The organism is Telluria sp. ZB4P34 (assembly GCF_059686055.1).
In genome coordinates, this window is the sequence record NZ_JCASIF010000009.1 from 112,699 (window position 1) to 168,101 (window position 55,403).

A 55,403-nucleotide genomic window follows, 5' to 3' on the forward strand; every position below is an offset into this window, starting at 1 on the left:
GCAAACGGGTCATCGGCCGGGCGCGCCCGGATGAGGAGCTGGGCGCGAGCAGTCGCAGCGGCAGGCGTTCGGATGCTTCGTTCCCATCCAACCATGCGTCGGTCGCCTTCGCCGCAGTCACGCCCTTCGCGCAGGAGTATGACGCGCCATGGCTGTACGGCCTGGCTGCGGTCGGTTCACTCGGGCGGGTAGCGGACCGCAAGCACTGGGTGTCGGACGTCGTTGCTGGCGGGGTAGTAGGGTACGCGATCGGCAGCTGGTTGTGGCAGACCCAGCGGGATGATTCAAAGTCGAGCTTTGCCGTCGTCCCGGGCACCAAGGAAATCGGCTTTTCCTGGAGTAGCACCTACTAAGATGGCTAGCGCTGTGCAGGCTGCCCGCATTTCAGAAAAAAAAATTGGCCGCTTCAAGCGGCCAATTTTTTTGCTGCCTGACGGCGAGCGTTCACTGGATCAGTGGTGAGTTGTGGCCGAGTGGGTAGTGCTCGAATCGTTGTTCGAGGCAGCAACGCCGACTGCAGCAACGGCAGCGCCGATGCCAACCAGGGCGGTGGTCGACAGGCCAGCCAGCGCGGTGCCGCCAAGCAGGCCAGCGGAACCGGCTGCGCCTGCGGCGCCGGCTGCGCCTGCGGTACCTGCAGCACCCGCAGCACCGGCGGTGCCGGTGCCTGCGGCGCCGGCAGTGCCAGCGGTGCCGGCAGTGCCAGCCGAGGTGCCGGTAGCGGCGCCAGTGGTTTGGGTTGCAGCAGCAGGTGCGCCGGTCTGGGCCAGCACTTGGGCCGACAGCAGGCTCAGGATCGCGCTAGCGACGAGAAGCTTTTTCATGTGGGGTCCTTGATTGTTCAGATTACAGAGGTGCAAAGTGCATCAATTGCAAGCACATTATAGTACTAAAAGATTTCTTTACACCAAAAAAAGGTACTGATCGTTACATTCTGGCACAGCCTGCCTTGGAACAAGGATCTAGTGCCGCTATTCATGCCAAGGGAATAGCTTGTTCGAAGAACAGGAGCTCCTCGGCCAAGCACCATGCAAGCCAGTGCTGCAAATACGGGGCACTTTCCCACTCTATTTTTGATATAGCCATGCGGCAATATCAGCGACAATGCTGACTTGGACTAGTCACGAAGAAAACAACGGGAACGAAAGATGGCGGACGACAGCGACGCAGAAAAGACGGAACCAGCGTCACCCCGAAGGCTCGAGAAAGCCCGGGAAGAAGGCGACGTTCCCCGATCGCGCGAGCTCGCCACCTTCACGGTCCTGATGACGGCCGGCGCCGGCCTGTGGATGACCGGCGGCCCGCTGATCGGCAAGCTGGAACAGGCCCTGCAGTCCGGCTTGAGCCTCAGCCGCGACCAGGTCTACAACCCGAACATCCTGATCGAACGCATCACGGCCGACCTGGTCGCGGTGTTGATTGCCTGCCTGCCGCTGGCCGGCCTCATCATGCTGGTCGCACTGGCCTCGCCGCTCCTGATCGGCGGCTGGAACTTCTCCTCGAAGGCTTTCCTGCCGAACTTCATGAAGCTGGACCCGATCAAGGGCATCGGCAACATGTTCTCCACCAATGCCATGATCGAACTGCTGAAGGCCATCGCCAAGACCCTGGTGGTGGGCGCCGTGGCCTGGGTCGTCATCATGGGGCAGAAGGAAGCGATGCTCGGCCTGGCGCTCGAGCCGCTCAATGCCGGCAGCGCCCACGTGGGCGAGATGGTGGCCAAGGCTTTCCTGTTCATCGTCGGCGCCCTGGGCGTGATCGCCGCCATCGACGGCCCCTGGCAGCTCTGGCACTACCACGACAAGATGAAGATGACGCGCCAGGAAATGATCCAGGAGTCGAAGGAGTCGGACGGCAATCCGCAGATTAAGGGGAAGATTCGCCAGATGCAGCGCGAAATGGCACGGGGTCGCATGATGCAGAATGTTCCTGATGCGGATGTGATCGTCACCAACCCGACGCACTATGCGGTGGCGCTGAAGTACAGCGACGGACAGAAGGGCGCGCCGCGGGTGGTGGCCAAGGGTGTCGACGACGTCGCTGCCAAGATCCGCGAACTGGGCGTCGAGCACAAAGTCACCATGCTGGAAGCCCCGGCCCTGGCCCGTGCGCTCTACAAGCACACCGACATCGACGAAGAGATTCCCGAGAAGCTGTTCTCGGCCGTGGCGGAAGTGCTGGCCTATGTCTACCAGCTGCGCGCCTACCGCAAGGGCGAAGGCCAGTATCCGGATCGTCCGACCAGGCTAACGGTGCCGGCCGAGATGGACCCGAACGATCCGGCCTACAAGGGACCGGGTAGCACAGCAACGAATAGCAGCGGAAACGACGGAGCATTGCACTAATGAACAGCATCAAACTGCCGGCATGGATGAACGGCCTGGGCGCACGCGGGGCCAGCGCGCTCGCCGCACCGCTCTTCATCATCATCCTGCTGGCGATGATGATCCTGCCGCTGCCGGCCTTCGTGCTGGACGTCTTTTTCAGCTTTAACATCGCCCTGTCGGTCATCGTGCTCTTGACCGCGCTGTACACGGTCAAGCCGCTCGATTTCATGGCTTTCCCGGCTATCCTGCTGGTGTCGACCATGCTGCGCCTGGCGCTCAACGTCGCCTCCACCCGTATCGTCCTGACCGAAGGCCACACCGGCGCCGGAGCGGCCGGCAAGGTGGTCGAAGCTTTCGGCCACTTCCTCATCGGCGGCAATTTCACCGTCGGTATCGTGGTCTTCATCATCCTCACCATCATCAACTTCTCGGTGGTGACCAAGGGCGCCGGCCGTATCGCCGAAGTCGGCGCACGCTTCGCTCTGGACGCGATGCCGGGCAAGCAGATGGCGATCGACGCCGACCTGAACGCCGGCCTGATCGGCGAAGCGGATGCGCGCAAGCGCCGCAACGAAGTGGCTCAGGAAGCCGAGTTCTACGGTGCGATGGACGGTGCGTCCAAGTACGTCAAGGGCGACGCTGTCGCCGGCATCATGATCACCCTGATCAACGTCATCGGCGGCCTGATCATCGGTGTGGTCCAGCACGACCTGAGTTTCGGCCAGGCTGCCGAGGTGTACACGCTGCTGGCCATCGGTGACGGCCTGGTGGCGCAGATCCCTTCGCTGATCATCTCGATCGCTGCCGGTATGGTGGTGTCGCGCGTGGCCAACGAGGACGACATCAGCAGCCAGGTGACGAACCAGCTGTTCGCCCGTCCGGAAGCCCTGTACATCACCGGCGGCATCATCTTCGCGCTGGGCCTGATTCCGGGCATGCCGAACCTGGTGTTCCTGCTGCTGGGCGGCGCGCTGTGCGGCGGCGGCTACATGATTGCCAAGCGCAAGCGCGAGCAGCCGGCCAAGGAAGCGGCAGCCGCCGCGGAAGCCGCCGCGACGGGCGCCGGCGCCGGCGGCCAGGCCGCCCCGGCCGAATCGGAAGAGGCGACCTGGCAGGACGTGATGGCGGTCGATACCCTCGGCCTGGAAGTAGGCTACCGCCTGATTCCGCTGGTGGACAAGACCCAGGGCGGCGAACTGCTCAAGCGCATCAAGGGCATCCGCAAGAAGTTCGCCCAGGAGGTCGGCTTCCTGGCGCCGCCAGTGCACATCCGCGACAACCTGGAGCTGAAACCCTCGGCCTACCGCATCACCCTCAAGGGCGTGGAAGTGGGCACCGGCGAAGCGATGAACGGCCAGTTCCTGGCGATCAACCCGGGCATGGCGAGCGGCACGCTGCCCGGCCAGCCGACCACCGATCCGGCCTTCGGCCTGCCGGCCACCTGGATCGACGCCGGCCTGCGCGACGAAGCGCAGAGCATGGGCTACACCGTGGTCGACGCCGGCACCGTGGTGGCGACCCACCTGAACCACCTGATCACGACCCACGCCTCGGAACTGCTGGGCCGCCTGGAAGTGCAGGACCTGCTCGATCACCTAGGCAAGGCGGCGCCGAAACTGGTCGAAGACCTGGTGCCGAAGGTCGTGTCGCTGTCGACGCTGCAGAAAGTGCTGCAGAACCTGCTGATGGAAGGCGTGCACATCCGCGACATGCGCACCATTATCGAAGCGCTGTCGGAATTCGCCGGCCAAACCCAGGATCCGGGCGAGTTGACCGCCATGGTGCGGGTGGCGCTGGGCCGGGCGATCGTCCAGCAGCTGTTCCCGGGCACCAACGAGCTGTCGGTGATGACCCTCGACAACCGCCTCGAGCGTTTGCTGATGCAGGCGATGGGGGCAGGCGGCGACGGCACCGGCATCGAGCCGGGCCTGGCCGACACCATCGCCCAGCAAGCAGCTAACGCGGCCGCCCAGCAGGAGCAGATGGGCCACAACGCAGTGCTGCTGGTGCCGGCCCCGCTGCGCGTGCTGCTGTCGCGCTTCCTGCGGCGCGCGGTGCCGCAGCTGAAGGTGCTGTCGCATAACGAGATACCCGAGACCAAGACTATTCGGGTGACCAGCCTGGTGGGCGTGCCGATGTAAGAGGGGACGAAGCAAAGGGCACTTCAGCTTGACGAGTCCGGTAGCGCTCGCCCATCGGCAAATCATTCAGATGCTAACCCTGGGTCAGCCTGTTTCCAAGCCGCCGCCAGATCAGCAAACCTGAAAAGGTAACAAGGAGCACGACAGTGAATGCGCCGGCAAGGGCAATCACCGTTTCCAAATCCCGTAACTCTTCGCCATTGGTTGAGCCGTATAGCTCGATCAGCCAGAGCGAAAGTGCGGACGGTATCTGTGGCCCAAGGTCCGGACGCGCGAGCCACAAGTGCGCTAGTGCCGCAGTAGCGACAAGAACCCAGATAAACAGGGAAAAGCGTGCGCTGGCTGTCTTCACTTGACTGTCACCCGCCCATACGCTTTCAACGATGTGCCGGGAATTGGGATCTGGCTGCTCGTCTTGAGAGTAGTGCGCAACACATCGAAGTCGCTCCGTTTTTCGATAGTGATGCATCCTTGGCTAATCCCCAAGCTGCCTTTCGGATGAAGCCGAAAGTTTCCTCTTTTTACCTTGTTGCAGAAGGTTTGATCATCAATTTTTCCATCAGCTGCGTAGAGAGCAAACCAATCCGATTTGTCACTAAAAAGGTCGCGCAAGGGACCGAGCAAGCCTCCTGACTGACGGTCAAGAACATAGTAAACGCCGGGAGGAATTGGTCCCACGCTTGCATGGCAGGCGAACTCCCGTCGGTTTGCGTGGCTGCCTAATCCTGAGAAGGCAGGGAACTGCTTCTTGTTCACCATTAGCAGGCTCATCGGTTTACCGTTGAGTTCAAACGAGCACTCTAGCATTGACGTCCTCCAGGCACAGTGTCACAAGGTTCTGATCTTAGACGGGTGCTCGCAGACGTTCCTGCGTTGCCACAAGAGCCAATGACGGAAAAACTCCGTGCCGCGCGTTCCTGAAATAAGCCTCTTTCCCCGTCCTATTCCAACGATGGTTTCCTGATGGCATCGCCAATAATGCTGGCTATGGAAGGGCAGTTGCGCCCGTCAATCAGACACAGAACAGACAGTTGAAGTGCGGAGAAAAAAGATGAACGTGAAGAAATTTACTGCGGCTACATCCCGTGACGCCTTGCGCAAGGTGCGCGAGGCGCTCGGCCCGGACGCGGTCATCCTCTCCAACCGCCCGGTGGACGGCGTGGTCGAGATCCTGGCGCTGGACAACGACGATGTCGCCGCGCTGGCCGCACCGGCCATCGAGGAGCCGCCAGTGCCGCCTTTCCAGGCCTTCGACAGGGACTTCGACCCCGAGCCGGTGTTCAGCCGCGCCGCCACCTTCGCTGCAGCCGCTGAAGCGCGCCAGCCTGCTGCACGCGCCGCTGGGCCGCAAGCGGCGATCGAGCCCTTCGCCGGCCAGCCCTATGTGGAGCGCCGCGCAGCCGCGCCCGCAGCCCTCGAAGCAGAAATCCCGCCGACCTATGCCAACCGCCGCGCCCCGGGCCAGGAGGCGGGCATCGACATGGCCGCCATGACCCAGATGATGAGCGCCGCCATCGCCCAGGCCAAGGAATCGGCCGCGCTCGAAATGAGCGGCATGATGAGCGAGATCCGCGCCATGCGCGGCCTGATGGAAACCCAGTTGGCCGAGCTGTCCTGGAACACGACCGCCCAGCGCGAGCCGCAGAAGCCCGCCGTGCTGCGCGAGATGCTGGCCGCCGGCTTCTCCGCGACCCTGGCGCGCTACCTGATCGACAAGATGCCGGCGACGAAGGATGCGGGCGAAGCGCTGCGCTGGATCAAGACCGTCCTGGCGCGCAACCTGACGACGATTGCCAACGAAGACGATCTCCTGAACCGCGGCGGCGTGTTCGCCCTGGTCGGCCCGACCGGCGTCGGCAAGACCACCACCACCGCCAAGCTGGCCGCGCGCTGCGTGATGCGCCACGGCCCGGACAAGCTGGCCCTGATCACCACCGACGCCTACCGTATCGGCGGCCACGAGCAGCTGCGCATCTACGGCAAGATCCTCGGCGTGATGGTGCACTCGGTGAAGGACGAAGCCGACCTGCGCATCGCACTGAAGGAACTCAAGAACAAGCACACCGTGCTGATCGACACCATCGGCATGTCGCAGCGCGACCAGATGGTGACGGAGCAGGTGGCCATGCTGGGCGAATCGGGCGCCGACGTGAAACGCCTGCTGTGCCTGAACGCCACCGCGACGGGCGAAACCCTGAACGAAGTGGTGCGCGCTTATCAAGGCACCGGCCTGGCCGGCTGCATCATGACCAAGCTCGACGAAGCCGCCTCGATCGGCAACGTGCTCGACGTGGTGATCCGGCAGAAGCTGAACCTGCACTACATCTCGAACGGCCAGCGCGTGCCGGAAGACCTGCACCTGGCCGACCGCGCCATGCTGATCGACCGCGCCTTCCGCAACAACCGCAACGCATCGAGCCAGTTCAGCGACGCCGACCTGCCCATGATGATGGCTGCTGCAGGTGGACAGCATGGTGACCGCAGCCTGCGCGAGGTGCAACTTGGCTAGTTTCGACTTCGACCAGGCAGAAGGCCTGCGCCGGATGCTGCAGGGCCCGCGCCCGCGCATCGTCACGTTTCTGTCCGCCACGCCTGAAGACGACAAGGGCGCGATGCTGGTCAACCTCGGCGCCTCGCTGGCCCAGCTCGGCAACGAAGTCCTGATCGTCGATGCATGCGAGCGCGAGTACGGCGTCGCGCGCCGCCTCGGCCTGAACCGCGCCGCCACCCTGGCGAGCGTGGCGCGCCAGGAGTGCGGCCTGAACCAGGTGCTGCACGCGGTGCCGCAGGGCTTTTCGGTGGTGTCGCTCGGCACGCCGCAGGGCGCCGAAGATGCAAGGCGCCTCGCCAAGACCTTCGACGTGCTGGTCAAGCAGGCCGGCATCGTGATCGTCGACGGCGAACTCGGCCCCGACGGCGAGTTCCCGCTGCCCCTGATGGCCAGTTCCGAAATCGTGGTGCAGGTCGGCACGAGCGCGGCCTCGATCACCAACGCCTATGCGCTGGTCAAGCGCCTCGCGCAGCAGCTGGGCCGCCGTCCTTTCGGCATCCTGGTGACCGGCGCGACGGAGGCCGAGGCACGCCTCGTATACGATAATATGTCTACTGCGGCAACACGTTACCTGGCGGTGAGCCTGGGTTCGATGGGGTCGGTGCCGGCCGACGAGTACCTGCACCGGGCCGCGCGCCTGGGCCGCGCGGTGGTCGATGCGTTTCCGCTGGCGGGGGCCTCGGTCGCGTTCCGGCGCCTGGCGGGCAAGTTCGCGCTGCACGCGATGCCCGGGCTGGGCAGGGGATGATCGGAGGGTGGTCGTCATTCAGTCCACTGGACTGAATGACCGCCGACCGCGCGTCCGACCAGTGCCAGCGTTGTGGTAACGCGTCTGTCAGTTGAACGCGCGGTCGACGGAGCCGACCACCCTACGATAAAAGAGATAGCGGAAAAGAAAAGCACAACGCATGTACACGGTCAAAGGGAAAGCGGACAAGAACCATTTGCTGACGGAGCACATGCCGTTGGTGAAGCGTCTTGCCCACCACATGAAGGCCAAGTTGCCGCCTTCGGTGGAAGTCGATGACCTGGTGCAGGCCGGCATGATCGGCCTGCTGGACGCGATCAACCGCTACGAGGACAACCACGGCGCCCAGTTCGAGACCTATGCGGTGCTGCGCATCCGCGGCGCCATGCTGGACGAGCTGCGCAGCAGCGACTGGATGCCGCGCAGCACGCGCCAGAACATGCGCAAGGTCGAGGCCGCGATGGAGGCGCTGCAGCAGCGTCTGGGCCGCCCGGCCAGCGAATCCGAAATCGCCAAGTCGCTCAAGATGTCGCTTGCCGAATACCAGGACATGTTGGGCGACGGCGGCGGCCACCAGCTGCTGTACTACGAAGACTTCCACGACAATGAAGAAGGGAGCGACGGCTTCCTCGACCGCTATGCGGTGGACGACAGCGATCCGCTGCGCAGTCTGCTCGATACGGGCTTTCGCCAGGCCGTCATCGACGCCATCGACGAGCTGCCGCCGCGCGAAAAGATGCTGATGGGCCTCTACTACGAGGAAGAACTCAACCTGAAGGAAATCGGTGCCGTCATGGGCGTGAGCGAATCGCGGGTGTCGCAGCTGCACACCCAGGCAGTGTCGCGCCTGCGCGCGGCGCTGCGGGAGCAATTGTGGACTGGGCCAGCGTAGCCGGCCTGGTGCTCGCGATCGCGGGCATCTTCATCGGCCATACCCTGGACGGCGGCAAGTTCGCGTCGCTGATCCATCCGTCCGCCTTTGCCATCGTGGTGATCGGCACCTTCGGGGCTACCCTGCTGCAGAGCGAGCGGCGCAGCTTCGTGCTGGGCCTGCGCATGCTGCGCTGGGTGTTCTTCCCGCCGAAGTCCGGGCGCGAGCTGCTGTCGCGCGAGATTGCATTGTGGAGCCTCACGGCGCGCCGCGATGGCCTGCTCTCGCTCGAGCAGTACCTGGGCACGCCCGACAGGTTCATCCAGAAAGGCCTGCGCCTGGTAGTGGACGGTATCCAGCCCGACAAGCTGCGCAGCCTGCTCGAAAGCGAGATCACGGCCTATGAATTCTCGCAGCGCCAGGCGGCCCGCATCTGGGAGTCGGCGGCCGGCTATGCGCCGACCATCGGCATCCTGGGCGCCGTGCTGGGCCTGATCCACGTGATGGAAAACCTGTCCGACCCATCGCGCCTCGGTTCCGGCATCGCGGTCGCCTTTGTCTCCACCGTGTACGGCGTGGGGCTGGCCAACCTGTTCTTTTACCCGGTCGGGAATAAACTCAAGGCCATCGTCAGCGACAAGGTGGCCCAGTACGAGATCCTCGCCGAAGTCTTCCACGACCTCGCCACCGGCGACCACACCCGCGTGGTCGACGAACGGGTGGCGAGCCTGCTCGCACGCCACTAGGAAGGCCTGGAATGGCGCGCAAACGCTACGACGACGGCGCTCAGGAAAACCATGAACGCTGGCTGATCTCCTACGCGGACTTCATCACGCTGCTGTTCGCCTTCTTCGTGGTGATGTACGCGATCTCGATCGTCAACGAAGGCAAGTACGCGGTGCTGTCCGAAGCGCTGGGCGACGCCTTCGGCGGGCGCAGCATCGCACCGCAGGCGCACACCAGCGTCGAGCCGGTGCTGCCGCTGTCGCACATCGTCAACCGCAAGCGCCAGGAGGCGGCGCGGCGCGAGCGCCAGCGCATGGACGTGCTGGCGAAGGACCTCACCGCCACCCTGATGCCGCTGGTGAAATCGGGGCAGGTGCGGGTGACGCAGAACGCGCGCGGCATCGCCATCGAGCTCAATGCCAGCGTGCTGTTCGAGCAGGGCGAGGCCGTGCTGCAGCGCGATGCGCGCGATGTGCTGGGCGCGGTGGCCGGGCTGCTCAGGAACGCGCCGCAACGCATCGAGGTCGAAGGCCATACGGACAAGCTGCCGATCACCAACGAGAAGTTCGCGTCGAACTGGGAACTGTCGGGGGTGCGCGCGGCCAGCGTGGTGCGCCTGTTCATCGAGAACGGCATACAGGATGCGCGCCTGTCGGCGATCGGATACGGCGCAACGCGCCCGGTGGCGCCGAACGACACGCCGCAGAACCAGGCCCGCAACCGGCGCGTGGCCGTGATGATCCTTGCTTCGGCGCCGGAGCCGCTTCCCGCTGCCATGCAATAAAATGTCATTTTTCTGCTTTTGGTGAAATAAAATTTCAGGAGCTTCCATGCATGCCAAACGAATCCTGCCACTGCTGTCCTTTGTTCTCGGAGGCCTGGTGAGCACCGTGGGCGCGGTCGAGAAGGACCCGCAGGTGCGCCACCTGCTGGAAGTCGAGACCAGGGAAGGCAGGCTGCGGGTGCAGTTGATCGTCCAGAACAATGGCGACACGACCATCTACGTGCCGCGCGAAGTCGCTGTCGGCGACGAACTCACCGGCCGGCGCTTCGACCTGCGTGAGGTAGAAAGCGGAAAAGCGGGAAAACCGCTCGACTACACCGGCATGATGGTCAAGCGTGGTGCGCTCACGGCCGCCGACTACCATGCGGTGGCGCCGAAAACCATGCACCTGAACACCATCGACATCACACAGGCCTATGCCTTCAGGAAGGGCAGGCATCGCTACGAAATCCGTTACGACGGTCCCTACCTGACCGACGCAGGCCAGCTCGACGCCGTCAGGCAGAGCCCGGCGGAGCCGGTGAGGTTCAGCTTCAGCCAATGAAAAAGCGGGCCGGAATGCCGGCCCGCTCACCCAGGGATCGATTCAGTTCAGCGCCGGGGTATTCTCGGCGAAGTACTCGTGCGAGTCGGCGTTCTGCACTGCCAGCGCCGGGTTGCTGATGGCCAGGTTGGCCGCGCCCGACTGGCCGTACACGTGGTCGTCGGTGCCCGCCACCACGTTGAAGTGGCTCATCTCGTGCACCAGGGTGCCGCCTTTCGAGTCGGTGCCGGTCATCGGCGCGCTCCAGAAGGCCTTGCAGACGTAGATCTTGTACGGCTGGGTCGGGTAGACGTAGGCGTAATAGGTCTTCTTGCAGCCGCAGTCGACCGTGACCGGCTTGTTGGCGAAGGCATCCTTGATGGCGGCGAAGTTCGCCTTCACGGCCGCCACGCGGCCGGCGTCGTTGGCGCCGAACCACCTGGTGTAGCGGGCGCCGATCGTCCCGTTCTGCATGTAGGCGTCGCTGTTGCTGGCCATGCTGGAACCGGCCGACATGGCCTGGACGATCGTGCCCTGCTGCGTGGTGGTGCACTTGCTGAAGCTCAGGCTGGCGGCAGACGGGCCCGCCGCGGCCTGCTTCATCGCCTCGATGTCGAGCATGGTCTGCGACTTCTGGCCGCGCGCCACGCGGCCGTCGATCCACACCGAGGCCGGCGCCGACACCAGGCTGGCGAGCTCGCTGTCGGCGTCGAAGGCCGCGGCTGCGCCGCTGCGGCCGGCCGCCGCCGGCGTGGCCAGGAACAGCTGCGGCGACACCTGCCTGTAGCTGATCTGGTAGTCGCCGCTCACGCTCATGTCGTACAGGGCCGAGAGCTCGACCTTCACGCTGTGCGAAGCGCCCGGCTTGAGCAGGAAGTAGTCGGCCGCGGTCGGGGCGGCGCGCTTGATGTGGGCGCCGAGGTAGGGCACCGGCTCGCCGTCGCGCTTGACGTCGAACAGCGCTTCTTCCATGCCGTTGAAGGGCGTGCGCGACTTCAGGATGTATTGGGGCGCGTTCGAATTGTTGGTGATGGTGACGCGTACCACCACGTCGTCGTCCTGGCCCAGCGCGTGCTTCTCAGGGACAACGGTGACCGCCACGCCTTTCGGCGCCGCCGCCGCATTGCATGCTGCCGCGAGCACAGCGATTCCCAAAGCCGACTTCCAGATGCCTTTCGAGCTCATGTTCATTCTCCGTATGAAAAATAGTTATATGGCTTGATAGCCTTATTGAATTACCCAGATGACATTGAGTTAACTCAATTTCATATTTACGGAAAGATGTGTATGTGTAAAGTGCAATCAGCGTGGACGTGACAATTTTTGCGAAGTGTCAACAAAATGCAAAAATCAACAATCGTGCGCTGGAAATTTCCGTGCGCAAGTGCTAGGCAACCCTGCGATCCCGCAGGGCGCAGCAGTATCACTGCAGGGGCGGCGAATTCTCCCCGAAATACTCGTGCGAGTCGGCGTTGCGTACCGCCCGCGCCGGGTCGGTGCGGGCCAGCTCGGCCGCGCCCTGCTGGCCGTACACATGGTCGTCGGTGGCGGCGACAATGTCGAAGTGGCTCAGCTCGTGCACCAGCGTGCCGCCGCGCGAGTCGGTGCCCGTGAGCGGGGCGGCCCAGAAGGCCTTGCAGACATAGATCGCATACGGCTGGGCCGGGTACACATAGGCGAAATAGTCCTCGTTGCAGCCGCAGTCGATTTTCAGGGGCTTGGTGTCGAATGCATCGCGGATGGCAGCGAAGCTGGCGCTCACGGTCGCGGCGCGACCGGCATCCTGGACGCCGAACCAGGTGCCATAGCGGGCGCCGTACCCGGGGCCGCCGGCGCCGGCCGCCAGGTAGTTCTGGGCGTCGACCGTCATCGACCGGCCCGCGTCCACTGCCGCCGCCAGCTGTTCCTGCTGGGCGTTCGAGCACTTGCTGAATTCCAGTCCGCCGCCGGCCGCCTGTCTCGCAGGCGGCCGGGCCCCGCGCGGCAGGCGGCCGTCGATCCAGATGCCGACCAGGTTCGAGGCCAGTGCGCCGGGCAGCTGGCGCACCCCCGTACCGCTCCCGGCCGCCGCGAACAGGCCGCCCGAGGCGGTGCGGTAGCGCAGCTGGTAGGGGCCGGTCACGCTCATGTCATACAGGGCCGACAGCTCGACCGTGCTGCTGACCGATGCGCCCGCTTCCAGCCGCAGGTAATCGTCCGGGCCCGGGGCCGGGCGCTTCACCTTCATGCCGAGGTAGCGTACCGGCTGGCCTTCGCGCAGCACCTCGAACAGCGGGGCCTGCACCCCGTCCACCGGGGTGTGCCACTTGAGCAGACGCTGCGGCGTCCTCCCCGTGTTCTGCAGGGTCACCCGCACCAGCACGTCGTCGCTGCGCGCGAACTTCTCGCGCACGGGTGCGATCGCCACGCTGACTTCCTGCGCCACGGCGGGCAGGGCTGGTAGCGCAGACAGGGCCAGCAGGATCGAACAGGGCAGGGAGGCGGATGGGCGACGGTGCATGGCAGGCTCCTCGGAATGGTGATCGGCCTACTGTGCACCGATACCGACCCCTCACATTGCGCGGGGGCAGAAATTTATTTACTTAGGGCAACTGAACCACACAAATGATATGGCTAATTAACAACAATCATTCATTCGGCATCAACATTTGCTCGATTCATCCGCTGAGCATTGCTATCATGCAATTCGTTTATCCTCGTGTAAATATTCTCCTTCTTCCGCAGGTTTCTCCATGATTACCCAGCACCGATCCCGCCCAGGGCGCGCGGGAGACCTGCCATGAACGGTTTCCACGATTTCGTCGACGATCTGGCCCGCGAGATCGGGCTCGACCGCGACGAGGTGGATGCGCGCAAGGGCTTCCTGGAGCTGGGCGAGGCCGACGTCGCCGCGCTGCGCGACGTGCACGAACTGCTCGACTGCCACCGCGACGCCTTCTCGGACCGCTTCTATGCGCACCTGCTGTCCTTTCCCCACCTGCGCGCGCTGCTGGGCGACGGCGTCGAGGCGCGCCTGCGCCAGGTGCAGGCCACGTATTTCAGCAGCCTGACGGCCGGCGACTACGACGAGGAGTACATCCGCGAGCGCCTGCGCGTGGGCGCCACCCACCAGCGCATCGGGCTCGACCCGAAGTGGTACATCGGCGCCTACCGCAAGTACCTGTCCGAGATGATCGGCATGTTGTGGCGCCGCCTGGAGGGGCAGCCGGACCGCTTCCATGCGGCCGTCGACGCCGTGCTCAAGATCGTCTGCTTCGACATGGGCCTGGCCCTCGACACCTATGCGCACGCCGGCCAGCGCAGCAGCCTGCAGAACCAGAACTACCTGGAACAGGTCATCGACGGCATGCCGGCCGGCCTGGTCGTGGTCGACGCGGAGCTGCGCGCCCATTCGATGAACCGCATGATGGCCGACCTGCTGGGCGTGCCGGACGGCCTGCTGCTCGAGCAGCGCATTGCGCTGGAAGAGCTGATCCCCTGCGAGGAACTGGCGAACCGCGCCGCCGAGGCGCTGGCCTCCGGCGCCCCGCACGACAACGTGCTGGTCACGCTCGACGACCGCGCCGACGGCGTGCGCTACGTCGACTTCAACATCCGCCGCGCCCGCAAGGACGGCAGCTACATGCTGCTCCTGATCGGGCAGGACATCACTTTCCGCCGCCGGGCGCGCATGCGCCTGCAGGAAAGCGAGGAGTTCTTCCGCCTGACCTTCAACCAGGCCGCGGTCGGCATCGCGCTGCTGGGCGCCGACGGCCGCGTGCTGCGCACCAACAGCAAGATGTCGCACATCCTCGGCTATTCCGAGATCGAGCTGCTGCAGCGCTTCTTCCAGCAGTTCATCTGCGAGTCCGACCTGGCCGAGGAAGAAACCCTGCTGGCGCGGCTGAAGAGCGGCGAGATCGGCGACTACCAGCGCGAAATGCGCCTGCTGCGGCGCGACGGCGCCCAGGTCTGGGTCAGCGTCAACGTGTCGGCGATGCGCGACGCCAACGGCAACCAGCGCTTCATCTGCGTGGTCCGCGACATCCAGCGCCAGAAGCAGGCTGAGGAAGCGCTGCTGCGCATGGCCAACCACGACGCCCTGACCGGCCTGCCGAACCGGGTCCTGATGCAGGACCGCCTCGGCCAGGCCATCATGCAGGCCCACCGCACCAGGCGCCAGGTGGCGGTGATGTTCATCGACCTGGACCGCTTCAAGCACGTCAACGACAGCCTCGGCCACGACGCCGGCGACACCCTGATCGTCGAGATCGCGCGCCGCCTGTCGAACAGCCTGCGCGAGAGCGACACCGTGGCGCGCCAGGGGGGCGACGAATTCGTCGTGGTGCTGCCCGACCTGGCCGGGCAGGAAGATGCGGCCAAGGTCGCGCGCAAGCTGCTCGACAACCTGTTCCAGCCGCTGGCCCTGTGCGGCCAGGAGGTGTTCCCGTCCGGTAGCATTGGCATCGCCATGTATCCGCGCGACGGCGAGGACAGCGCCACCCTGCTCAAGTGCGCCGACAGCGCCATGTACGGCTCCAAGGGGCAGGGCGGCAACCATTATTCCTTCTACACGGCCGAGATGGGCGAGCAGGCCTCGCTGCACCTGCGCATGGAAGGCGCGCTGCAGCGCGCCCTGCAGCGCGAAGAGTTCCTGCTGCACTACCAGCCGGTGGTGGACATCGGCAGCGGCCAGGTCACCGGGGTCGAAGCCCTGCTGCGCTGGCAGCCGGCCGGGCGCCCGATGGTGTCGCCCGCGGAATTCATTCCGCTGGCCGAGGAAACCGGCCTGATCGTGCCGATCGGCGACTGGGTGCTGGCCACCGCCATGCGCCAGCAGGTCGCGTGGCGCGACGCCGGCCTGGCCCCGGTGCGCGTCAGCGTGAACCTGTCGGCGCGCCAGTTCCTGGGCCAGGACGTGGCCCAGCGCGTGGCCGCGCTGCTGGAGGAAACCGGCTGCGATCCGGGCTGCCTGACCCTGGAAATCACGGAAAGCGTGCTGATGGAGAACCCGGCGGCGGCCACCGAGACCATGGGCCGGCTGGCCACTATGGGCGTGCAGCTGGCGATCGACGACTTCGGCACTGGCTACTCCAGCCTGGCCAGCCTGAAGCGCTTCCCGATCCACAGCCTGAAGATCGACCGCTCCTTCGTCATGGACCTGACCCAGGACGCCGACGACGCCGCCATCGTCAACGCGGTCATCGCGCTGGCCCACTCGATGAAGCTGAACGTGATCGCCGAGGGCGTCGAGACCACCGAGCAGCTGGCCTTCCTGCAGGAGCGCGGCTGCGACCAGATGCAGGGTTACTGCTTCAGCCGGCCGATCGAGGCGCAGGCGATCGAGGCGCTGCTGCGCAACTGATCCCGTCCCCCTCGGGAAGCGGGCAGCACGGCGGAATACACCACCGGTGGGGGAGCGTTCGGGAAACGGACAAGCCCTACAATTATTGCTTAATCGCAATATTAAAGGGTATACCAATGAGATTGACCACGCTGTTTGCCGCCGCCTTCGTCGTACTGCTGCTGTGCGCCAGCCACGCCAGGGCGGCCGATCCGGAAGAGCGTTTCCTGCTCACGCCCGCACTGCTGGCGAAAACGAAATCCGCCGCCCCGTGAACTGACCCCATAAAATTGGACGGTTAGTTTGCTAAGCGGCCAAGGCCTGAGTCCTATACTGAACGGGACTCAGGCCTTTTAGTTTGAGCTTGATGCGGTCGTGATTGTAATAGCGAATGTAGTCAGTCAAGCCATCGCGCAACTCATCGACGGTGGAAAACTGGTTCACGTAGAAGAACTCCGACTTGAGGACTGCGAAGAAACTCTCCATGGCTGCGTTGTCGAAACAGTTACCCTTTCGCGACATGCTCTGCACAAGCTGGCGTTCACGCAACTGACGTTGGTAGGCGGGCATCCTGTATTGCCAGCCCTGGTCGGAGTGCACTAATGGCCTGTCACTTGGTCCGAGCTTGGCCAGTGCTTTCTTGAGCATCGAGTCTACAAGTGCGAATGCGGGACGTTTGCTGGTTTCGAAAGCGACGATCTCGCCGTTGTACAGGTCCAGCATTGGCGAGAGATACAGCTTTTCTCCGGCCACGTGAAATTCGGTCACATCGGTTACCCACTTCTGATGAGGGGCTGCTGCCTTGAATCGGCGCCGCAGCTCATTGGGCGCGGCTTGGCCTACCTCGCCCTTGAATGAACGATACTTCTTCGGTCGCACCAGCGATTTCAAGCCCAGCATGCCCATCAACCGTTGGACCGTCTTGTGATTGACCTGCTGCCCCGACTGGCGTAGCCCGGCCGCGATGCGCCGGTAGCCATAGCGTCCCTTGTGGCGATTGAAGAGCGTACGAATCTGCTCCTTGAGCTGCTCGTACTTGTCGGCGCCCTGAAGAATTTTTTGCTGATAATAGAAAGTGCTGCGCGCCAGGTTGGCCAGTTTGAGTAGGCAAGCCAATGGAAACAGCTGCCTTGGTTCATGCACTACTTGCGCCTTTTCTGCGGCACTTGCTTCTGCCGGGCTTGAACTAAGGCTTGCAATTTTTTTGTGTAAGCGAGCTCATGCGCAACTGCTTCACCTCGGCCAGCAATTGCTCGCGACTGAGTTTGTCATCGTCCTGCGCACTATCTGGTGCTGATGCGGGTTCAGGCGTTGTCACTGTTTTGGGTCGTCCACGTGGGCGTGGGATCAATGCCTCAAGGCCTCCATCCCGGTATGCGCGCTCCCAGATGCCAACCATTGCGTGGTGACGAATGTCGAACCTGGCGGCAGTCTGAATCCTTGAAGCTTGATTTTCCCACATGTGCCGCAGTACCGACAGTTTGAACTCGGCGCTGTAGGTACTGGACTTCTTGCTAAGCCCTGCGCTCCCATGCAGGCGATAGGCCATGACCCATCTCTCCAGCATGGCATGGCTCGAAAGCCCGTGCCGCTTCGCCATTGCATGATAGCCAGCTGATTCGTCCGACAGATACTCTTGAACAACCGCGAGCTTGAACTGCTCGTCGTACTTCGCCATAGAAAAACCCCCAAAAGTTGTGTCCAACTTTTGGGGGTCAGTTCACCCGGACATCAAGAAACTCGGGGACGACGAGGAAGAGGAACAGGAACAGGACGAGGGCAAGAGCAGGAACCTGTCGGCCGAGGCATTTACGCGCGTGCTCGACAAGAAGCCGCGCGCCAAGGCGATCCTTGACTAGCACGGTCTGAGCACCCGCGAGTTTGCATTCGGCACCTACGCCATGCTGCACGCCATGCTGCACGCCCGGATGTTCGTCGGGCTGGAGCCGACCATGTACAAGAAGCAGGCCGCCGACATGCTGGCCTCGTTCACGAAGGAGCAGCGCGCCAACGTGGCGCTGCTGCGCAGGACCGACATAAGCGCGTTTCTTCGATGAGTTGAAAATGGCAGTACCTTGAGCCGGTGCCAGCCTGGTCCCGACTTCCTACAACGCCACGGTTCACTTGCCGTGAGCATCACCTGCTGCCATATACCCGTCCACGTCGAACTGCAGGGCATAGGCGTCACCCTGTTGGAAGCGCAGCCTGTTTAGAAATTGTCTGGTACGGAATTTCAGTGTCATGGCAGAACACTTGCCCAGCGCGAAACGGCTGCGCGCCGAAGCCAGGCGGGAGATCTCAGAGAAAACGGCATTGTTCCAATGTTGCGTGATTTGATCGGCCGTAAATTCTTCACTGCGCTTCAAACCGTTCTCTACCATGGCACGGTACAGGAGTGGTTTTTCGCGCAAGGAAAGAATCGCCTTCTGCGTCTCGGCAACGTTGGATGCCTCAATATAGTCGAGTTCGGATTTACGCAGCTCGCGGTATGCATGTTCTGCACCAAGAATGGCTGGAGTGCCTGCAGCCCAAGCATTGATCAGTTTGCTTGCCGGCTTTTTTGGATAGAGCGAATTAGCATTTTTCCGGATCGCCACGATGACATCCGAATCGGAATAGTCATTCCATCTCACATCCCTGTAAGCTCCGCTTTCATTTCCCTTCCAGGTAGTCGCGTCGCAGTGCCAGGCCAGATCGTGCTGGGCAATGAAATCGCACCATTGCAGGGTACGGAATTCGTCTGCCATTTCACCCGCCATGCCTTTGTACACGATATTGGCGACAGTCGTGTTGCGGGACGGATTACGCCCAACCAGCCCTGGTTGCGGCCAATGGTGGACGTGAAATCTTCTGACGCCGTCGCTGGAATGACCATTCTGGACGACTTCGAAATCAGCATACGGCTGGTATGGACGGTCCGCCACGGCGGCTACAATACACACGGAAGAAAAGATTGGCTTTTTCGCCATTACATACGGGACGTAATCCGCATGCGTGAAGACGATGCCACTGGCAGGAACGCGCGAGGTCAGCTCGACAGGAAAGCCCGCCTTTCGCAGGCGTAAATACGTCTGTCCTACCCAGACCCGCACACCATTATTGAAGAGCTCCCAATCCTTGTCAGGATCCGCCTCGAGAATCTGGCTTATCTGAAGGTCGTGAGGCAAATAGAAAAACACTGGCGCTTGCAGTGTTGGAATACTCATAGTTTTTTTTCAACAAGTTCTAGACAACCAACAGTCTATTCGACAAGATGACTTTTGGCTAGTTGTTGCATCTCAACGTACAAAAATCCGTTCCCGCGAGGGGCGCTAGTTACGCTTACGGACTGTCGGATGACTCGCGCTCCCAAGGAAATGCGAGTGAGTTACTTCAGCCGACCACGAAGCGCTTCGACGGCCCGGCGCCCACGGCCTGGCCGCTGGCCCCATAGATGCCGCCGGCACTGGCGCCGGCCGGCATGCGCAGGGCGTTGAGCACGCCCTGGTTGTGCGCCAGCTGCTTGTTGATCAGCATGCCGTTGACGCGGTTGAGCTCCTTGGCTTCCCGGGCCAGCCCGAGCAGGGCTTCCCACTGGGCGCGCGCATCGACGCTGCCGGCCGCGGCCAGCCAGGGTTCCATGCCCGCTTCCGAGGCTTCGCAGCCGGCGGCGGCAAGCGCCGCGTGGCGCTGGGCCGACAGCCCGGCAAGCGCCTGCAGCAGGGTGTTCTTGCGGGGAGTGAGTTGCGCCAGCCCATCGGCGTCAGCTGCGACGAGCAGCTGTTGTTCCTGTTTCATCAGCCCGATCAGGGAGCTGAACTGATGCTGTTCTTGAAGGACGGTATCGTTTGGAGTCAGGACGGGGCTGGTGGACATGAAGGTTTATCGCTTGCGGGAATGGAGCAGGTCGCGCACGGTATCGAGCAGGCCGTCGGCGACTTTCTCGGAGTTGACCTGGAATTGGCCATCGGCGATGGCCATCTTGATGCGTTCGACTTTCTTGGTGTCGAACACCTGGTTGTTGCCGCCTACCGCACTGGCCATGGCCTGGCCGGCCGAGGACAGGCGCACGCTGTCGGTCTGGGCCGGGGTAGGGGCGGTCGTTGCGGCCGTGGCCGCCTTGTCGGCGCCGCGCGCGTTCGCAGCGCCGTTGGTGTTGGTCGGCTGAAGGCCTGGGTTGCTTTTGAGCGTATCGTTGATTTTCACAGCATCATCCTTCTCTGTTCGGAGCGGAAACTCCGGGATCTGCTTCGTGTATCGGCAAGGATTTCACAAACTTTAGCGCAGAAAAGGGGGTGAATGAAAATAACCAGGCTTGCTCGAAGCCGGTTCAGATCGCCACTTCGATGATGCCGCCGGCGCGCGCGGTACCGCTCACCACGGTGCCCGACCCGGTGCGCGCCTGCGCCACCTGGCCTTCGGCGGCGTTGCTGATCGCCCGCGCCTCGCTGGAGACGGAGAAATTCGATCCTTTCGACACCAGGCGCACCGCCTGGCCCTGCTGGACCACCGGGCGCGCCTTCAGGGTATCGAGCCGCAAGGGTGTGCCGGCGGGCAGCGACGCGGTGGGCGTGCGCCCGATGGCCTGGGCCATGTCGGTCATGATACCGTTCGGCATGGCGGCAATGTCGCCTTTCATCAGCACGAGCTGGCCGGCATCGACCGGCTGCCCCTGGGCCAGCGGTACGGCCGCCGCCACGTAGTCGGCGACCACGCTCACGGTGGCCTGAATATACACCGTCCATGGGCTGGGGGCAGTGCAGCGCACCCCGACCGTTGTTTTCCCCCACGCGCGCGCGCCCGGCTGCTGGAAGGCTTCCGGCGCCGGGCAGGCCGCCAGACTGGTGCGCGGGTCGATTCCGCCCACCTTGATCGTCACCTGGCCCGGCAGGCCCGCGGTCTGTGCCTGCAGGTACTGGTCGACGACCGTGCGCAGGGCCGGCAGGTTCTGGCGCTGCAACGGCTGTTGTGCGGCCGCGCAGGGAATGTTCAAGACGCCGGCGGCGAGCAGCAGGGCAATGGTGCGTTTCATGGAGCGATCCGGAATGGAAAGAGGGAATGCTGCCATTCTAGGTAGCGTGATTCTGTAGTGAAACTTTGAATAGCCGTGGTTTGCCGTCCTTTCTCCACCGATTGCCCGTCTTCAACTATCCGTATGATCGATGCTGTCCCAACAAGCATCCAGCAGGAGGCGGCATGATCGGCAAGATCGACCAGTACCTGAGTTTCAATGAAACGGCGCTGTCCCTGCGCGCCCAGCGCCAGGAACTGCTGGCGTCGAACATCGCCAATGCCGACACGCCGAACTACAAGGCGCGCGACATCGACTTCACCAGCGCGCTGCAGAACGCCCTGGCCGGCAAGGGCGCGTCCAGCCCGCTGGCCACCACCGCCCAGCACCACATCGGGCGCGGCAAGCCGACCGGCGACCTGCTGTCCAATGGCACTCCGGTACTGTACCGCGGCGAAGTGCAGGGCAGCGTGGATGGCAACACGGTCGACATGGACGTGGAACGCAACCAGTTTGCCGACAACGCGCTGCGTTACGAAGCGGGGATCACGATGATCAACGCCCAGGTCAAGGGCCTGATGGCGGCCATCCAGGGACAATAACGAGGCTAACAGACTATGTCGCTCTTTAATATCTTCAACGTCTCCGGTTCGGCCATGAGCGCCCAGGCGCAGCGCCTGAACACCGTCGCGTCCAACCTGGCCAATGCCGACAGCGCCACCAGCCCCACCGGCGAAGCCTACCGCGCCAAGGCGGTCGTGTTCGAAGCCGTGCCCCAGCAGTCCGGCGCCACCGGCGTGCGGGTGCGCGAAGTGGTCGAGGATCCATCGCCGCTCAAGCAGGTCTACGACCCCAAGCACCCGATGGCCGACGAGAAAGGCTATGTGTCGATGCCGAACGTGAACGTGGTGGACGAGATGGTCAACATGCTGTCGGCCTCGCGCTCCTACCAGACCAACGTCGAGACCATGAACGCGGCCAAGACCATGCTGCTCAAGACCCTCACCCTCGGCCAATAATCAGGGATTGCCAAAGCCATGACCACCGTAAACAACACCACCGGCGCCGCAAACAATATTCCCGACCTGATGTCGGCCATGAACGCCAAGAAGGCCGAGGTCGACAGCGTCCAGGCCGATACCGACAAGTTCATGACCCTGCTGGTCACCCAGCTGAAGAACCAGGATCCGCTCAATCCGCTCGACAACGCCCAGGTCACCAGCCAGTTGGCCCAGCTCTCGACCGTCACCGGCGTCAACAAGCTCAACGCCACCCTGGAGTCGCTCAAGTCGAGCTACCAGTCGACCGAAGCGATGCAGGCCACCAACCTGATCGGCCATGGCGTACTGGTCGAAGGCAACAAGCTGGGCCTGAACGAGGGCAAGGCCATCCTCGGCGTCGAGCTCGCCAGCGCAGCCGACAAGGTACAGGTGGTGATCACCAGCACCACCACCGGCAAGGAAGTCGCCACCATCGAGCTCGGCGCACAGGAAGCCGGCGTGGTGCCGATCGCCTGGGACGGCGTGCCCGACCCGACCAAGTTCGATGCCGACGGCAAGCCGGTAACCCTGCCCAACGGCTCCTACACCTACAAGGTGGTGGCGATGCGCGGCGGCGAGGAGCTGAAGGATGTCAAGCCCCTGTCCTTCGACAGCGTCGCCAGCGTGACCACGGGCGGCAAGGACGGCATCAAGCTGAACCTGCCGGTCCGGGGCGCCGTCACGATGGCCGATATCAAACAAGTCCTGTAAGCCGAGCCGCTTACTTCGCAACCTCATCTCTCTGATCAGGAGTACACCATGTCTTTCCAACAAGGCCTGAGCGGCTTGAACGGCGCAGCCAAATCCCTCGACGTCATCGGTAACAACATCGCCAACGCGAGCACGGTCGGCTTCAAGGGTTCGACCACCCAGTTCGCCGATGTCTACGCGAACTCGCTCAATGGCGCGGGCGGCATCTCGGCCGGTATCGGCGCGAAAGTGGCGAACATTGCCCAGCAGTTCACCCAGGGCAATATCGAATCCTCGAACAATCCGCTCGACATCGCCATCAACGGCGCCGGCTTCTTCCGCACCGAAGCCTCCGGCATCGTGCAGTACAGCCGCAACGGCCAGTTCTCGATGGACAAGAATGGCTTCCTGATCAATGCGCAAGGCGCCAAGCTGACCGGCTTCGGCCTGAACGACATGGGCCAGCTGGTGGCGGGCGCCCCGACCCCGCTGCGGATCGACACCGCCGACCTGGCGCCGGTGACCACCACCAAGGTGCAGATGGAGCTGAACCTGGACTCGCGCAGCGCGTCCCCGATCAACTCCCCGTTCGATGCGAACGACCCGACCACCTACAACAAGCAGACCCCGATGAGCGTGTATGACACGCTCGGTAACGCGCACGTCATGTCGACCTTCTACGTCAAGGGTGCGCTGCCCGGCACCTGGGATGTCTATGCCGCCGCCGACGGCGTCGAAATCACCGCCCAGAAGGTGGCTGCCGCGGCCACCGGCACCGGCGCCGCCTTTACCGCCGTGAACGATGCCCGCGCCGCGTGGGAAGCCGCGACCAAGGCCGTGCCGCCGGTCCCCGCGACCATCGCCGCCGCCCTGAACACGTATGCCGCCGCCGCCTCGGCGATGGTGGTGGCGTCGGCGAACGGCAACGGCGCCACGGCCGCCAACCAGACCGAGATCGGCAACGCCGCTACCAATGCCGCGGCCGTGCCGGGCACCACGCCGGAAGAGATCGATGCTGCCATGGCCAAGGCCGTCAAGGTCCCGCCCGTCAAGGTCGGCACGCTGGCCTTCGACACGAATGGCGGCCTGAACAAGGTGAGCTCGAGCGAGAACGGCAAGTTCACGATGTCCCTGCCGGTGTTCCCGTCGACCGGCGCCGAACTGACCCTGCCGCTCAGCATCGACTACGACGGCAGCACCCAGTACGGCACCGCCACCAGCGAGAAACGCCTGGTACAGGACGGCTATGCGGCCGGCAACCTGCAGCGCTTCACCACCGGCCAGGATGGCGTCATCCTTGGTCAGTACAGCAACGGCCAGACCAAGCCGCTGGGCCAGGTGATCCTGGCGAACTTCACCAACCCGAACGGGCTGGAGCCGCTGGGCAACAATGCCTGGGCCGAATCGGCCAGCTCGGGCGTACCGCTGCTCGGCACCCCGAACTCGGGCAGCATGGGCGTGCTGCAGCAGTCGGCGGTGGAAAGCTCGAACGTCGACCTGACCGCCGAGCTGGTCAACATGATCACCGCGCAGCGCGTGTACCAGGCGAATGCGCAGACCATCAAGACCCAGGACTCGGTGCTGCAGACGCTGGTGAACCTGCGTTAATCGACATAGCAAACGATGGTTGAGTGCGTGGGCGGCAAAGCCGCCCACCCTACGTAGATCGCGATCCGTAGGGTGGGCGGGTCTCCCGCCCACGCGTTCAGCCGGCTCAAAAGCCGTCGTAACATGGAGAGAACAAGATGGACCGCCTGATCTACACCGCCGCCAGCGGCGCCAAGCACATCCTGGAACAGCAGGCCACGACCTCGAACAACCTGGCCAATGTGAACACGACGGGTTTCCGCGCCCAGCTGGACGTGTTCCGCGCCGTGCCGGTGCAGGGCGAGGGCTTGCCGACGCGCGCCTTCGTGGTCAATTCGACCCCGGCCGCCGACTTCCGGCCGGGCGCGCTGCAGGTGACCGGGCGCGACCTCGACGTCGCCGTCAAGGGCGAGGGCTGGCTCACGGTGCAGATGCCCGACGGGACCGAAGCCTTTACCCGCAACGGCTCCCTGCAGACCAGCCAGAACGGCCTGCTTACCACCGCAGGCGGCGCCACCATCGCAGGGGAGAACGGTCCGATCACGATTCCTCCGGACGTCACCGTCACCGTGGGCGGCGACGGCACCATCTCGACCATGTCCACGATGGAGCAGCCGGCCGTCCCGATCATCCTCGGCCGCCTGAAGCTGGTGAATCCGCCGGCGGACAACATGGTGCGCGGCGACGATGGCCTGTTCCGCCAGCGCGATGGGGCTCCCGCCCAGCCGGACCCGGCCGTGCGTGTGACCGGCGGGGCGCTGGAGGGCAGCAACGTGAGCGCCATCGACTCGATGGTCAGCATGATCAGCCTGGCGCGTTCCTTCGACACCCAAATGAGCCTGCTGAAGAACGCCGAGAATAACGCCGCGAAAGCCACCCAGATCCTCGCTTTGAATTGATAGTTGCTGCAGCATAATTCTCCTGTACGTGGCGGACTTCGTCCGTTGCCAATAGGAGAATCCCATGATCCGTTCGCTGTTTATCGCCAAGACCGGCCTCGAAGCGCAGCAGACCAACCTCGACGTCATCACCAACAACCTCGCCAACGTCAGCACGAGCGGTTTCAAGCGCTCGCGCGCCGTGTTCGAGGACCTGCTGTACCAGAACGTGCGCCAGCCCGGCGCCCAGTCCTCGCAGCAGAGCAACCTGCCGTCGGGCCTGCAGATCGGCACCGGCGTGCGCGCCGTCGCCACCGAGCGCATCTTCACCCAGGGTAATCCCCAGCTGACCGGCAATTCGAAGGACGCCATGGTCAACGGCTCGGGTTTCTTCCCGGTGCTGCTGCCGGACGGCACCCAGGCCTATACCCGCGACGGCTCCTTCCAGACCGACGCCAACGGCCAGCTGGTCACCTCGAGCGGCTTTGTCGTCCAGCCCACCATCACCATCCCGGCGAATGCCGAATCGATCACCGTCGGCCGCGACGGCACGGTGTCGGTCAAGCTGCCGGGCACGACCGCCCCGACCCAGGTGGGTGCGCTGCAGCTGGCCACCTTCATCAACCCGGCCGGCCTCGAGTCGCGCGGCGAGAACCTGTACATCGAGACTGGCGCGTCGGGCAACCCGAACCTGAACGTGCCCGGCACCAACGGCGCCGGCGTGCTGATGCAGGGCTATGTCGAATCCTCGAACGTCAACGTGGTCGAGGAAATGGTCAACATGATCCAGACCCAGCGCGCCTACGAGATCAACAGCAAGGCGATCACCACGTCCGACCAGATGCTGCAGAAGCTGTCGCAGCTGTAAACGGGAACATGAGGAGAACATGAGCATGAAATCCCTCTTCGCCGCGGCCGCCGCAGTTGCCTTGACCGCCATTGCCGGGTGCTCGACCACCCCCAGCAGCATCGTGCAGGGCCCGATGTCGTCCCGCCCGATGCTGGTGCAGGCGCCGGCGCCGCTCGACGGCGCCATCTACAGTGCGAACAGCTACCGCCCGATGTTCGAAGACCGCCGCGCGCGCCACATCGGCGACCTGCTGACGGTGAACATCACCGAGCGCACCTCGGCCGGCAAGTCCGGCGCCAGTACCGGCAGCAAGTCGGGCAGCGCCAGCTTCACGGTGCCCGGTCCGCTGCAGGCGCGCCTCGGCGCCGGCGTCGGGCTGGAAGCCGCGAACAAGTTTGCCGATGCCGACACCCAGAGCGCCTCGAACAACTTCAGCGGCACCATCGGCGTGACCGTCACCGAAGTGCTCGCCAACGGCAACCTGATCGTGGCCGGCGAAAAGCAGGTGGCGATGAACAAGGGGGTCGAGTTCATCCGCTTCTCGGGCATGGTTGCGCCGGACACTATCCAGGCGGGCAACATCGTGTCCTCGACCGTGATCGCCGATGCGCGCGTCGAATACCGCACCAACAGCCGCGTCGACAAGGCCGAGATGAGCAATATGCTGTCGCGCTTCTTCCAGTCGATGCTGCCGTTCTGATTCACGAGACCTGACCATGAAATTCGCTTCCATCGCCTTGTCCGTCGCTGCCCTGCTGGGCGCGGTCTCCCCGGCCCACGCCGAACGCATCAAGGACCTCGCCAGCATCGCCGGCGTGCGCCAGAACCAGCTGTCCGGCTACGGCATCGTGGTGGGCCTGGACGGCACCGGCGACCAGACCAGCCAGACCCCGTTTACGGTGCAGTCGATCCAGGCGATGCTGCAGCAGAAGGGCATCAACCTGCCGCCGGGCACCCAGCTGCAGCTGAAGAACGTCGCGGCCGTGATGGTCACGGGTTCGCTGCCGGCCTTTGCGCAGCCGGGCCAGACCCTCGACGTCACCGTGTCCTCGATCGGCAATGCGAAAAGCCTGCGCGGCGGCACCCTGCTCATGACCCCGCTGCACGGCGCGGACGGCCAGGTGTACGCCATGGCCCAGGGCAACGTGCTGGTCGGCGGCGTCGGCGCCCAGGCGGGCGGGGCGCAAGTCCAGGTCAACCACCTGTCGGTCGGCAAGGTATCGGGCGGCGCCACCGTCGAGCGCGCCGTCGCCTCCAACCTGGGTGCGGACAACCAGATCCGGCTCGAGCTGAACCAGACCGATTTCTCGACCGCCGCGCGCGTGGTGGAAGCCATCAACGACCAGTTCGGCGCCGGCATCGCCACCGCCCTGGATGGCCGCGTGATCCGCGTGCGCACCCCGTCCTCGAGCGACCAGCGGGTGGCTTTCATCGGCCAGCTGGAAAGCATCGACGTCGCCCGCGCCAAGGACGCCGCCAAGGTGATCATGAATGCCCGCACCGGCTCGGTCGTGATGAACCAGGCCGTGATGCTGGACAATTGCGCGATCTCGCATGGCAACCTGACCGTGACGGTGGGCGCCGAGACCAGCGTCAGCCAGCCGCTTCCCGGTACGCGCGGCGCCACCGCCATCACCCAGACCAACACGGTGGACGTCAAGAAGGAACCGGGCCGCGTGCTCCTGATTCCCGGCGGCGCCTCGCTGTCCGAAGTGGTGAAGGCGATGAACGCGATCGGCACTACCCCGCAAGACCTGCTGGCCATCCTGCAGGCACTCAAGGCCGCGGGCTCGCTGCGCGCCGAACTCGAGATCATCTAAGAGGCATGACATCATGATCGGCTCTCCCTCCACTGACCTGACCAGCAAGTTCGCCCTCGACACCAAGGGCCTGGGCGAACTCAAGCAATCGGCCAAGGCCGGCTCGCCCGCCGCGCTGAAGGAGGCTGCTACCCAGTTCGAAGCCATGTTCATCAACATGATGATGAAGAGCATGCGCGACGCCACCCCGCAGGACGGGTTGATGGACAACCAGCAGACCAAGATGTTTACCGGCATGCTCGACCAGCAGACCAGCCAGAACCTGGCCAAGCGCGGCATGGGCCTGGCCGACGTGCTGACCCGCCAGCTGAGCGCGAACGGCATGGGCGCCCAGGCGCTGGCCGTTGGTGCGGACGGCGCCGACGGCGCCGGCTACGTGAGTGCGGCAGGCAAGGCGGCCGCCGCGGCGGCGGCAATCGCACCGCCGGACGGCAGCATGCGTCCGGGCATGGATGCCGCGACCATGATCAAGACCGGCGCCGTCCAGCCGGGCGCGCCGGTGCTGCCCCTGACCACCGCCAGCGGCCGCGTCCAGGCGCCGCACGTGCGCGCCTTCCAGGAAAAGCTGCATGCCCACGCGGCCGAGGCGGAGCGCGCCACCGGGGTGCCGGCCAAGTTCATGCTGGGCCAGGCGGCGCTGGAAAGCGGCTGGGGCAAGCGCATGATCCGCAACGCCGACGGCAGCAACAGCAATAACCTGTTCGGCATCAAGGCCGGCCCCGGCTGGAAAGGGAAGGTCGCTACCGCCGTGACCACCGAGTACGTCAATGGCCGCCCGCAGACCCGCGTCGAGAAGTTCCGCGCCTACGATACCCCGGCCGACTCGTTCAAGGACTACGCCAACATGCTGGCCAAGAATCCGCGCTACGAGAAAGTCCTGGCCAGCGGCGGCGACCCGAGCGCCTTTGCCCAGGGCCTGCAGCGCGCCGGCTACGCCACCGATCCGCTGTATGCGGCCAAGCTGACCCGCATCATCAAGCACTCGCTGGCATAAACGCAAACGGGGATGTTGTCTAAACGACTAGTCAAGTTTTAGAAAAATGTGCCGTTGATGGATCAGTCAGAGAAAGAACAAGCATATGTCCGGTAACCTCCTCAGCATTGGCAAGAGTGGCTTGTTTGCGGCGCAGGCAGGCCTGTCCACGACCGGCCACAACATCACCAACGCCAGCGTACCCGGCTACAACCGCCAGGTGGTGCAGCAGGCCACCGCTCCGATGCTCGACACCGGCGTCGGTTTCGTGGGCACGGGCACCCAGATCAGCCAGATCAAACGCTACAGCGACGAATTCCTCAACCTGCAGGTGCGCAATGCCAATGCCAGCAAGAGCGGGCTGGACGCCTATCACGCGCAGATCAGCCAGATCGACAACATGCTGGCCGACAAGACATCCGGACTGTCGCCGTCGCTGCAGGGCTTCTTCAAGGGCGTGCAGGACATGGCCGCCAACCGCGCCTCGGTGCCCTCGCGCGAAGCGATGCTGTCGGCCGCCGACACCCTGGCCACGCGTTTCCAGGCGCTCGACAGCCGCCTGGGCGAGATCCGCGAGGGCGTGAACGGCACCATCGCGGCGAGCGTCACCCTGATCAATTCCTACGCCGGCCAGATCGCCGACCTGAACGACAAGATCGGCAGCTTCTCCGCAGCCCAGCAGCGCGCACCGAACGACCTGCTCGACAAGCGCGACCAGCTGGTGATGGAACTGAACGGCCAGGTCAAGGCCACCGTGACGCCGGGCGACAACAGCAGCCTGACGATCTCGATCGGCAGCGGCCAGCCGCTGGTCGTGGGCGCGCGCACTTTCCAGCTGGCGGCCACCAAGTCGGCGACCGACCTGACGCGGGTGGAAGTGGGCTACGTCACCGGCAACCGGGTGAGCGTGCTGGCGGATAACGCGCTGTCCGGCGGCCAGCTGGGCGGCGTGCTGGACTTCCGCAGCCGCACCCTCGACCCGGCCCAGAGCGCGCTGGGCAAGGTGGCGATCGGCCTGGCGGTCGAGTTCAATGCCCAGCACCAGCTGGGGCTAGACCAGAACGGCGATCCCGGCAAGGAATTCTTCAACGTGGCGCGCGCCTTCGTCGGCAAGAACATCAACAACGCGACCACCAGCACCACCACGGTCGACGCGGTGGTGCGCGATCCGGCCAAGCTGGTCGACAGCGACTACAAGGTCCAGTACAACGGCGCCGGCTACGACGTGATCCGCCTGACCGACAACCAGCCGGTCGTCTCGAACTACGTCCCGGACGGCAACCCGGTGAGCGTGGACGGCATCGACTTCATGATCGCCGGTGCGGCGGCCGCGGGCGACAATTTCCTGGTGCGTCCGACCATCGGCGGCGCCGCCAACTTCAAGCTGCTCGTCAATCACGTGTCTGACATCGCCGCCGCCGCGCCGATCCTGACCAGCGAACCCTTGAGCAATACCGGCACCGCCAAGATCCGCGAAAGCCGGGTCGACGGGGATTTCCTCACCGGCGCGCCGGCGCTGCCCCTGACGCTGACGTTCGAGACCGGCATGCTGAGCGGTTTCCCCGCAGGCGTCGAAGTGCAGGTCACCCATAGCGACGGGACCAAGCCGCCGCCGTATCCGCCGCCGGCGACCAATGTCGCGTTCACTGCCGGCGCCACCTACAGCTTCGGCGGCATCAGCGTGAGCTTCAGCGGCGTGCCGGGCGAGGGCGACGAGTTCAAGATCGAGAGCAACAACGGGGGGATCGGCGACACCCGCAACATCGGCCGGCTGGCCGACCTGCAAAGCAAGAACATCTTCAACAACGGCAGCGCCACGATCCAGTCTTCCTATGCCCAGCTGGTCAGCAATGTCGGCAACAAGACCCGCGAAGTGCAGGTCAACGGCAACGCGGCCGAGGCGCTGCTCACCCAGGCCAAGGCCAGCGCCGCCGACGTGTCGGGTGTGAACCTGGACGAGGAAGCGACCAACCTGATCAAGTACCAGCAGGCCTACCAGGCCGCAGGCAAGGTCATGCAGATTGCGGGCACGATCTTCGACACCCTGCTGTCGATCGGCCGTTAAGCACATCACCACACGCACCACCGGACGAGGTTTCCATGCGCATCAGTACGCTTTCCATCTACGGCAACGCCACCAGCCAGCTCAATTCGCTGCAGGGCGCGATCGCGCGCACCCAGGCGCAGCTGGCGGCCAATACCCGCCTGCTCACGCCCTCCGACGATCCGGTGGCCTCGGCCCGAGCCCTCGAGGTCAGCCAGTCGAAAGAGATGAACACCCAGATGGCCACCAACCGCACCAGCGCGCATTCGGCGCTGGCGACCGTGGAAGGCGCCCTGCAGAATGCCGGCACGCTGCTGATGGACATGCAGGAGCTGGTGGTCAAGGCCGGCAACGGCTCCATGCTGCCGAGCGACCGCGAGGCGCTCGCCGTCGAACTCGAGGGGCGCTTCGAAGACCTGCTGGGCGTGGCCAACAGCACCGACGGCGCCGGCGGCTATCTGTTTTCCGGCTACAAGGCCACCACCGAACCCTTTGCCCGATCCGACGAAGGCGCCGTCTACCAGGGCGACCAGGGCCAGCGGCAGCTGCAGGTCGCGGCTTCGCGCCGCATGCCGCTGTCGGCCTCGGGCAGCGCCGTGTTCGAAGGCGGCAAGACCGGCAACGGCACCTTCCAGACTTTGGCGGGGACGGACAACCGCGGCACCGGCGTCGTCTCGAGCGGTTCCGTTACCGACCGTACGCTGGCCCAGGACGGCCGCGACTTCAAGCTGAGCTTCACGGTCACCGAGGACACGCCGCCCATCACCACCTTCAGCGTCTTCGATACCACGACCGGGGTGGACGTGCCGTTTGCCCCCGACCAGCCCTACCGCTCGGGCGAGAAGATCAGCTTCAACGGGATGAGCTTCGACATCAAGGGCGAGCCGGCCAATGGCGACGCCTTCACCGTGAAACCGAGCGAAAGGCAGTCGGTGTTCACGACCGTGACCGACCTGATTTCCGCACTGCGCGCGCCGGTCGACAACCCGAAGGACAAGGCGGCGCTGGCGAACCGGCTCGCCACGGCCACGGACAACCTGCAGTCGGCCCACGACAACGTGCTGACCGTGCAGGCCTCGGTCGGCGCGCACATGAAGGAGCTCGACTACCTCGACAGCGCGGGCGACGACCTCGACGTCCAGTACGCTGCCACGCTCAGCGGCCTGCAGGACCTGGACATCGTCAAGGCGATCTCCGATTTCTCGATGCAGCAGACCACGCTGCAGGCGGCCCAGATGTCGTTCAAGACAATGTCGGGACTGTCGCTCTTCAATTACCTGTAAGCGCCAGCGCTCCAGGTATTCCCCACGAGCCGGCCCGATGCCGGCTTTTTCGCATCAGCGCGCCCGATTGCGGTGCGATTGCCGCATGCGCCTCATCCTTCCTGCTTTGTCTTCTCCCATTTTGGGGCTTGGCACGATTGAAATGATCCTTGCAGATGCACTTTTGCAAATGCTGACCTCATATTTCTCTCATTGAAAGATGCATATCTTTATGACAAAGGCATGAAGCGCACGTAACAAGCTTGTTACCACAGTAACGGAATGTATCAATTGCGCTACAGCATTGTTCGAATTTGATGATTCCTATCGTCAAAACGTCGGTATGCCTTTGCCGTGGCTCAATGTTGTGTGAAAGTATTTATTCGTGTTCCCTGAAAGAGCTCAAAAAGTTCCCGGTTTTTAGCACGAAACATCTAGAAAAAATTCATCGTCCAGGAGTCGTTGTGAAGCACAAGATTACGTTTAACAAGAGCGCACTTGCTGTCGCTCTGAGCATGGCCTTCCCGGCCTTCGTCGGCGCGCAGGAAGTCCCGGTTGCACCGCAAAAGATCCAGCGCGTCGAAGTCACGGGTTCGAGCATCAAGCGCACCGAGACCGAAGCGGCCGCTGCAGTCCAGATCCTGACCCGCGACGACATCGAGAAGACCGGTGAAACGACGGCCCTGGGCATCCTCACCTCCACCGCCTCGATCAGCACCGACATCAACGTCGCGACCGCGAGCTCGGGCAGCTTCGCGACCGGTTCCTCCGGCGTGTCGATGCGCGGCCTGGGCAAGGTCAATACCCTGATCCTGGTCAACGGCCAGCGGATCGCCCCGTACGGCCTGTCCGACGGCGCACAGCAGAACTTCACCAACCTCGACGCCATCGCCAGCGATGCCATCGAGCGCATCGAAGTGCTGAAAGACGGCGCATCGGCGATCTACGGCTCCGACGCGGTCGCAGGCGTGGTCAACATCATCCTGCGCAAGCAGTTCACCGGCGCGCGCGTACGCGCCAGCCACCGTCAATCGGAGCGCCTGGCGCAGAACCGCAACAGCCACGTGTCGGCGATCGTGGGCTGGGGCGACATCGATACCAACGGCTTCAACACCTACATCACCGCGGAAGCCTACAAGCGCAACGGCTACACCACCGCCGACCTGCAGCCCTACTATCCGGCATGGCACCGCCTGACCCCGGGCCGCTCGACCTGGGACGCGAAGAGCACGTTCTCTCCGACCGGTAACTATTTCGTCAGCAGCACCAACATCGTTGCGGCGCCAGGCTGCCCGGCCGCCAACATCGATCCGGCCGACAAGCTGTGCAAGATGGACATCCTGCCGTTCAGCGGCCTGACCACCGACAACAAGCGCGACGCAGTCGTCAGCAACACCAATTTCCGCATCGGCCAGAACATCGATGCGAACTTCGAGATCACCTACGCCTCTGCGGAAAGTGATTACATCGTCACGCCGTTCAACATGAGCAACGGCAGCACCACCACCTCGAGCTCGATCTGGTACAACGTGCTGGGTGGCAAGATGGTCGGTCCGTTCTCGTACCCGAAGCTGCCGGTCGGCCACCCGAACAATCCCTACAACTTCCCGGTCGAATACCGTGCCCGCCTGATGGACACCGGTGACGGCTTCAACTTCAACACCACCGATTCCGAACAGTCGCGCGCCATGCTGACCCTCACCGGCGACTTCATGGGCTACGACTGGAAAGCGTCCGGCGGCTGGGCCAAGTCGAGCGCGTCCAAGGCCACCCGTGCGGTCAGCCAGAAGGGCTACACCGACGCGATCGTCAACAAGACCTACAAGTTCGGCCAGAAGAACGACCCGGCCCTGCTGAATACGATGTTCCCGATCCGTACCACCGACGGCGAAGCGGTCGTGAAGTTCGCCGACGCGCGCATCTCGGGCAGCCTGATGCAGTTGCCGGCAGGTCCGCTCGGCTTCGCGGTCGGCGCTGACATCCGCAGCAACAAGTACATGATGAAGAGCTCGGACAACGTGCTGGGCGGCGAACTGGTCGGCATCTTCGGCCTGCAGGTCGACGACGAAGTGAGCCAGTACGCCCTGTTCACCGAAGTGAACGCGCCGCTGACCAGGAAGCTCGAGCTGAATGCCGCCGTGCGCGCCGACAAGACCGACGGCTTCGACACCCACCTGTCGCCGAAGCTGACCCTGCGCTACCGTGCGGCCGACAACCTCCTGATGCGCGCGACCGCATCGGGCGGCTTCCGCGCCCCGAACATCGTCGAATCGGGTAACGGCCTGGGCCGTTCCTCGGTCGCGACCGCCGTCAACGACCCGCGCCGCTGCCCGACCGCCAACCAGCTGAACGCGCTGGTGCAGAATGCTCCGGGCGCAACCACCGCCGACAAGGCGCAGGCCAACAGCTTCCGCAACGCGGAATGCTCGGGCGGCCTGCCGAGCTTCGTGTCGTCGAACCCGGACCTGGAACCGGAAACCTCGCGTTCCCTGACCGCCGGCGTCGTGTTCGAGCCGGTCAAGAACTGGAGCGTGGGCCTGGATTACTTCTTCATCGAGCGCCGTAACGAAATCGGTTCGCGTTCGGTCGTCGACATCCTGCGTGGCGAAGCCAGCCTGCCGGCCGGCCAGCTGATCCGTATCGACAGCAGCGCCAGCGACAACCAGTTCCTGGCCCTGGTGAAGAAGTACGCGCCGAGCACCACGCTGAACTACGGTAACGTGGGCCAGCTGGGCATGATCTACAACCCGTACGTGAACAGCGGCCAGACCCGCGTCCAGGGCTTCGACTTCGACGCCAAGGGCCGTGTCAACGTGATGGGCCTCCCGGTGCGCCTGTCGCTCGACGGTTCCTACATCTGGAAATACCAGGAGTTCAGCGTCACCGACGACGCCTACGGTCCGAACCAGACCGGCACCTATGACTACGGCTCGCGCATGACCGTCGTCGGGCGCGCCTACGTCAAGACCGGCGCCTTCGACCACAGCATCTCGGCGAACTACTCGAGCGGCTACGGCACCAACAGCATCGCCTCGCCGACCTACTGCGTGACGAACAACGTCAAGGCCGAGTACCTGGATACCTGCGCCCGCGTCGGCAGCAACACCACCTGGAACTACAGCGTGGCCTTCATCGGTATCCCGAAGGTGCGGATCAACGCCTACGTCGACAATGTGTTCAACCGCGACACCCCGATCGACTGGCGTGGCGGCTGGTCCCAGCAGTTCCGCCGCTTCGGCCTCGCGGCAAGCTACACCTTCTGATCGCCTGATCGGTAGGACCTAGCAAGAGACCAGGCTTCGGCCTGGTCTTTTTTTTTTGGGGTGCGAAGCTGGACCATCCGCCGATGGTGGCCTGGCGCTATGTCTGTTTCCGCACCGAACAGCTTTCTCCCTGGCCGTATGCTCGACCTGACACAGGCACAGACGAGCACAACATGACAACGCCGACCGCCGCCAGCACCAGCGCCGCGACCGACCAGGCCCCGGAGGCACCGGAAACGACACCCCGGGCCGCGCCCCTGTCGCTGGCCGCCTGGAAGCAATTCCTCAGTGTGGCCAAGCCTTATTGGATGGGGGAGGAAAAGAAGGGCGCCTGGGGCCTGCTGCTGCTCCTGATCGCCCTGATGCTGGTCGAAACCAAGCTGGCGGTGATGCTGAACAACCAGGCCGGCGAGATGACCTCGGCGCTGGCCGGCAAGGACGGCGCGCGCTTCTGGAGCGCGGTGCGGGCCTGCCTGCTGACCTTGGCGTTCGCAGTGCCGGTCTACGCTTTCTATTACTACATGCGCGACCTGTTCGCCAACCACTGGCGGCGCTGGCTCACCGGCCGCTTCCTCGACGGCTACCTGAACGGGCGCAAGTATTACGAACTGGGCTCGGCGGGCGAGATCGACAACCCCGACCAGCGCATCAGCGAGGACATCAACACCTTCACCGGCAGGTCGATCCACTTCCTGCTGATCTTCCTGGGCTCGATCATGCAGCTGGTCGCCTTCAGCGCCGTGCTGTGGTCGATCTCGCAGGTGCTGGTCGGCGTGCTGGTGGCGTACGCGCTGCTGGGCACCGTGATCGCCCTGCTTGTCTTCGGCAATCCGCTGATCCGGCTGAATTTCTGGCAGTTGCGGCGCGAGGCGGACTTCCGTTTCAGCCTGATGCGCCTGCGCGAAAACGCCGAATCGATCGCCTTCTACCGCGGCGAAGCGCAGGAGCGCGCGCACATCGACGGCAGCTTCGGCATGGTGATCGACAATTTCGCCAGGCTGATCCGAAAGCAGCGCTCGCTCAACCTGTTCCAGCGCAGCTTCAGCCAGCTGACCCTGGTCCTGCCGGGAGTGATCCTGGCCGACGGCGTGCTGTCGGGCGAGCTGGAAGTGGGGCGGGCGATCCAGGCGGCCGGGGCATTCACCGCCGTGCTCGGGGCGGTAGGCGTGATCGTCGACAATTTCGAGAGCCTGAGCCGCTTCGTGGCCGGCATCGGCCGCCTGGAGGCCTTGTCGCGGCTGGTGCTGCCCGCCGCCGACGGAGTGAACGCCGGCGCCGACAGGCACCCGCGCATCCAGCGGCGTCCGGGCCCGCAGCTGGCGCTGGAATCCCTGACGCTCAGTCCGCCGCAATCGGACCGGGTGCTGATCAAGGAACTGAGCCTGGCCCTGAAGCCGGGTGATGCCTTACTGATCACGGGCGACAGTGGCTGCGGCAAGAGTTCGCTGCTGCGCGCGATCGCCGGCCTGTGGCAGCGAGGCAGCGGCGCTATCCAGCATCCGCCGATGGAGGATTTCTTCTTCCTGCCCCAGCAGCCCTACCTGCAGCCGGGCAGCCTGCGCAGCCAGCTCATCTATCCTGGCGTCCATACCCAGCTGGGCGACGCGCAGCTGCTGGAGATCCTGGAACAGGTGCACCTGCCGCGCCTGGCCGAGCGCGTCGGCGGCCTGGATGCCGTGCAGGACTGGGAAAAGCTGCTGTCGGTGGGCGAGCAGCAGCGCCTGGCCTTCGGCCGCGTGCTGGTGCATCGTCCGAAGATCGTCATCCTCGACGAAGCGACCAGCGCGCTCGACAGCGGCAACGAGGCCTCGCTGTATGCGCGCCTGCGCGACAGCGGCGCCACCCTGGTCAGCATCGCCCACCGCGCCGCCGTGCTGCGCCACCATACCCATGTGCTGCACCTGGCGGGGGAGGGCGAATGGGAGCTGCACGAAGCGGGCGGCTACGAATTCGACGGCGCGGCCGGCCGCTTGCGCAGCCACGGCGCACGGCCGGAACCGCAGGTGACGGCGGCGGGATGAACGGCAACGGGCGCCGTTGCCCCCCCCCCGCTAGGTCTTGCCCTGCCGGCCTGCCGCCCGCAGGGCCTTGAGTTCGCGGTTCAGCCAGTCGCGGCTGGGCAGCGCCTCGGCAGCGCCACACCTGACCCGGTAGGGCCGGCCCGAGAAGCTGCTCTTCGAGGCGGCCACCTCGATGAACTGCTCGGTGCTCGCGAGCGTCTCGCGGCGTTTCTCGATGTAAGCCAGTTTGCGCAGCAGGTGGGCTTGCGCATCGGCGGCGCCGTGCCAGCTGCCGTTGCGTTCGAACTGGCAGCCGGATGCCGTCATCCGCGCCATCAGGCCGTCGATCTCGGCCCGGATGGCGGGTGCAGCAGGTGCGGCGTGCGCGCCGAAGCAGGCCGTGGCAAGGAGGCTCGCGGCAAGTGGGCGCAAGGCGCGCGGGAGGCGGATCGTCATATAGGCAAGCTTAACCGAAAAGCGGCTGCCCGCTCGTCCGGCTCAGCCCGGCGCGGGCCGTGGCGGGACGCCTGCCGGCGCCGGCGCCGGCGCCGGCGCGGCATTGCGCTGCAGGCCCGCGCGCGGCACCGCGCGCCCGGCCTCGATGCCCTGGTTGAACAGGTTCACGATCGGCATGCCAAGATAGGGCATGGCCAGGCTCAGGGTGAGGAAGCCCACGCCCAGCGTCACCGGGAAGCCGATACCGAAGATGTTCAGCTGGGGCGCCGCGCGCGTCAGGATGCCGAGCGCCACGTTGGTGAGCAGGAGGGCGGCCACGATCGGCAGCGACAGCTGCAGCCCGCTTGAAAAAATGCGGCCGCCCCAGCGCGCCAGTTCCAGCGGCGCGTTGCCCGAGAACGGGGTGGCGGAAATCGGCAGCGCATGGAAGCTCTCGGCCAGCGCCGCCAGCAGGACCAGGTGGGCGTTTACCGCCAGGAAGGCCATGGTGGCGACCAGCGCCAGGAACTGGCTCACCGCCGACGAGCGCCCGCGCGAGTTGGGATCGAAGAACACCGCGAAGCCCAGGCCCATGGTCATGCTGGCAACCTCGCCCGCATATTCGATGGCGGCAAACACGATGCGCATCGCGAAGCCCATGGCGACGCCGATCAGCAGTTCCTTCACCAGGATGAGGATGCCCGCCCACGAGGTGGGATCGACGGCGGGGATGTCGGGCACGGTCGGGGCGATGACCGAGGCCAGCAGCACGCCGAGCGCCACCTTGACCGACATCGGCACGCCGGCGTTGCCGAACAGCGGCGCGCTGGCGACCAGGCCGAGGATGCGCGTGAGCGGCCACAGCAGCCCCGCGATCCAGGCGTTCATCTCGCCCGTTGTAAGACTCAGCACGCGCCGTCCTGCGTCAGCCGATCAGGCCGGGAATGCTGGTGAAGACCTGGCGCATGTAGTCGAGCATGGTCGACAGCATCCAGGGCCCGGCCAGGACCAGCGCGATGAAGATGCCGACCAGCTTCGGAATGAAGGACAGGGTCGCTTCGTTGATCTGGGTGGCGGCCTGGAAGATGCTGATGATCAGGCCGATGATCAGCGCCACCAGCAGCAGCGGGGCGGACACCATCAGGGTGATCTCCATCGCGGTGCGGCCCATGGTCATGACGGATTCGGGTGTCATGCTCGCGGTTCTTTCATGTTTACTAGTAGAAGCTCTGGGACAAGGAGCCCAGCAGCAGTTGCCAGCCGTCGACCAGCACGAACAGCATCAGCTTGAACGGCAGCGAGATCACGGCGGGCGACATCATCATCATACCCATCGCCATCAGCACCGAGGCCACCACCATGTCGATGATGAGGAAGGGGATGAAGATGGCGAAGCCGATCTGGAACGCCGTCTTGAGCTCGCTCGTGACGAAGGCCGGGATCAGGACCCGCAGCGGTACGTCTTCCGGGCCCTGCAGTGCGGGCGAGCGCGAGATCTTGACGAACAGGGCCAGGTCCGACTCGCGGGTCTGCTTGATCATGAATTCCTTGAGCGGCACCACGCCGCGGTCGAGCGCCTCGCCCATCTGGATCCGGTTTTCCTGCAGCGGCAGGTAGGCCTCGGTGTACATGCGGTCGAACGTCGGGCCCATCACGAAGAAGGTCAGGAACAGCGCCAGCCCGACCATCACCTGGTTGGGCGGCGCGGTCTGGGTGCCGATCGCCTGGCGCAGCAGGGACAGCACGATGATGATGCGGGTGAATGCCGTCATCATCAGCAGCGCGGCCGGCAGGAAAGTCAGGGCGGTGAGCAGGATCAGGGTCTGGACCGGCAGCGAATACGCGGTCCCCCCGCCCGGGGCCGGGCTGGTGGTGAAGGCGGGGATGCCGGGCTGGGCCAGGGCGGCGAGGGGAAGCAGGGCCAGGCCTGCCAGCCCCGCCGCCAGCAGGAATTTCTTATTTAGCATTACGGTTGTCGATCGTTTTCTTGAGCCAGTCGCCGAAGTTGCCGGCGGGCGCGGTGTGCGGCGCCAGTGCGGCCTGGCCGGGCTGGGCCGTGGTGCCTTCCTGGCGCGGCATGGTCGCCAGTGCATTGACCCGTCCGGGCGATGCGCCGACAACGATCCACTGGTCGCCCACCTCGACCACCATGATGCGTTCGCGTCCGCCGATGTTGAGCGCACCGACCAGCCTGATGTTGGCGCTGGCGCCCATGGCGCGCGGGCCGTAGCGCTTCATGACCCAGGCCAGGCCGAGCAGCAGGCCGAGCACCAGCAGCAGGGCCAGGATGGTCTGCAGCAGGCTGCCCGCGGCCGGCGCCGGGGCGCCCGGCATCACGACCTGGGGCGGTCGTGCGGCCGGGGCTGGCGTGGCCGCTGCCGGAGGCGACATGGTAACGGCCGGCTGTGCGGCGGCGGGCGCGGTGTCGGCCGGCATGGCGCCGGGCGCCTGCACGGGCGTCGAGACCGGGCCGGAAGGCGCGGGACGGGCCGGTGTGGCCGGGCGCCCGGCCGTGGTGGCGCCGCGGGACAGGGCCTGGGTGTCCTGGGATGCCGTTGGCGGGATCGGGATCGGTGCGGTAGCTACGGAAGCAGCAGGTTCGGTGCGGGGAGCGGCTTGCTGGGCAGCTGGCGCGGCCTGTTGTTGCTGGACAGTGGGCGCCTGATCAGCACCAAGTGGTGCAGCGCAGGCGGCAAGTGGCGCGAACAGCAGCGCTGCAGCGAACTGTAGGGTGGTCGGCTTTGCCGACCGCGCGGCGATAGTTAGCAGTTGAAATGCCGCGCAGGCAGCTCTCGCCCTGTTTGAACGCGCGGTCGGCAGAGCCGACCACCCTACGTTGTTCGAAGTCATTTATTCAGTTTTCTGATCCGTTCCGACGGTGTAATGATATCAGTCAGGCGGATACCGAACTTGTCGTTCACGACCACGACCTCGCCCTGGGCGATCAGGCAGCCGTTGACGAGCACGTCCATTGGCTCGCCGGCCAGGCCGTCGAGTTCCACCACCGAGCCTTGCGCCAGCTGCAGCAGGTTCTTGATCGCGATCTTGGTGCGGCCGAGTTCCACGGTCAGCTGGACCGGGATGTCGAGGATGAAGTCGATGTCGTTCGGCGTGTCGTTGCGCGCGCCCTTGTTCGAGAAATCCTTGAACACGGCCGCGGTGGCGGTCGACTGCTGCTCTTGCTGGCGTTCGAGCGCCGCCGCTTCGGCTGCGGCCTGCTCGGCAATCGCCGCGCCCCAATCGTCGTCGAGGCTGCTCTGGTCGTCCTGGGTATCAGACATGGTGCTCTCCTGTGTCGCCTGCGTCCCGCAGGCAGATTCATGCTTGTTGGTTCGCTTGCTTGTTCGCTTGCTTGTTCGCTTACTTGTTCGCTTACTTGTTCGCTTACTTGTTCGCTTACTTGTTGAAGTTGTCGCTGTTGGCGAGCAGCTTCTCGACCTTCAGTGCGTACTGGCCGTTGAAGACGCCGTAGGTGCAGTCCATCACCGGCACCCCGTCGACCGTGGCCTGCAGCAGTTCCGGCACCGTGATCGGGATGATGTCGCCGATCTTCATGTTAAGGATCTCGTCGAAGTTGGCGCGGCCTTCGCCCAGCACCGCCACCAACTCCACTTCGGCCACCTGGATCTGCTGGGTCATCAGGCGCACCCAGCGCTTGTCGACTTCCAGCGCCTCGCCCTGGATGCTCGAGGTCAGCGCGTCGCGGATCGGTTCGATCATCGAGTAGGGCATGCAGAAGTGGATCTGGCCCGACACCGACCCAAGTTCGATGGTGAAGGTGCACGACACCACGACCTCGTTCGGGGTCGCGATGTTGGCGAACTGCGTGTTCATCTCGGAGCGGATGTACTCGAACTCGATCGGGTACACCGGTTCCCACGACTTGGCATAGGCCTCGAACACGATGTCGAGGATGCGCATGATGATGCGCTGCTCGGTCTGGGTGAAGTCGCGGCCTTCCACGCGGGTGTGGAAGCGGCCGTCGCCGCCGAACAGGTTGTCCACCAGCAGGAACACGAGGCCCGGGTCGAACACCATCAGCGCCGTGCCGCGCAGCGGCTTCATGTGGATCAGGTTGAGGTTGGTCGGCACCACCAGGTTGCGGATGAATTCGCTGTACTTCGAGACCCGTACCGATCCTACGGAAACTTCGGCGCTGCGGCGCAGGAAGTTGAACAGGCCCACCCGCAGATACCTGGCGAAACGCTCGTTGATGATCTCGAGCGTCGGCATGCGGCCGCGGACGATCCGCTCCTGCGTCGCCAGGTTGTAGGTGCGAACCCCCGAGGTGTCTTCAGGCGCCGCAATGTCGTCCTGGTCGCCGTTGACCCCCTTCAGGAGGGCATCGACTTCTTCCTGGGAGAGGAAATTATCGGCCATGGTACGTCGAGCTTACTGGATGATGAACGAGGTGAACAGGACGTCGGTGATCTCCTGCTCGTCGCCGTCCTTCTCGAAAGGCTCCCTGATGATCGCCTGGATCTCGGCGGCGAGCTGCTGCTTCCCCTGCACCGTGCTGATCTCGGACGCCCGCTTGCCCGACAGGAGCAGCAGCACGCGGTTGCGCACGATCGCCATGTTGTCCTTGACCAGGGTCGCCTGTTCGGCGCCGTCGACCTGCAGCGTGAACTGCACCTGCAGGTACTGCTCGCCGTTCTCCGGCTGCAGGTTCACCGTGAAGGCTTCAACCTGCACGTATTCCGGCTTTTCGCCGCTCTCCTTCTTCTTGCTGTTTTTCTTGGAGTCCTTGGTGCTTTCCTGGGCCGTGGCGTCGCCGCCTTGCATGAAATACCAGGCGGCGCCGCCGGCGCCGGCGAGCAGCAGCACGGCCGCCGCGGCGATCGCGATCAGCTTCTTCTTGGAGCCGGCCGGGGCAGGCGCCGCTGCGTCCGCCTTCGGGTCGGCCTTCGTTTTGGGGTTCGCTTTCAAGATGCCTCTTCTCTTTTACTGCTTAAAAGAATGTGTCCGTCATTATGCATTATCGCGGGGAAGCAATGATCGCCAAGCCCCGAAAAGAGGGAATAAGGGACGGCAATCCTGCCGATTGTTGCGCCCGCGTGCTGGCGGGTTGTCAAGTAGGGTGGTCGGTTTGTAATTCAGGCCACTGGCCTGAATTACTGCCGACCGCGCGTTCAAGACGAGCAAGATCAGCCCGTGCGTGAATTCATCAGCTAACGATCGCCGCGCGGTCGGCATAGCCGACCACCCTACGTAAAGCAGCTTACGCGAAGGTGTCGACCATGCCGCTGTCACCCAGCGCCACGGTGCGCGTGGCCGGCCGGACCGCGCCCTCGTCCGGCCCGGTCGTGACGCCGGTCGTGACGCCGGAGCCGCCAGCGCCGCGGCCATGACCGCGCTCGCCATCCTGCTGCGCCTGGCGTCCGTCCGGCATGCCGGCATCGACGGTCGCGTTACCGAGCGCGATGCCGCTCTCGCCCATCATCTCGCGCAGGCGGGGCAGGGCGTTTTCCAGGGCCTGGCGCACTTCCAGCTGGCTGGAGGAGAAGGTCACGCTGGCGCCCTCGTTGCTCACGTTCAGGACCACCTGCACCGGACCGAGGTCGGGCGGGTTCAATGTCAGCGTGGCGGCCTGTTCCTTGCCTATCATGTACACGATGCGCTGGCTGACCTGGTTGTCCCAGGCCTGGGTGCCGACACGCGCCGGGATGCGGTCGCCTGGCACGGCCGGGTTCGCCATGGTTTCCAGCTTGGCGGCCTGGACCTGCATCTGGGTAAGGGCCGGCGCCGGCGCCTCGACAGCGGCGGCGGCTTGCGCCGCGGCGTCGCCCGCCTGGAGCTGGAATTTGCCCTGACTGTCCTGGGCGGCGCCTTGGGCGACCGGCTGCGCCGGCTGCTGCAGCGTGCGCAGGTCGGCGGCGCCCGGCTCTGCCGGCTGCACGCCGGCCGCCAGCGAGAAGCCGGCTGCGGCCGCGTCGCCGTCGGCGCCCGCTGCCAGGGCCGGATCGCGCGCCGCCGCGGCGTCGGCAGGTTCGAGCTTGGCAAAGGCCGCCTGCAGCGCGGCGAGCTGCAGTTCCGCACCGGCGGCATCGGTGGCGACAGCCACGGCGGTGGCCGCCGGCGCGGCCGGCGCGCTTGCGAGGGCCGGCGCTGCCTGCATCAGGCTGGCCATGAAGGCCAGCATGTCGGTGACCGGGGCCGCTGCTGCTTGTGCCGCTACGTTGGCTGCTTCGGCCGCTCCGGCAGTGCCTGTCGTCTCCTCGGCGCCATCGGCGGAGGCGCCGGCGGCAGCGCCGGTCGGCGCCGTCGCGGCTGCGTCGGGGGCCGCGTCCTTCTGCTTCGCCGGCTCGCGCGCGACGGTCTTCGGGCCCTGGACCGGCGCCTTGTCGGCCGCCCCCGGCTTCGCCGCTGCGGCCGGCTTGCCTGCGGGAGCGGGCGTCGGCGCCGGCGCGCCTGTCGGGGCCAAGGACTGGCGCTGGGCGATCTCGCGCGACAGGGTGGCGCCGAAGCCGCCGCTGGCGGCCTCCGACGCCTGCACGCCGGCGGCGGCATTGCGTTGCGGCTGGGCCAGCGCGCTGGCGCCGGATACCTGGAACGGAAGGGGTGTCGTCTGCATCGTCATGGGAGTAGCTCAGCCTGTATCAGCGTTGTCTGGTCAGCGTTTGTAGCGGGCGCCACGGGCTGCGTGGTCGTCCATCAGTTTCTGGTCGCGCTTGTTCTCGAGCGCCAGGGCCTCGCTTGCTGCGCGTTCGTTCAGGGTGCGGTAGGACAGGCGCTTGCGCTCGCTCTCCTGCCATGCCTTCCTTTCCGTGTCCGCCTTGTACTGCGCGTGCTTGATCACTTCGCGCTGGCCGATGATGGCGTTGTCCAGCTTGCCGATGAAGGCCACGAAGTTGTGGTACGCGAAGGGCGTGATGCCGGCCATCTGGGCCGCGTCCAGCTTGCGGACGTACTCGTCGCGATAACCATCCAGCATGACCAGCTTCTGCTCGGCTTCCTCGACCGCCGCCAGGGCGGCGCCCAGGCGCTTGGCGATCGCGTCGGAATCGCGCTGCGCAAGGTCGATCAGGGTTTCTAGGGCAGACGGATAGGCCATATAAGGGTCACGCTAATGAGCAAAGTATAGTTCCGCCCGGAATTTTTCTATCAGTTGAATAGAGAGGTCAATTGCCCCAAGCTCTCCAGCATGCCCGCGTTGTCGTGGATTTCCTGGCACAGGAACTGTTCGATCTGCTCGTGCTTGGCGATCGCCTGGTCCAGCACCGGGTCGCTGCCGGCGGCATACGCCCCGACGCTGATCAGGTCGCGCGAACGCTGGTAGCGCGAGTACAGCTGCTTGAGCTTGCGCGCGGCCAGCTGGTGCTCGTGCGTGGTGATGCCGTGCATGGCCCGCGAGATCGATTGCTCGATGTCGATCGCCGGATAGTGGCCGGCTTCGGCCAGGTGGCGGTTCAGCACGATGTGACCGTCCAGGATGCCGCGCGCCGCATCGGCGATCGGGTCTTGCTGGTCATCGCCTTCGGACAGTACGGTGTAGAAGGCGGTGATCGAGCCGCCGCCCTCGACGCCGTTGCCGGCGCGCTCCACCAGCACCGGCAGCTTGGCGAACACCGAGGGCGGATAGCCCTTGGTGGCGGGCGGCTCGCCGATCGCCAGCGCGATCTCGCGCTGCGCCATCGCGTAGCGGGTGAGCGAATCCATGATCAGGAGGACGTTCTTGCCCTGTTCGCGGAAGTGCTCGGCGATCGCCGTGGCGTAGGCGGCGCCCTGCAGGCGCATCAGGGGCGGGGAGTCGGCCGGCGCGGCCACCACGGCCGAGCGGGCGCGGCCTTCCGGACCCAGGATCTGTTCGATGAATTCCTTGACTTCGCGGCCCCGTTCGCCGATCAGGCCGACCACGATCACGTCGGCCGTGGTGTAGCGCGCGATCATCCCCAGCAGGACGGACTTGCCGACGCCGGTGCCGGCGAACAGGCCGAGGCGCTGGCCGCGGCCGACCGTCAGCATGGCGTTGATGGCGCGCACGCCCACGTCCAGGGTTTCCGAGATCGGGGCGCGGTCGAGCGGGTTGATCGGGCGGGCGTTGAGCGGACCTACTTCGTCGGTGCCGAGCGGACCCTTGCCGTCCAGCGGGCGGCCGGCGCCGTCCACCACGCGGCCCAGCAGCTGCATGCCGACCGGCAGGTGGCGCGCGCGGTCGCTCGGGCGGCGGCGCGGATGCGGCACGGTGCCCGGTTTCGGCAGGGCGGATTCGACGGGGAACACGCGCGATCCGGGCACCACGCCTTCGACGTCGCTCTGCGGCATCAGGAACAGGCGCTCGCCTTCGAAGCCGACCACTTCGGCTTCGATCCGCTGGCCGTTGGCCACCGGGATGGTGCAGGCGCTGCCCACCGCGAGCTTGAGGCCCACGCATTCCATCACCAGGCCGGCCACGCGCGTGACGCGGCCGGAGACCTGCATCGGTTCGGCGAAGCCGACCAGGGAATCGCAGTCCTTGATGAAGGCTTTCCAGCGGGCGGTGTGGCGGTCGGTGCTTGTCGTTGTCATTTTGTAGGGTGGTCGGCTTCGCCGACCGCGCGTTCAAATCTCGTTAACAATCGGCGCAGTGGTTAGTGCACGTTCGTTGAACGCGCGGTCGGCAGAGCCGACCACCCTACGGTCACTGGCCGAGCCAATCCACGTTGGACTGCAATGCATGCGTCAGCCGCCCCCAGCGCGCCTGCGCCTGCGCATCGATCTGGTTGCTGGCCGTATCCACCTTGCAGCCGCCGCGCGCGATCGCCGCGTCTTCCACGATGCGCCAGCCACCCTTGACCAGTTCCTGGCCCATGGCCTGGCGCACGATGTCGGCATCGAGCGGGTTGAGGGCGAGCGTGGCCGGCTGGCTCAGCACCGGCAGGTAGCCGATCGCTTCCTGCACCACCGGCAGGATCAGTTCCGGACGCACGTCGAAGGCCGTGCGCACCATCCCGCGCGCCAGGCGCAGGGCCAGTTCCAGCACGTCGTGGGCGATGGTCTCGTCGGCCTGCACCACGGCCTCGCTGAAGGTCGCGGCGATCGAACGCAGGTGTTCCAGCTCGCCCTCGGCCTCGATCTGGCCGGCCCTGGCGCCGTCGGCATACCCTTGGGCGTGGCCGGCGGCATGGCCTGCGGCCCGGCCTTCTTCCAGGCCTTCTGCATAGCCCTCGGCGCGCGCCCCCTCGCGGATCGCTTCGATCTCCTCGAGCGTCGGCAGCGCCATGTGCGGCACGACCTGCACCGGTTCCGGCGCCGCGAGGGGCTGCGGCGCCATCGGCGCACGGCGCGCCTGGGTGGAAGGGCGCTCGTCGCCGAACGAGGTCATTTCCCAGCGCTGGTAGGCGCTTTGCTGTTCCTTCGGTATCATCAGATGAACGAGTCCTCGCCTTTACCGCCCAGCACGATCTGGCCTTCGTCCGCCAGGCGGCGCACGATCTGCAGGATCTGCTTCTGCTGGGTTTCCACTTCCGACAGGCGCACCGGACCTTTCGAGTCCAGGTCTTCGCGCATCATTTCGCCCGCACGCTGCGACATGTTCTTGAAGATCTTCTCGCGCAGGTCTTGCGAAGCGCCTTTCAGGGCGATGATCAACATCTCGGACTGCACTTCGCGCAGCAGCAGCTGGATGCCGCGGTCATCGATGTCGATGATGTTGTCGAACACGAACATCTCGTCCATGATCTTCTGCGCCATGTCGTTGTCGTAGTTCTTGATGTTGTCCATGACGGCCGATTCCTGCTCGCCGCTCATGAAGTTCAGGATCTCGGCCGCGGTACGCACGCCGCCCAGCGAAGACTTCTTGATGTTCTCGTTACCCGACAAGAGCTTGGTCAGCACGTCGTTCAGCTCGCGCAGGGCGGCCGGCTGCACGCCATCCAGCGTGGCGATGCGCAGCACCACGTCGTTGCGCAGGCGCTCGGTGAAGTTGGCCAGGATCTCGCAGGCCTGGTCGCGCTCGAGGTGCACCAGGATGGTGGCGATGATCTGCGGGTGCTCGTTGCGGATCAGTTCCGCCACCGACGGCGAGTCCATCCACTTCAGGCTCTCGATGCCGGAGGCGTCCTTGCCTCCCAGGATGCGGTTGAGCAGCACGGCGGCCTTGTCGTCGCCCAGCGCCTTGGTCAGGACCTGGCGGATGTACTCGTCCGAATCCAGGCCCACGGTCGAATGCAGGTTGGTCTCTTCGACGAAGGCTTCCAGCACCTTGACGACTTCACCGTGCTGGACTGCCTTCATCTGCGCCATCGCACCGCCGAGTTTCAGCACTTCGCGCGGCCCGAGGAATTTCATCACTTCAGCCGCTTCCGCTTCACCCAGGGCCAGCATCAGGATCGCTGCCTGCTGTACGCCTTCCTTGTCCTTGTCACTCATTTGATCCCAACCATGCTTTCACAACGTTAGCCACGATACGCGGGTCCTTGCGCGCCAGTTCCTGCGCCATCGCCAGGTTCGCCCGGTAGCCCTGGTTCCTGCGTTCGACTTCCTGTTCTTCCAGTTCTTCTTCGGCGATTTCGGCCGCCACATCTTCAGGGATTTCCTCTTCCGGTTCCGGTTCCGGCGGCAGGGCGGTGACTTCGTCGAACTTCTTGATCGCCGGGCGCATCAGCGGCAGCAGGATCCGGTAGTAGAGGAAGGCCAGCACCGCGAACAGCAGCAGGTACTTGCCGATCTCCTTGGCCAGCGGCAGGTTGGCCGGGTCGCGCCACCATTCCAGCTGCGGCGCCGTGTCGTCCGGCCGGTCGACGCCGTCGAACGGGGCGTTGGTGACGTTCAGGGTGTCGCCGCGGTTCTGCGAGTAGCCCATTGCCTGCTTCACCAGTTCGTTGATCTGGGCCACTTCGTTGGCGCTGAGGGGCTTGACGACGATCTTGCCGGTCTTCGGGTCGACCGAGCGGCGGTAGTTCACCACCACGCCCACGGTCAGGCGCTTGATGCCGCCCATCGGACGCTGTTCGTAGCGGATGGTCTTGTCGACTTCGTAGTTGGTGGTGGCGTCCTTGCGAGTGGGGCCAACTGCGGGCCCCGCCGCCGGTGGGACCTGGCCGTCGATCGGCGCGGTGGCCACGCCCGGCGGCTGGTTCGACAGCGCGCCCGGCACGCCCGAGGCGCCGGCGCCCGGCTGGGTCGATTCCGAGGTCTGCTGGCTGCGGATCGCCTGCGGTTCCGGCGGCGAGTTCGGCTTGTACATTTCGGCGGCGGTGTCGACCTGGGCGAAGTCGACCTCGGCAGTCGCCTCGGCGCGCACGTTTTCCTTGCCGACCAGCGGGGCGATGATCGATTCGACCTGCTTGATGATGTTCTGCTGGACCTGCTCGACGTACTTCAGCTGGGTCGCGTCCAGGCCCTTGTTGCCGGTTCCCTTGCTGGAAGTGTCGGACAGCAGGTTACCGCTCTGGTCGACCACGGTGACGTTGCCGATCGTGAGTTCCGGCACGCTCGAAGCAACCAGGTGGACGATCGCGCTGACCTGGCCCGGATCGAGGGCGCGGCCTGCCTGCAGGGTCAGCACCACGGACGCGGTGGGCTTCTGCTGGTCGCGCACGAAGACCGAGGGTTTCGGCATGGCCAGGTGCACGCGGGCGCCGCTGACCGGGCCGAGCGACTGGATCGAACGGGCCAGCTCGCCTTCCAGCGAGCGCTGGTAATTCACCTGCTCCAGGAATTGCGACACGCCCAATTTCTGGTTTTCCATCAGCTCGAAGCCGACGTTGCCGCCCTTCGGCAGGCCTTGCGCGGCCAGCTTCAGGCGCAGGTCGTGGATCTGCTCGCTGGGAACGAGGATCGCATTGCCGCCTTCGGAGAACTTGTACTTCACCCCCATCTGGTCGAGCGAGGCGGTGATGGCGCCGCCGTCGCGGTCGCTGTAATTCGAGAACAGCACGCGGTAATCCGGGGCCTGGCTCCACATCCACAGGGCGATCATGATGGCGGTCACCAGCGCGATGCCGCCGCCGAGGGCCACGCGCTTGCCCATGGTGGTCTGCAAAAAGCCCTGTTTCGCCTCTTGCTCGGGCGCCGGGGAGTCGATCAGTTCTTCAGCAACTGCTGCCATGGTGGGTAATTCGTCCGGAATAGGGGAAGTAATCCGTATTATGAAGCCACCGAGCAACATTCATATCCTGAAATAGGGGTGGAAATCCCCGCTTCTTCGGACGAGGAAGCTGTTCCCCTGCTGGTAATCTGACAGCCTGAACAAAGTGGATTGCCTATAAGGGCAGGAGAAAACGATGAGTATTGGCGGAATCGGCGGCATCGACAGCAGCCGCATCCAGGCGATGATGGAACAGCTCAAGGCCGCGGCGACCAAGCCCGCGGCCGGTCCTGCCGCGACCGCCGGCGTGGCCGGTCCGGGCGGGCTCGCTCCGCAGGGCGGCGTTGCCAAGCTCGATTTCGCCGATGCCCTCAAGAGCTCGCTGCAGCAGGTCAGCGATACCCAGAAGCACGCGTCCGACCTGGGCAAGCGTTTTGCGATGGGGGACGACACGGTGAGCCTGTCCGATACCATGATCGCCATGCAGAAATCCAGCCTGGTCTTCCAGGGAACGGTACAGGTACGTAATAAGCTGGTGTCGGCTTACCACGACATCATGAACATGCAGGTGTAAGCCGCAGGTAAAGGCGAAATGTATTGCAGGAAGCATTACCGAACCGGCCGAATGGCCGGTTTTTTACTGGAACGGTAGATGCGTGGCTCAGGCGGCCTGCGCATCCTTGCGGTGGAAGGTGACGGGAATACTGGCGTCGCGCGGGCTTGGTTCCGGCAGCAGCGAGGCCAGGGTATGGCGGTCGAGTTCGGCAAGGTAGGCCGCGGTGGCGTTGGACAGCACCCCTTTCAGGGAGCAGGCCTTGACCAGCCCGCAGGGGTTGCCGGCCGGGTCGAAGCACTCGGCCATGTAGAAGTCGCTCTCGCTCTGGCGCACGATTGCGCCGATGTTGATGTCTTGCGGCTTGTGGGCCAGGCGGAAACCGCCGTTGCGGCCGCGGATGGTCTCGATGACGCCGTTGCGGCCCAGCTCGTGCACCACTTTCATCAGGTGGTTCTTCGAGATGCTGTGCAGGTCCGCGATCTCCTGGATGGTCACCAGGCGGCCCGGATTGCTGCCCAGGTGAAGCAGGGTACGCAGGGTGTAATCGGTGAAAGAGGTCAGGCGCATGATCGGGGCAGTATAGCGTATCCCTCCCGCCGGCGCGCGTGGAGGGGCTGGCGTTCGACATGCATATCGACTAGTTATTACAAACCATTACTTGCCTTACTGTTCTTGTCCTTTCAATATGTCGAAAGTCGGGCCTGCCTATAAATACATTGGCCTTCATCTTCCGCCGACGTTTGCCGGAGCAAGCACATGCAACCGATCTCATCCGCCGTTCACATCATGCATGCCGACCCAATCATGACCGTCGGGCTGCATGCCATCCTGGCCGACCAGCCGGGCCTGCGCGTCACTACCCACCTGCGCCAGCCGGAGGCGCAGCGTGTCGCGCGCGTGCTGGTCACCGATTACGACACCGGCGTCGCACTGGCGCGCCAGCCCTGCCCCGGCGGCATGCCGCCCGGCGTGCTGGTCGTGACCCCGTTCGACAAGGAATGGGAAGTGCGCCTGGCGATGGACGCCGGCGTGGCCGGTTACCTGCCGCAGTCCTGCGGCGCCGACGAACTGGCCCATGCGGTCGGCCAGCTGGCGCGCGGCCAGCGCTACCTGAGCGAATCGATGACGCGCAGCGTCGCCGAAAGCCTGACCCGCGAATCGCTCACCGGGCGCGAAACCGACGTGCTGCAGCTGCTGGCGCAGGGCTGCTGCAATAAATCGATCGCACGCAAGCTCGGTATCGGCGTGGGCACCGTCAAGACCCACGTGAAGGGCGTGATGAGCAAGCTCGACGCCACCGCGCGCACCCATGCCGTGGTGGTCGCGGCCCAGCGCGGCCTGATCCGTCCCGGCGCCGGCGCCGATTCCTCGGCCGGCATCCATATCTGAGGCCTGCCGGCGAAGCCTTGCGCTTCGCGCCGGCCGGCGCAGCTCAATTCCCTCGTTTTTCACGCGCTGGCCGATGCCGGCGCCGTGCGTCCGCGGGCGCCGGTCCGGACCCTGAAACGGGGGGAATCAGGCCAGGCCGGCCAGGCGGGCGTTGCGCTCGCGTTCGAGCTTGGTGATGTAGCGCTGCACGCCGGCCATGCCGCCGCGCGAGATGTCGACGAACTCCAGGCCGATGCGGCGGTTGGTCTTGTTGTTCAGCAGGGTCAGGTCCAGTACGTTGCGCACCTGCAGCGACACGGTGACCGGGCCGACTTCGGGCAGTTCGATGCGGCAGTTGGGAAGGGTTTCGCCGATTGCCGTGGCGAGCTGCAGCTTGTTGTCGAGGACGGCGATGCCGCCGCAGCTGATGTCGTGCAAGGGGAATACGCCGGTGGCGGCGCCGGCCTCGGCCGCGGCTTCCGGCGGCAGCGGGATGATCGCGCGCACCGGGTTCGATACCGGCGTCTCCATCCGGTAGTACTCGCGGCGCTGCAGGCGGATCAGGCTCGGCGGGATGTCGGCGCGCACGGCCGCGCCGTCCTTGAACAGGGTGGGACGCAGGTTCTCGGCCGTGAACAGGATGCGGATCTTGTCGAGCGAGGTTTCGCAGCGCACCTGGCCGCTGGCAAGGATGCGCTCGTTCTGCTCGCGGTCGATCGAGCGGTCGAGCACGAAGCTGTTGGTGTCGGGATCGACTTCGAGCACGGTCGTGACGCAGACGTCGGCCTCGCCCTTGACCAGCATGCGCACCAGCTGGTGCTTTTCGCCGATCTGGCGCAGCAGCGCGACGATCTCACGGCGCGACTCCACCTCGTAGTCGTGCCAGTTCTCGAGTTCCTGATTATTCATTGCTTGTACCGGCGTTGGCCGTGTCGTCCTTGGTGAGGTAGGGCGTCGGATCGGGTGCAGGCGGCAATGGCGCCCCTTGCTTCTGAGCCGACTCGATATGATATAGCCATGCCAACAGTTCCGCAATCGCCCGATACAGGGCCGGCGGAATTTCGCGGTCGAGGTCGACGCCCATCAGGAGCTGGACCAGCTCCTTCGATTCATGGACGAACACCCCGGCTTCGCGGGCGCGCCGCATGATCTGCTCGGCCACCAGGCCCTGGCCCTTGGCCACCACCTTCGGCGCCGGGTCGCCGCTGCCGTAGGCGAGGGCGACGGCGCTCTGGCGCCGCCCCGGCCGCTTCTTCGCGTCATCCATCTCAGTCGCCGTTTCCGGGTGCGCGCACCTCGAAGCCGGTGAGTTCCGTGCCGGCCGCTTCCAGCGCGCCGGCCAGGCTGCCCATGTGCCGGCGCAGCAGCGTGGCGGTGGCCTCGCTGCCGGCCGCGAACTGCACCTGCAGGCGCCCGCCGGCCAGGCTCAGGCGCGCCTCGACCTCGCCGAGCTCTGGAAAGTGCAGGCGCAGGTGGCTGTGCCAGGGCGCTGCTTCCTCGTCGTCGCCGGCCTGGCCATCGTGGTCCTCATGGCCCTCGTGCAGCTCGCGCCGCACTTCCAGGTGCATCGCCTGGCCGGGCCACAGGTTGCCCTGCCAGACGACCTGGGCCTGTTCCTGGGTGGCCAGCTGCAGGTTGATGAACTGGGCGGTGGCCGGATCGGTGGGCAGCTGGCGCACGCCTTCGCGCGCCAGCTGCTGCTGCGGTTCCGCGTTCAGTTCGGCGAGCTGGCGCGCGCCCTGTGCCCATTCGGCCACGTGCGCCTCGTAGAACAGGCCGCTCCTGCCGACCGCCTGCTGCAGGCCGGCGGCGATGCTGGACGCATCCGCCCCGGCGCTGGCCACCACCGGGGCGCGGCCGAGGGCGGCCGTCATGGGGCTGTCGGCCTTCTGGGCCGCTGCCAGCACGCTGCCGATGGTCCTGGCGGCCGGGCTGAGCGTGGTGTTGTTGGCGTCGGCGCCCAGGGTCTGGGCGCTTGTCCCCGCCGCAGTGGCCTGGAGCAGGGCCGCGGCGGCGCGGCCCACTGCAGTGCCGGCCTGGGCGGCGCCGCCCTCGCGCATCGCGAGCGGCGCCTTGCCCGGATCGGCGCCTTCCGGCAGCGGCGGACCGGCTTCGCTGAACACGGGCTGGCCCCCGGCGCCGACCTGGAAGGTGGGCCGCGGGTGGAGCGAAACGAGGGTGAGGGGCACGTCGGCGCCCACCTTGCTGCCGGCGGGCAGCTGCATGCGGGCGGGGATGTTGGCGACCTTGACGACGAAGCTGCCGTCGGTGAGTTTGGCGAGGACTTCCCCGTGCAGCGCCTTGCCCAGCTGGGGGGCGAGGGCGCGCTGGAAGGCTTGCTGGCGCGGGTCGGCGGCGCTCCAGGTCGGAGCGATCCGGGCGACCTGGGCCAGGCCGGTGCTGTCAGTGCGAGACATCGTTTGCAGCGGCAAGGCCGCACCGCGGCGGCAGCGCCATGTACTTAATACGCCCCTGCGCCGTAGGCACTGGCCAGCCTGCGCTCGGTGCCGGTGCTCTGCATCATTGCGCCGAGCTTGGCCATCCAGGGCGTGGTCAGGTCGCGGATCGCGCGGTCGTCGGCCAGGATCTTCTGGATGATGGCCACCTTGCGCGAGCGCCGCTCGGCGCTCAGGGCCGCCACCGCTTCGCCGTCGCGCAGCACCTGCACGCGGCTGGCGCAATCCGATTCCAGTTCCACCAGGCCATCCCAGTCTCCGGACTGCGCCGCCGCCAGCATCCTGCCGGTCAGGTCGCTCACCGATTCGTACAGCGAGATCACGTCGTCACCGTTCATCATCATGCGCTCGCAAAGGCGCCGGTGCGGGGCGACAGGGTATCGTAGCCGGCGGCCTGCGGGCGTTCCGGCGCGGCGGCCGGAGCCGCTGCAGTCGTGGCGGCAGGGGCTATCGATTCCCATGCCTCCTTCAGTTCGCCCAGCAGCTTGATCACTTCCTGGACCATCTCGGACGAGTTGTTCAGGTTCGCCTGCAGCAGGCGGTCGCTCATGTAGGTATAGAGCGCGTCGAGGTTGAGGGCGATCTCGCCGCCCACGTTCTTGTCGAGGCTGGCGCGCAGGCCGTTGTCGATGATGCTGATCGCCTTCGAGATGGACTTGCCCTTGGCGGCGATGTTCTTCGCTTCCATGTGTACCAGTGCCGAGGACAGCGCGACCAGCGCTCCCTCGAACAGCATGACGATGAGCTTGTGGGGGCTGGCGGCCATGACGCCGGTCTCGACGCCCACGTTGGCGTAGGCGTTGGCGCCCTTGTGCTTGGATCCAAACATGTCGATGTCCTTCTTGGATTAGAGGTTTGCCAGGCTGGCCAGCTGCTGCATCAGGTAGTTGCTGGTACTGGTCATGCTGGCGATGGTCGTGTCGAGTGCGGAAAACTGGTCGCGGTAGCGCTTCTCGGTGGCGGCCAGGCGCACGTTCAGCGCAACGCGCTGCTTGTCGATGTCCTTGATCGAATCGGTAAAGCTCTTCGCATGGCTGGGCAGGGTGCCGACCGGACTCAGGATGCGGCCGACCTCGAAGTCGATCTTGGCGGCGACGCCCTTGTTGGTGCCGACGCCGGCGAACAGCGCGGCCATGTCCTTGTTGGGATCGTTCAGCGCGGCGCTCAGCTTGGCCGAATCGATGGCC

General features: G+C 65.1%; 59 protein-coding genes (2 of these 59 only partly in view). 28 read left to right on the plus strand and 31 right to left on the minus strand.

All coding sequences use genetic code 11. The features are described 5' to 3' along the window. Nucleotides 1–353, plus strand: the 3' end of a protein-coding gene (locus tag AC56KL_RS15770; protein ID WP_497181105.1) for a YjbH domain-containing protein. 2,494 nt of this gene lie to the left of the window's left edge; the window shows 353 of its 2,847 coding nt (coding positions 2,495–2,847); the start codon falls outside the window, past its left edge; its stop codon occupies nt 351–353. A gap of 99 nt (nt 354–452) precedes the next feature. Here the strand turns inward: AC56KL_RS15770 and AC56KL_RS15775 are convergent, their stop codons facing one another. Next, nucleotides 453–824, minus strand: a complete 372-nt coding sequence (locus AC56KL_RS15775; protein WP_497181106.1) for a hypothetical protein — start codon at nt 822–824, stop codon at nt 453–455. 324 nt (nt 825–1,148) lie between these two features. Between AC56KL_RS15775 and flhB the strand changes: the two genes are divergently transcribed. Continuing rightward, nucleotides 1,149–2,345 (plus strand): flagellar biosynthesis protein FlhB, encoded by a 1,197-nt coding sequence (flhB, locus tag AC56KL_RS15780; protein WP_497181107.1) that lies wholly within the window; start codon nt 1,149–1,151, stop codon nt 2,343–2,345. Beyond that, nucleotides 2,345–4,468, plus strand: a complete 2,124-nt coding sequence (flhA, locus tag AC56KL_RS15785) for a flagellar biosynthesis protein FlhA (protein ID WP_497181108.1) — start codon at nt 2,345–2,347, stop codon at nt 4,466–4,468. Before flhB ends, flhA begins: the two co-directional genes overlap by 1 nt. 73 nt (nt 4,469–4,541) lie before the next feature. On the opposite strand, the gene AC56KL_RS15790 is transcribed toward flhA, so the two are convergent. Both AC56KL_RS15790 and AC56KL_RS15795 read right to left on the minus strand, forming a co-directional pair. Next, nucleotides 4,542–4,820 carry a hypothetical protein gene (locus tag AC56KL_RS15790; RefSeq protein ID WP_497181109.1) on the minus strand — a complete coding sequence of 93 codons (279 nt, stop codon included), beginning with the start codon at nt 4,818–4,820 and terminating at the stop codon, nt 4,542–4,544. Then, entirely contained in the window at nt 4,817–5,275 is a 459-nt protein-coding gene (locus AC56KL_RS15795) for a DUF2778 domain-containing protein (RefSeq protein ID WP_497181110.1), read from the minus strand. Before AC56KL_RS15795 ends, AC56KL_RS15790 begins: the two co-directional genes overlap by 4 nt. Before the next feature lie 244 nt (nt 5,276–5,519). On the opposite strand from AC56KL_RS15795, the gene flhF reads away from it, so the two are divergent. From flhF to AC56KL_RS15825, 6 genes are all read left to right on the plus strand, one after another. Then, nucleotides 5,520–6,977: a flagellar biosynthesis GTPase FlhF gene (gene flhF, locus AC56KL_RS15800; RefSeq protein ID WP_497181111.1), complete on the plus strand. Its 1,458-nt coding sequence runs from the start codon at nt 5,520–5,522 to the stop codon at nt 6,975–6,977. Then, nucleotides 6,970–7,767, plus strand: coding sequence for a MinD/ParA family ATP-binding protein (locus AC56KL_RS15805; RefSeq protein ID WP_497181112.1), 798 nt, complete (start codon nt 6,970–6,972; stop codon nt 7,765–7,767). Before flhF ends, AC56KL_RS15805 begins: the two co-directional genes overlap by 8 nt. Before the next feature lie 160 nt (nt 7,768–7,927). Next, entirely contained in the window at nt 7,928–8,659 is a 732-nt protein-coding gene (locus AC56KL_RS15810) for an RNA polymerase sigma factor FliA (protein WP_497181113.1), read from the plus strand. After that, the gene (locus tag AC56KL_RS15815; RefSeq protein ID WP_497181114.1) at nt 8,641–9,384 is read left to right on the plus strand and encodes a flagellar motor protein; all 744 of its coding nucleotides are present in this window, start codon (nt 8,641–8,643) and stop codon (nt 9,382–9,384) included. The genes AC56KL_RS15810 and AC56KL_RS15815 overlap by 19 nt, the downstream gene beginning before the upstream one ends. 11 nt (nt 9,385–9,395) lie before the next feature. Further along, the gene (gene motD / locus AC56KL_RS15820) at nt 9,396–10,148 is read left to right on the plus strand and encodes a flagellar motor protein MotD (protein ID WP_497181115.1); all 753 of its coding nucleotides are present in this window, start codon (nt 9,396–9,398) and stop codon (nt 10,146–10,148) included. Between the two features lie 46 nt (nt 10,149–10,194). Continuing rightward, nucleotides 10,195–10,692 carry a hypothetical protein gene (locus AC56KL_RS15825; RefSeq protein ID WP_497181116.1) on the plus strand — a complete coding sequence of 166 codons (498 nt, stop codon included), beginning with the start codon at nt 10,195–10,197 and terminating at the stop codon, nt 10,690–10,692. 42 nt (nt 10,693–10,734) lie between these two features. Here AC56KL_RS15825 and AC56KL_RS15830 read toward each other — a convergent pair whose 3' ends face one another. Next, nucleotides 10,735–11,856, minus strand: a complete 1,122-nt coding sequence (locus tag AC56KL_RS15830; RefSeq protein ID WP_497181117.1) for a M35 family metalloendopeptidase — start codon at nt 11,854–11,856, stop codon at nt 10,735–10,737. Between the two features lie 238 nt (nt 11,857–12,094). Beyond that, nucleotides 12,095–13,171 carry a M35 family metalloendopeptidase gene (locus AC56KL_RS15835; protein WP_497181118.1) on the minus strand — a complete coding sequence of 359 codons (1,077 nt, stop codon included), beginning with the start codon at nt 13,169–13,171 and terminating at the stop codon, nt 12,095–12,097. A gap of 279 nt (nt 13,172–13,450) precedes the next feature. Here AC56KL_RS15835 and AC56KL_RS15840 point away from each other — a divergent pair, with 279 nt between their 5' ends. Further along, nucleotides 13,451–16,015: an EAL domain-containing protein gene (locus AC56KL_RS15840; protein WP_497181119.1), complete on the plus strand. Its 2,565-nt coding sequence runs from the start codon at nt 13,451–13,453 to the stop codon at nt 16,013–16,015. A gap of 116 nt (nt 16,016–16,131) precedes the next feature. Continuing rightward, nucleotides 16,132–16,269: a hypothetical protein gene (locus AC56KL_RS15845; protein WP_497181120.1), complete on the plus strand. Its 138-nt coding sequence runs from the start codon at nt 16,132–16,134 to the stop codon at nt 16,267–16,269. A 31-nt stretch (nt 16,270–16,300) separates the two neighbouring features. Here AC56KL_RS15845 and AC56KL_RS15850 read toward each other — a convergent pair. Then, nucleotides 16,301–17,672 (minus strand): IS3 family transposase gene (locus tag AC56KL_RS15850; protein WP_497181121.1). Its coding sequence is split into 2 segments (ribosomal slippage): nt 16,301–17,201 and nt 17,200–17,672, totalling 1,374 coding nucleotides; the frame shifts between segments, so codons are not numbered across the junction. Between the two features lie 19 nt (nt 17,673–17,691). Here AC56KL_RS15850 and AC56KL_RS15855 point away from each other — a divergent pair. Both AC56KL_RS15855 and AC56KL_RS15860 read left to right on the plus strand, forming a co-directional pair. Continuing rightward, a complete protein-coding gene (locus AC56KL_RS15855; protein WP_497181122.1) occupies nt 17,692–17,853 on the plus strand; it encodes a hypothetical protein in 162 nt (53 codons plus the stop codon). A 42-nt stretch (nt 17,854–17,895) separates the two neighbouring features. Continuing rightward, a complete protein-coding gene (locus AC56KL_RS15860; RefSeq protein ID WP_497181123.1) occupies nt 17,896–18,051 on the plus strand; it encodes a hypothetical protein in 156 nt (51 codons plus the stop codon). 63 nt (nt 18,052–18,114) lie between these two features. On the opposite strand, the gene AC56KL_RS15865 is transcribed toward AC56KL_RS15860, so the two are convergent. The 4 genes from AC56KL_RS15865 to flgA form a co-directional block, all read right to left on the minus strand. After that, nucleotides 18,115–19,200: a glycosyltransferase gene (locus tag AC56KL_RS15865; RefSeq protein ID WP_497181124.1), complete on the minus strand. Its 1,086-nt coding sequence runs from the start codon at nt 19,198–19,200 to the stop codon at nt 18,115–18,117. A gap of 166 nt (nt 19,201–19,366) precedes the next feature. Then, a complete protein-coding gene (locus AC56KL_RS15870; RefSeq protein ID WP_497181125.1) occupies nt 19,367–19,849 on the minus strand; it encodes a flagella synthesis protein FlgN in 483 nt (160 codons plus the stop codon). A gap of 6 nt (nt 19,850–19,855) precedes the next feature. Beyond that, nucleotides 19,856–20,179: a flagellar biosynthesis anti-sigma factor FlgM gene (gene flgM, locus AC56KL_RS15875; RefSeq protein ID WP_497181126.1), complete on the minus strand. Its 324-nt coding sequence runs from the start codon at nt 20,177–20,179 to the stop codon at nt 19,856–19,858. A 124-nt stretch (nt 20,180–20,303) separates the two neighbouring features. Then, nucleotides 20,304–21,005: a flagellar basal body P-ring formation chaperone FlgA gene (gene flgA / locus AC56KL_RS15880; protein WP_497181127.1), complete on the minus strand. Its 702-nt coding sequence runs from the start codon at nt 21,003–21,005 to the stop codon at nt 20,304–20,306. Nucleotides 21,006–21,169: 164 nt separating this feature from the next. Between flgA and flgB the strand changes: the two genes are divergently transcribed. From flgB to AC56KL_RS15945, 13 genes are all read left to right on the plus strand, one after another. Then, the gene (gene flgB / locus AC56KL_RS15885) at nt 21,170–21,586 is read left to right on the plus strand and encodes a flagellar basal body rod protein FlgB (RefSeq protein ID WP_497181128.1); all 417 of its coding nucleotides are present in this window, start codon (nt 21,170–21,172) and stop codon (nt 21,584–21,586) included. 15 nt (nt 21,587–21,601) lie between these two features. After that, nucleotides 21,602–22,003 (plus strand): flagellar basal body rod protein FlgC, encoded by a 402-nt coding sequence (flgC, locus tag AC56KL_RS15890; protein ID WP_497181129.1) that lies wholly within the window; start codon nt 21,602–21,604, stop codon nt 22,001–22,003. Between the two features lie 18 nt (nt 22,004–22,021). Then, nucleotides 22,022–22,735, plus strand: a complete 714-nt coding sequence (locus tag AC56KL_RS15895; protein ID WP_497181130.1) for a flagellar hook assembly protein FlgD — start codon at nt 22,022–22,024, stop codon at nt 22,733–22,735. Nucleotides 22,736–22,783: 48 nt separating this feature from the next. Next, entirely contained in the window at nt 22,784–24,322 is a 1,539-nt protein-coding gene (locus tag AC56KL_RS15900; protein WP_497181131.1) for a flagellar hook protein FlgE, read from the plus strand. A gap of 137 nt (nt 24,323–24,459) precedes the next feature. After that, the gene (locus AC56KL_RS15905; protein ID WP_497181132.1) at nt 24,460–25,200 is read left to right on the plus strand and encodes a flagellar basal body rod protein FlgF; all 741 of its coding nucleotides are present in this window, start codon (nt 24,460–24,462) and stop codon (nt 25,198–25,200) included. Between the two features lie 64 nt (nt 25,201–25,264). Further along, nucleotides 25,265–26,047: a flagellar basal-body rod protein FlgG gene (gene flgG / locus AC56KL_RS15910; protein WP_497181133.1), complete on the plus strand. Its 783-nt coding sequence runs from the start codon at nt 25,265–25,267 to the stop codon at nt 26,045–26,047. A 25-nt stretch (nt 26,048–26,072) separates the two neighbouring features. Further along, nucleotides 26,073–26,729, plus strand: a complete 657-nt coding sequence (locus tag AC56KL_RS15915; RefSeq protein WP_497181134.1) for a flagellar basal body L-ring protein FlgH — start codon at nt 26,073–26,075, stop codon at nt 26,727–26,729. A 16-nt stretch (nt 26,730–26,745) separates the two neighbouring features. Beyond that, nucleotides 26,746–27,849, plus strand: a complete 1,104-nt coding sequence (locus AC56KL_RS15920) for a flagellar basal body P-ring protein FlgI (RefSeq protein ID WP_497181135.1) — start codon at nt 26,746–26,748, stop codon at nt 27,847–27,849. A gap of 13 nt (nt 27,850–27,862) precedes the next feature. Beyond that, on the plus strand, nt 27,863–28,843 hold the full coding sequence (gene flgJ, locus AC56KL_RS15925) for a flagellar assembly peptidoglycan hydrolase FlgJ (protein WP_497181136.1): 981 nt from the start codon (nt 27,863–27,865) through the stop codon (nt 28,841–28,843). Between the two features lie 85 nt (nt 28,844–28,928). Beyond that, the gene (flgK, locus tag AC56KL_RS15930) at nt 28,929–30,887 is read left to right on the plus strand and encodes a flagellar hook-associated protein FlgK (protein ID WP_497181137.1); all 1,959 of its coding nucleotides are present in this window, start codon (nt 28,929–28,931) and stop codon (nt 30,885–30,887) included. Nucleotides 30,888–30,922: 35 nt separating this feature from the next. Continuing rightward, entirely contained in the window at nt 30,923–32,149 is a 1,227-nt protein-coding gene (gene flgL, locus AC56KL_RS15935) for a flagellar hook-associated protein FlgL (RefSeq protein ID WP_497181138.1), read from the plus strand. Between the two features lie 443 nt (nt 32,150–32,592). After that, on the plus strand, nt 32,593–35,391 hold the full coding sequence (locus AC56KL_RS15940; RefSeq protein ID WP_497181139.1) for a TonB-dependent receptor plug domain-containing protein: 2,799 nt from the start codon (nt 32,593–32,595) through the stop codon (nt 35,389–35,391). A gap of 173 nt (nt 35,392–35,564) precedes the next feature. Beyond that, nucleotides 35,565–37,412, plus strand: coding sequence for an ABC transporter ATP-binding protein/permease (locus AC56KL_RS15945; RefSeq protein WP_497181140.1), 1,848 nt, complete (start codon nt 35,565–35,567; stop codon nt 37,410–37,412). Between the two features lie 30 nt (nt 37,413–37,442). Here AC56KL_RS15945 and AC56KL_RS15950 read toward each other — a convergent pair whose 3' ends face one another. The 14 genes from AC56KL_RS15950 to fliF form a co-directional block, all read right to left on the minus strand. Beyond that, nucleotides 37,443–37,847, minus strand: coding sequence for a DUF5329 family protein (locus tag AC56KL_RS15950; RefSeq protein ID WP_497181141.1), 405 nt, complete (start codon nt 37,845–37,847; stop codon nt 37,443–37,445). Between the two features lie 42 nt (nt 37,848–37,889). Further along, nucleotides 37,890–38,738, minus strand: coding sequence for a flagellar biosynthetic protein FliR (gene fliR / locus AC56KL_RS15955; RefSeq protein ID WP_497181142.1), 849 nt, complete (start codon nt 38,736–38,738; stop codon nt 37,890–37,892). Between the two features lie 13 nt (nt 38,739–38,751). Next, nucleotides 38,752–39,021 (minus strand): flagellar biosynthesis protein FliQ, encoded by a 270-nt coding sequence (gene fliQ / locus AC56KL_RS15960; protein WP_497181143.1) that lies wholly within the window; start codon nt 39,019–39,021, stop codon nt 38,752–38,754. 22 nt (nt 39,022–39,043) lie between these two features. Next, the gene (gene fliP, locus AC56KL_RS15965; RefSeq protein ID WP_497181144.1) at nt 39,044–39,793 is read right to left on the minus strand and encodes a flagellar type III secretion system pore protein FliP; all 750 of its coding nucleotides are present in this window, start codon (nt 39,791–39,793) and stop codon (nt 39,044–39,046) included. Next, nucleotides 39,783–40,262, minus strand: a complete 480-nt coding sequence (fliO, locus tag AC56KL_RS15970; RefSeq protein ID WP_497181145.1) for a flagellar biosynthetic protein FliO — start codon at nt 40,260–40,262, stop codon at nt 39,783–39,785. The genes fliP and fliO overlap by 11 nt, the downstream gene beginning before the upstream one ends. 410 nt (nt 40,263–40,672) lie before the next feature. Beyond that, entirely contained in the window at nt 40,673–41,107 is a 435-nt protein-coding gene (gene fliN, locus AC56KL_RS15975; RefSeq protein WP_497181146.1) for a flagellar motor switch protein FliN, read from the minus strand. 115 nt (nt 41,108–41,222) lie between these two features. After that, on the minus strand, nt 41,223–42,206 hold the full coding sequence (gene fliM, locus AC56KL_RS15980; protein WP_497181147.1) for a flagellar motor switch protein FliM: 984 nt from the start codon (nt 42,204–42,206) through the stop codon (nt 41,223–41,225). 12 nt (nt 42,207–42,218) lie between these two features. Then, nucleotides 42,219–42,755, minus strand: a complete 537-nt coding sequence (gene fliL, locus AC56KL_RS15985; protein ID WP_497181148.1) for a flagellar basal body-associated protein FliL — start codon at nt 42,753–42,755, stop codon at nt 42,219–42,221. A 292-nt stretch (nt 42,756–43,047) separates the two neighbouring features. Further along, entirely contained in the window at nt 43,048–44,406 is a 1,359-nt protein-coding gene (locus AC56KL_RS15990) for a flagellar hook-length control protein FliK (RefSeq protein WP_497181149.1), read from the minus strand. A 33-nt stretch (nt 44,407–44,439) separates the two neighbouring features. Next, nucleotides 44,440–44,880: a flagellar export protein FliJ gene (gene fliJ, locus AC56KL_RS15995; RefSeq protein ID WP_497181150.1), complete on the minus strand. Its 441-nt coding sequence runs from the start codon at nt 44,878–44,880 to the stop codon at nt 44,440–44,442. A 50-nt stretch (nt 44,881–44,930) separates the two neighbouring features. Further along, nucleotides 44,931–46,334, minus strand: a complete 1,404-nt coding sequence (gene fliI, locus AC56KL_RS16000) for a flagellar protein export ATPase FliI (protein WP_497181151.1) — start codon at nt 46,332–46,334, stop codon at nt 44,931–44,933. A 112-nt stretch (nt 46,335–46,446) separates the two neighbouring features. Beyond that, the gene (fliH, locus tag AC56KL_RS16005; protein WP_497181152.1) at nt 46,447–47,172 is read right to left on the minus strand and encodes a flagellar assembly protein FliH; all 726 of its coding nucleotides are present in this window, start codon (nt 47,170–47,172) and stop codon (nt 46,447–46,449) included. Then, on the minus strand, nt 47,172–48,176 hold the full coding sequence (gene fliG, locus AC56KL_RS16010) for a flagellar motor switch protein FliG (protein WP_497181153.1): 1,005 nt from the start codon (nt 48,174–48,176) through the stop codon (nt 47,172–47,174). Before fliG ends, fliH begins: the two co-directional genes overlap by 1 nt. Then, nucleotides 48,169–49,857, minus strand: coding sequence for a flagellar basal-body MS-ring/collar protein FliF (gene fliF, locus AC56KL_RS16015; RefSeq protein ID WP_497181154.1), 1,689 nt, complete (start codon nt 49,855–49,857; stop codon nt 48,169–48,171). Before fliF ends, fliG begins: the two co-directional genes overlap by 8 nt. A 175-nt stretch (nt 49,858–50,032) precedes the next feature. Here fliF and fliE point away from each other — a divergent pair, with 175 nt between their 5' ends. After that, a complete protein-coding gene (gene fliE, locus AC56KL_RS16020) occupies nt 50,033–50,410 on the plus strand; it encodes a flagellar hook-basal body complex protein FliE (protein WP_497181155.1) in 378 nt (125 codons plus the stop codon). An 87-nt stretch (nt 50,411–50,497) separates the two neighbouring features. On the opposite strand, the gene AC56KL_RS16025 is transcribed toward fliE, so the two are convergent. After that, nucleotides 50,498–50,959, minus strand: coding sequence for an RrF2 family transcriptional regulator (locus tag AC56KL_RS16025; protein WP_497181156.1), 462 nt, complete (start codon nt 50,957–50,959; stop codon nt 50,498–50,500). A 189-nt stretch (nt 50,960–51,148) separates the two neighbouring features. Between AC56KL_RS16025 and AC56KL_RS16030 the strand changes: the two genes are divergently transcribed. Then, entirely contained in the window at nt 51,149–51,781 is a 633-nt protein-coding gene (locus AC56KL_RS16030) for a response regulator transcription factor (RefSeq protein WP_497181157.1), read from the plus strand. Between the two features lie 126 nt (nt 51,782–51,907). Here AC56KL_RS16030 and AC56KL_RS16035 read toward each other — a convergent pair whose 3' ends face one another. The 6 genes in view from AC56KL_RS16035 to fliD are tightly spaced (at most 44 nt apart) and all read right to left on the minus strand, a layout consistent with a single transcriptional unit that may run on beyond the window. Next, a complete protein-coding gene (locus tag AC56KL_RS16035; RefSeq protein ID WP_497181158.1) occupies nt 51,908–52,669 on the minus strand; it encodes a flagellar brake protein in 762 nt (253 codons plus the stop codon). Continuing rightward, the gene (locus AC56KL_RS16040) at nt 52,662–53,027 is read right to left on the minus strand and encodes an EscU/YscU/HrcU family type III secretion system export apparatus switch protein (RefSeq protein ID WP_497181159.1); all 366 of its coding nucleotides are present in this window, start codon (nt 53,025–53,027) and stop codon (nt 52,662–52,664) included. The genes AC56KL_RS16035 and AC56KL_RS16040 overlap by 8 nt, the downstream gene beginning before the upstream one ends. Nucleotide 53,028: 1 nt before the next feature. Further along, nucleotides 53,029–54,177, minus strand: a complete 1,149-nt coding sequence (gene fliK, locus AC56KL_RS16045) for a flagellar hook-length control protein FliK (protein ID WP_497181160.1) — start codon at nt 54,175–54,177, stop codon at nt 53,029–53,031. Nucleotides 54,178–54,221: 44 nt separating this feature from the next. After that, the gene (locus AC56KL_RS16050; RefSeq protein WP_497181161.1) at nt 54,222–54,560 is read right to left on the minus strand and encodes a flagellar protein FliT; all 339 of its coding nucleotides are present in this window, start codon (nt 54,558–54,560) and stop codon (nt 54,222–54,224) included. Continuing rightward, nucleotides 54,557–55,045, minus strand: coding sequence for a flagellar export chaperone FliS (gene fliS, locus AC56KL_RS16055; RefSeq protein WP_497181162.1), 489 nt, complete (start codon nt 55,043–55,045; stop codon nt 54,557–54,559). The genes AC56KL_RS16050 and fliS overlap by 4 nt, the downstream gene beginning before the upstream one ends. 18 nt (nt 55,046–55,063) lie before the next feature. Further along, nucleotides 55,064–55,403 carry the 3' end of a flagellar filament capping protein FliD gene (gene fliD / locus AC56KL_RS16060; RefSeq protein WP_497181163.1) on the minus strand. The gene runs 1,088 nt beyond the window's last position, so only the last 340 of its 1,428 coding nucleotides appear in the window; its start codon lies beyond the right edge, outside the window — the gene reads right to left on this strand; it ends in the stop codon at nt 55,064–55,066.

Bases quoted from the DNA above. Each gene is read 5' to 3' on its own strand.
- AC56KL_RS15775 (WP_497181106.1), bottom strand. From the start codon at position 824: ATGAAAAAGCTTCTCGTCGCTAGCGCGATCCTGAGCCTGCTGTCGGCC.
- flhB (WP_497181107.1), top strand. From the start codon at position 1,149: ATGGCGGACGACAGCGACGCAGAAAAGACGGAACCAGCGTCACCCCGA.
- flhA (WP_497181108.1), top strand. From the start codon at position 2,345: ATGAACAGCATCAAACTGCCGGCATGGATGAACGGCCTGGGCGCACGC.
- AC56KL_RS15795 (WP_497181110.1), bottom strand. From the start codon at position 5,275: ATGCTAGAGTGCTCGTTTGAACTCAACGGTAAACCGATGAGCCTGCTA.
- flhF (WP_497181111.1), top strand. From the start codon at position 5,520: ATGAACGTGAAGAAATTTACTGCGGCTACATCCCGTGACGCCTTGCGC.
- AC56KL_RS15810 (WP_497181113.1), top strand. From the start codon at position 7,928: ATGTACACGGTCAAAGGGAAAGCGGACAAGAACCATTTGCTGACGGAG.
- motD (WP_497181115.1), top strand. From the start codon at position 9,396: ATGGCGCGCAAACGCTACGACGACGGCGCTCAGGAAAACCATGAACGC.
- AC56KL_RS15825 (WP_497181116.1), top strand. From the start codon at position 10,195: ATGCATGCCAAACGAATCCTGCCACTGCTGTCCTTTGTTCTCGGAGGC.
- AC56KL_RS15830 (WP_497181117.1), bottom strand. From the start codon at position 11,856: ATGAGCTCGAAAGGCATCTGGAAGTCGGCTTTGGGAATCGCTGTGCTC.
- AC56KL_RS15835 (WP_497181118.1), bottom strand. From the start codon at position 13,171: ATGCACCGTCGCCCATCCGCCTCCCTGCCCTGTTCGATCCTGCTGGCC.
- AC56KL_RS15840 (WP_497181119.1), top strand. From the start codon at position 13,451: ATGAACGGTTTCCACGATTTCGTCGACGATCTGGCCCGCGAGATCGGG.
- AC56KL_RS15845 (WP_497181120.1), top strand. From the start codon at position 16,132: ATGAGATTGACCACGCTGTTTGCCGCCGCCTTCGTCGTACTGCTGCTG.
- AC56KL_RS15860 (WP_497181123.1), top strand. From the start codon at position 17,896: ATGCTGCACGCCATGCTGCACGCCCGGATGTTCGTCGGGCTGGAGCCG.
- AC56KL_RS15865 (WP_497181124.1), bottom strand. From the start codon at position 19,200: ATGAGTATTCCAACACTGCAAGCGCCAGTGTTTTTCTATTTGCCTCAC.
- AC56KL_RS15870 (WP_497181125.1), bottom strand. From the start codon at position 19,849: ATGTCCACCAGCCCCGTCCTGACTCCAAACGATACCGTCCTTCAAGAA.
- flgA (WP_497181127.1), bottom strand. From the start codon at position 21,005: ATGAAACGCACCATTGCCCTGCTGCTCGCCGCCGGCGTCTTGAACATT.
- flgB (WP_497181128.1), top strand. From the start codon at position 21,170: ATGATCGGCAAGATCGACCAGTACCTGAGTTTCAATGAAACGGCGCTG.
- flgC (WP_497181129.1), top strand. From the start codon at position 21,602: ATGTCGCTCTTTAATATCTTCAACGTCTCCGGTTCGGCCATGAGCGCC.
- AC56KL_RS15895 (WP_497181130.1), top strand. From the start codon at position 22,022: ATGACCACCGTAAACAACACCACCGGCGCCGCAAACAATATTCCCGAC.
- AC56KL_RS15900 (WP_497181131.1), top strand. From the start codon at position 22,784: ATGTCTTTCCAACAAGGCCTGAGCGGCTTGAACGGCGCAGCCAAATCC.
- AC56KL_RS15905 (WP_497181132.1), top strand. From the start codon at position 24,460: ATGGACCGCCTGATCTACACCGCCGCCAGCGGCGCCAAGCACATCCTG.
- flgG (WP_497181133.1), top strand. From the start codon at position 25,265: ATGATCCGTTCGCTGTTTATCGCCAAGACCGGCCTCGAAGCGCAGCAG.
- AC56KL_RS15915 (WP_497181134.1), top strand. From the start codon at position 26,073: ATGAAATCCCTCTTCGCCGCGGCCGCCGCAGTTGCCTTGACCGCCATT.
- AC56KL_RS15920 (WP_497181135.1), top strand. From the start codon at position 26,746: ATGAAATTCGCTTCCATCGCCTTGTCCGTCGCTGCCCTGCTGGGCGCG.
- flgJ (WP_497181136.1), top strand. From the start codon at position 27,863: ATGATCGGCTCTCCCTCCACTGACCTGACCAGCAAGTTCGCCCTCGAC.
- flgK (WP_497181137.1), top strand. From the start codon at position 28,929: ATGTCCGGTAACCTCCTCAGCATTGGCAAGAGTGGCTTGTTTGCGGCG.
- flgL (WP_497181138.1), top strand. From the start codon at position 30,923: ATGCGCATCAGTACGCTTTCCATCTACGGCAACGCCACCAGCCAGCTC.
- AC56KL_RS15945 (WP_497181140.1), top strand. From the start codon at position 35,565: ATGACAACGCCGACCGCCGCCAGCACCAGCGCCGCGACCGACCAGGCC.
- AC56KL_RS15950 (WP_497181141.1), bottom strand. From the start codon at position 37,847: ATGACGATCCGCCTCCCGCGCGCCTTGCGCCCACTTGCCGCGAGCCTC.
- fliQ (WP_497181143.1), bottom strand. From the start codon at position 39,021: ATGACACCCGAATCCGTCATGACCATGGGCCGCACCGCGATGGAGATC.
- fliP (WP_497181144.1), bottom strand. From the start codon at position 39,793: ATGCTAAATAAGAAATTCCTGCTGGCGGCGGGGCTGGCAGGCCTGGCC.
- fliO (WP_497181145.1), bottom strand. From the start codon at position 40,262: ATGCCGGCCGACACCGCGCCCGCCGCCGCACAGCCGGCCGTTACCATG.
- fliN (WP_497181146.1), bottom strand. From the start codon at position 41,107: ATGTCTGATACCCAGGACGACCAGAGCAGCCTCGACGACGATTGGGGC.
- fliM (WP_497181147.1), bottom strand. From the start codon at position 42,206: ATGGCCGATAATTTCCTCTCCCAGGAAGAAGTCGATGCCCTCCTGAAG.
- AC56KL_RS15990 (WP_497181149.1), bottom strand. From the start codon at position 44,406: ATGACGATGCAGACGACACCCCTTCCGTTCCAGGTATCCGGCGCCAGC.
- fliJ (WP_497181150.1), bottom strand. From the start codon at position 44,880: ATGGCCTATCCGTCTGCCCTAGAAACCCTGATCGACCTTGCGCAGCGC.
- fliI (WP_497181151.1), bottom strand. From the start codon at position 46,334: ATGACAACGACAAGCACCGACCGCCACACCGCCCGCTGGAAAGCCTTC.
- fliH (WP_497181152.1), bottom strand. From the start codon at position 47,172: ATGATACCGAAGGAACAGCAAAGCGCCTACCAGCGCTGGGAAATGACC.
- fliG (WP_497181153.1), bottom strand. From the start codon at position 48,176: ATGAGTGACAAGGACAAGGAAGGCGTACAGCAGGCAGCGATCCTGATG.
- fliF (WP_497181154.1), bottom strand. From the start codon at position 49,857: ATGGCAGCAGTTGCTGAAGAACTGATCGACTCCCCGGCGCCCGAGCAA.
- fliE (WP_497181155.1), top strand. From the start codon at position 50,033: ATGAGTATTGGCGGAATCGGCGGCATCGACAGCAGCCGCATCCAGGCG.
- AC56KL_RS16025 (WP_497181156.1), bottom strand. From the start codon at position 50,959: ATGCGCCTGACCTCTTTCACCGATTACACCCTGCGTACCCTGCTTCAC.
- AC56KL_RS16030 (WP_497181157.1), top strand. From the start codon at position 51,149: ATGCAACCGATCTCATCCGCCGTTCACATCATGCATGCCGACCCAATC.
- AC56KL_RS16035 (WP_497181158.1), bottom strand. From the start codon at position 52,669: ATGAATAATCAGGAACTCGAGAACTGGCACGACTACGAGGTGGAGTCG.
- AC56KL_RS16040 (WP_497181159.1), bottom strand. From the start codon at position 53,027: ATGGATGACGCGAAGAAGCGGCCGGGGCGGCGCCAGAGCGCCGTCGCC.
- fliK (WP_497181160.1), bottom strand. From the start codon at position 54,177: ATGTCTCGCACTGACAGCACCGGCCTGGCCCAGGTCGCCCGGATCGCT.
- AC56KL_RS16050 (WP_497181161.1), bottom strand. From the start codon at position 54,560: ATGATGATGAACGGTGACGACGTGATCTCGCTGTACGAATCGGTGAGC.
- fliS (WP_497181162.1), bottom strand. From the start codon at position 55,045: ATGTTTGGATCCAAGCACAAGGGCGCCAACGCCTACGCCAACGTGGGC.